Raw genomic sequence first — 56457 nt, 5'->3', positions numbered from 1 at the left:
TGGGTGTTTCGAGGCATGCCTGCATGGGCCTTCCCCCGGGGTGGGGTCTGCATGGGGGCGTGCTATCTGACCGGAACGCTGCCGGTGGATGCCGGCATCGTCCGCCACGAGAGCATCCACGCGGCGCAGTGGCGTCGCTTCGGATTCCTCATGCCGCTCCTGTACGCGCTCGAGGGGCGCGATGCCCTCCGCAACCGTTTCGAGGTCGATGCCGGTCTCGCCGACGGGCGATACGTCCCGCGCCGTCGTCGGTGACCTCAGCGCGCGGTTGCCAGCCCGAACCGCTCGGGCGTGCGGATGGACGACGCGGCGACACCGCGCACGTCGGTGAGGTGATCGACGATGTCGGCGGTGCCCAGGTATCCGCCGAGCAGGATCACACGGGTGTCGTCCCCGTCCTCGCAGAGCATCTCATCGGCCCACGCGATGACCGCCCGATGCACCGCCGCACCCGCTGGGCAGGCGCGACCGGACCCCGGTGCACCGGATCGGTTCGAGCGCGTCAGCCACGCCACCGTCATCCGCGCCGGCGCGTTGATCTCGCGAATCCACGACGGGTCCGGAACCTCGATGAACACGCGTCCGGTCGAGCAGAGGGGCAATGTCGCGAGCACCACCTCGAGATCGACCAGCGAGTCTTCATCGGCGGCGATGAGGTGCTGCACGCGCATGTGGCGCGGGGCACGGCACGCGGCCGTGCCGTGCTCGGTGGACGGGGTGCGCTCGGTCATGGTGGTCCCACTATACCCGAGGCAAGGCTCACCTAACCCGGAGAGCCGCCACCAGGCCCTCACGCGATGAGGACGCGCCCGAGCTCAGCCAGCTCGTCGTCGGACATCCCGTGCGCGCGGAGGTAGTCGGCGGCCGAGCCGTACCGCGCCGCCACATCGCCCAGCAGGCCCCGCATGACCGGGGCGGGCGACGTCGTCGCAAGCTCCTCGAGGTGTCGCGCATGCGGGTGGATCCGCCGCAGATGGGCGACCACGGCGGTGTTGCGCCACTCCGGCAGATGAGCCTCGGTCCGCGCGTAGTCGGCCACGATGTCCTCGGTGTCGACGCCGGCCGCGGCGAGCGCGATCGCGACCGTCACCCCGGTGCGGTCCTTTCCCACGGTGCAGTGCACGAGCACCGGCTGGTCCCGGGCGATCCCGCGGACGACCTCCACGACACGGGTCGCGGAGTCATCGACGAGCGATCGGTACAGCTCCGCCAGCGGCAGATCGCGGGCGAGGAAGGACTCGGCGGAGCCGAGGAACAGCGGCACGCGCAGAACCGGAAGGCCGAGCGCTTCGAGCGGGCTGGGTGCGTGGGCGACCTCGTCGTCGTCCCGCAGATCGATGACCCGCCGCAACCCGAACGTGCCGAGGGCGACGATCCCGGACCCGGTGAGACGCGCCAGATTCCCGGAGCGGTACAGCACGCCGTGCCGCGTCATGCCGGCGCCGGCGCGCAAGCCCCCGACGTCGCGCAGATTGACCGCTCCCGGAACGTCGGGCACGGAGGTCGTCACGTTCGCATGCCCCGAGATCCGACCGGGTATCGGCCCGCGATGGCGACCCGGTTGAAGGCGTTGATCGACACCAGCAGCCAGCTCAGCGCGACGTACTCCTCCTCGGCGAGGATTCCCCCCACCCGGTCGTACACCTCGTCGGGGATCCCGGCGTCGTGGATGTAGACATACGCCTCGGCCAGTTCGAGTGCGGCACGCTCGCGTTCGGAGAAGACACCGGACTCCCGCCACACCGGGATCTGCGCGATCGTATCGGCGTCGACGCCGGCCTTGACCGCCCGGTCGAGGTGCACGCGCACGCAATACGCGCATCCGTTGCGCTGCGACACGTGAATCTGCACGATCTCGGCCATCCGCGCATCGATACCGGCGTCTCGCGCAAGGGTGCCGGCCGTCTTGGAGAATGCGGCCAGCGCCTCATACGCCGCCGGCGCGGACCGGGACAGGTGCACGCGACGCTCTTCGCTCATGCGCCCAGGGTAGCCCCGGGTGCATGATGGAGCGCGTGAGCGACCCCGCAGACGAGTTCTCGTTCCTGGCCGCACAGGCCGCCGACGCCGGTCTCGACGGCCCCCTCCCCCACGCCGAGCGGGTATCGATGCAGCTTGCCGACGGCCGCACCCTCTCCGGTGTGGCCTACGGGTGGGAGGATGCCGCGCCGGGTCCGGCGGTGACCTTTCTGCACGGCGCTGGGCTGAACGCCCATACGTGGGACACGGTCGTGCTGGGCACCGGCGCGCCCGCGCTGGCCCTCGACCTGCCGGGGCACGGCGACTCCTCGTGGCGTGACGATGCGGCGTACGTCGCGCGCGTGCTCGCCCCGGACGTCGCCTCGGCCCTGGAACGGTGGACCGACCGCCCCCAAGTGGTGGTGGGGCATTCGCTGGGCGGCCTGACCGCGGCGGCGCTGGCCGCCTCCCGCCCCGATCTCATCGAGGAGTTGGTGATCGTCGACATCACTCCCGGCGTGGATCCGGACGGCGGGCCGTCGGAGCTGCGCGCCTTCTTCGCCGGCCCGACCGACTGGGCGTCGCGCGACGAGCTGGTCGACCGCGCCTTGTCGTTCGGCCTGGGCGGCGGCTCCCGCGAGAAGGTCGCGCGCGGGGTGTTCTTCAACTCCCGCGTGCGGGACGACGGACGCGTCGAGTGGAAGCACCACTTCGCGAGGCTGGCTGCGGATGCCGCCGCGGATCCCTCCTCCGCTTCGGATGCCCGCCGCCGCCAGGACGCCGTCGGAGCGCTCCTGGGCGCGAACGGGTGGGAAGACCTCGCCGAGGTCCGCGCACCGATCACCCTCGTGACGGGCACCCGGGGGTTCGTCACCGACACCGACGCCGCACACTTCCGGGAGCGCCTCCCCGCGGCTGCGCTGGTCTCGATCCCCTCCGGCCACAATGTCCAGGAAGAAGCGCCGCTCGAGCTGGCGGCGCTGGTCCGCGACCATCTGCGCCAATGATCCACCCTGTCTAACAACTCTGTTTCGTTCGAGGACGGCGGGTGTGCACCACGGGCCGACGTTGCCTAGGCTGTTGTGTCGCACGAGCATCCTCGTGCCCACCGCGGTCGCTCATCACCCCGACACTGCCGCGGATGCCCTCCGAAAGGACCACCATGCCCCGTCGTCCCCTGCGCGCAGCCGGCGCCCTCCTCGCCGCCGGAGCCCTCGTGCTGACCGGTTGCGCCGCCGGCTCCGACGAGCCGGCCCCCACGAGCACGGCCGCCGCCGACCCCGAGGCGTCGGTGGCCATTCGGTTGGTGCTGGAACCGGGCAACCTCGACATCCGGCAGACGGCGGGTGCAGCACTGGATCAGATCCTCATCGACAACGTGTACCAGGGCCTCGTCTCGCGCACGGCCGATCAGGAGATCGTCCCCACTCTGGCCGAGAGCTACGAGGTGTCCGACGACGGACTCACCTACACCTTCGACCTCCGCGAGGGCGTCACCTTCCACGACGGGCAGGAACTGACCGCAGACGACGTCGTCTGGTCGTTGGAGACCCGTCGCGACACCCCCGAGTGGCGAGACTCGGCCCGCCTGTCGAACGTCGAGTCGATCACCGCCGAGGACGGCACCGTGACGCTGACGCTCTCCGCCCCGGATTCGACCTTGCTGTGGAATCTCACCGGCCGCGCCGGCATCATCCTGAAGGAGGATGACGGGGTCGACTATCAGACCGATGCCAACGGCACCGGTCCCTTCGTCCTCGACGACTGGTTGCAGGGCGACAGCATCACGTTCACCCGCAACGACACGTATTGGGGCGATCCCGCCGGGGTCGCGGAGGTGTACTTCGACTACATCCCCGACAACCAGGCCGCGCTCAACGCGGCCCTGGCCGGCGAGGTCGACGTGGTGACCGGCTTCGATGCGACCCTCGGCGAGCAGATCGAGGCGGGGGGCGAGTTCGCGCTCGTGCTCGGTGAATCGACCGACAAGGGAACCCTCGCGTTCAACCAGACCGAGGACAGCCCCCTCGCCGACCAGCGGGTACGCCAAGCCGTCCGTCAGGCCATCGACCACGACGCCTTCATCGAGGCCGCTCAATCCGGCCAACCCCTTTACGGACCGATCCCCTCGTTGGACCCCGGGTACGAGGACCTCTCCGACGTCGCCCCGTACGACCCGGAGGCGGCGCGCGAGCTGCTCGCCGAGGCCGACGCCGAGGATCTCGAGCTCACGCTCACGATCCCGAACTTCTACCCCACGACGATCCCGCAGATCCTCGTGTCGAACCTCAACGAGGTCGGGATCACCCTCGAAGTCGAGTCGGTGGACTTCCCGACCTGGCTCAACGACGTCTACACGAACCGCGACTACGAGCTGAGCTTCGTCCTCCACACGGAGGCGCACGACTTCGAGAACTGGGCGAATCCCGACTACTACTTCACCTACGACAACCCCGAGGTGCAGGAGCTCTACGCCCAGTCCGTCGCCGCGACCGACCCGGCCGAGGCCGAGGCGTTCCTGGCCGAGGCCGCGCGCATCGTCTCGGAGGACGCGGCCGCCGACTGGCTCTACAACGGCGCCTCCGTCCTGGCCGTGGGCGCTAACATCTCGAACATGCCCTCGACCAACGTCAACGAGCGCCTCAACCTGTCAGAGATCACCAAGAGCGACGGGTGATCCGCTACGCGCTGACGCGACTGGCCCTGCTCCTGCTCGGTCTCTTCGTCGCCAGCGTGCTGATCTTCCTCACGCTGCGGGTGCTGCCCGGCGACATCGCCCAGGTGATCGCCGGGCAGAACTCCAGCCCTGAGCAGGTCATCGCGATCCGCAGCAGCCTCGGCCTGGACGCGCCGCTCGCGGTGCAGTACGTCGACTGGATCGGAGGCGTCTTCCGCGGCGACCTCGGCAGTTCCCTGCTCACCGGCACCCCCGTCGTCGACGAGCTCGCCGAGAAGGCGCGGGTGACCGTTCCCCTCGGCGTGATGTCGTTGCTCGTCGCCCTGTTCATCAGCTTCCCCCTCGGCGTCCTGTCCGCGCTGCGCCGCGGCAGGGCCGTCGGGACGGGCCTGAATGTCGCGGCGCAGACGGTCGCCGCTGTTCCCGTGGTCTGGGCGGGGATGATGCTCGTCGTGGTCTTCGCGGTGTGGCTCGGCTGGCTACCCGCGCAGGGATTCCCCCGCGCCGGTTGGTCCGATCCCCTCGCCGCCCTCCGGTCACTGCTTCTTCCGGCCCTGACCATCGGCGCCGTGGAGGGAGCGATGCTGATGCGGTTCGTGCGGTCGGCGACGCTGCAGGCCATCGGAGAGGACTATGTGCGCACCGCGGCGGCGAAGGGGCTCACGCGGACCGGCGCCCTGTTGCGGCACGGCCTGCCGGGCGTGGGACTGTCGGTGATCTCGGTCCTGGGGTTGCAGGTGGCGGGCATCATCGTCGGCGCCGTCGTCATCGAGGAGCTGTTCTCCCTTCCTGGCATCGGCCGGATGCTCGTCGAGGACGTCTCCACGCGCGACCTCCCCATGGTGCAGGGCGAGTTGCTCGCCCTCACCGGGTTCGTGTTGATCGTCGGGTTCCTCGTCGACCTCGGCCATCGGATGATCGATCCCCGACTGCGGGAGGCCGCATGACCGCGCCCGCCCGCCGAAGCTGGCACCGACGCCTGTGGTCGATCTCGACCGGGCGATTCGGTCTCATCGTCGTCCTCGTGGTGGTAGTCACCGCCGCGGTCTCCCTGATCTGGACGCCTTTCGACCCCCGGCAGGTGGATGTGCCGGGCCGCTGGACGACGCCCGGCTGGCCGCACGTGCTCGGCACCGACGCATCCGGACGCGACATCCTCAGCCTCATCATGGCCGGTGCCCGCACCACCGTCCTCGTCGCCGTCGGAGCCGGTGTCATCGCCACCGTCATCGGGATTGCCCTCGCCGCTCTCGGCGCTCTCACGGCCCGCTGGGTGCGCGAGTCGGTGGCCGTCCTCGTCGACGTGCTCATCGCCTTCCCGGTGCTGCTGATCGCGATGATGATCTCTTCGGTCTGGGGCGGTTCGCTCGCGGTGGTGATCTGGTCGGTCGGCATCGGCTTCGGTGTGAACATCGCGCGTGTGACGCGGCCGGAGCTGCGCCGCGTGCTCCACAGCGACTTCGTCCTGGCCGGGCGCGCCGCGGGTCTGACGCCGTTGCAGAACCTGGCGATCCACCTGCTGCCGAACGTCGCTCCGGTCTTCATCGTGCAGCTGTCCTGGGCGATGGCCGTGGCCGTGCTGGCTGAGGCCGGGCTGTCCTACCTCGGATTCGGAGCACCCGTCACCGAACCCAGCTGGGGCCTGCTGCTGGCGGAACTGCAGAGCTACATCACCATCCATCCGCTCTCCGTGGTCTGGCCGGGACTGGCGATCACCGTCACGGTCCTGGGACTGAACCTCCTCGGCGATGGGCTGCGCGAGGCGACCGATCCGACACTCGCCCGCCCGGGCGGCACAGCCCGCAACGCGAGGTCGCACGTCCCGGAGGTCGTCGCATGAGCCTCGACGTGGAGGACCTCCGGGTCGAGATCGACGGACGCCGCGTCGTCGACGGCGTCACCTTCACCGTGCCCGACGGGGCGCGCATGGGCTTGATCGGTGAGTCGGGGTCGGGCAAGTCCCTCACGGCACTTGCCGTGCTGGGTCTCCTGCCGGAGGGGGCGATCGCCTCCGGCAGCGTGCGGTGGCAGGGACGCGAGCTGATCGGCCTTCCCGACCGTGAGCTGGCCCGCCTGCGTGGCGACGAGATCGGGATCGTGTTCCAGGAACCGCGCACCGCGCTCAATCCCATCCGCACGATCGGGCGCCAGATCGCCGAGTCGGTGCGCATCCACGAGCGGGCCCCCCGCCGCGCGGCTTCCGCGCGGGCGGTGGAGGAGGCGCGTCGCGTCGCGCTCACCGATCCCGAACGCATCGTCGCCCGCTATCCGCACCAGCTCTCGGGCGGGCAGCGCCAACGCGCCGCGATCGCGATGGCCCTCGCCTGCCGCCCGGACCTTCTCATCGCCGACGAACCGACCACCGCACTGGATGTCACCATCCAGGCCGAGATCCTCGACATGCTCCTCTCACTCGTCGACGACGACGGCATGTCGCTGGTGTTCATCACGCACGACCTCGCGGTCCTCGCACAGATCGCCACCCATGGGGTGGTGCTCGAGCACGGTCGCGTCGTCGAGTCGGCATCGGTGGCCGACCTGCTCTCGCACCCGCGGTCCGAGATCACCCGCGGCCTGCTGCGCGATGCCACCGCAACGCTCTGGCGACCGGGCGGCGACGCATGACCGCCCCGGCCATCCGGGCCCGGGGGCTCGTCCGACGCTTCCGCGGTCCGCGGCCGACACCGTTCGCCGCGCCGACGTGGACGACGGCGTTGGACGACATCGACGTCGACGTCGACGCGGGCGCCAGCGTCGGGGTGATCGGCGAGTCCGGGTCGGGAAAATCCACGCTCGTCCGCGTGCTGCTGGGGTTGGACGCGCCGAACGCCGGTGTCGTGGAGGTCGATGATCGACAGGTCGACGCTCGGGCCCGAGCCCGCGACCTGCACTGGTTGCGTCGTCGCACCGGGATCGTCTTCCAGGATCCCTACGGCTCGCTGGACCCCCGTATGAGCGTCGGACGGATCATCGCCGAACCGCTCTTCGCCCTCGACGTCGGCGGCGACCGCCGGGCCCGTGTCCGGGAGGTGCTCGAACAGGTCGGACTCGACGCGGGGATGGCCGCCCGCTTTCCGCATGAGTTCTCCGGCGGACAGCGCCAACGCATCGCCCTGGCTCGCGCGATCGTGCATCGGCCGCGCATCCTGGTCGGGGATGAGCCGATGAGCGCACTGGATGTCACGGCGCGCGCGCAGATTCTCCGCCTGATCGAGGACCTCCGACGCCAGGAGGACTTCACCCTCCTGATGGTCTCGCATGACATCGGCGTCGTCCAGAACCTCTGCAGCGACGTGATCGTGATGAAGGACGGCCGCGTCGTCGAAGAGGGCCCGACCGAGAAGGTGCTTCTGCAGCCGCAGGTGGCATACACCCGGCGGCTCCTGGCGTCCATTCCGACGATCGAGCCGCCCCGCGCGTGACATCTCCGGCCACGCCGAGGCCCTTCCCCGTGTCGGGAAGGGGGCCTAGCCTCGGCACGTGACCGCCGACGCTCCTGTCCCGCCGCCCGCACCCTCGATCGTGCCGCCGTACGTCCTGGCGAGGATCGCCTCGACCCCGGAGACGGGCTGGCGCCGCGCCGCGGTCGCGGCCCGAGCCACTCTGCGCACACGACCGGCGCACCTCCCCGCACCGCCGTCTCCCGCGCACGTGCGAGGGCGGGGAACGGTGACGGCGGAGCGGGAGATCTCCGACGCGCAGCACCGTGAGGTCCTCCCCGGGGTGGTGGTCCGTCGGGAAGGGGATCCCCCCACCGATGACCTCGTGGTCGGTGACGCCTACGACGGGTTGGGGGCGACATCGACGTTCTTCCGCAACGCGTTCGGCCGCTCCGGGATCGACGCCGACGGCGGCGAGCTGCGCGCCACGGTCCACTACGGGCGCGCATACGACAACGCGTTCTGGAACGGCGAGCGCATGGTCTTCGGCGACGGTGACGGCGAGGTGTTCCGCGGCTTCGCCGGTTCCCTCACGGTCGTCGCCCACGAACTCGCGCACGGGGTCACCGAGAACGAAGGCGGACTGCGCTACCAGGGGCAGTCGGGGGCACTGAACGAGTCGCTCTCCGATGTCTTCGGCGCCTTGACCGAACAGTACACGCTCGCTCAGACGGTCGACCGGGCGACCTGGCTCATCGGCGCGGAGATCTTCACCGACCAGGTGCAAGGCCGCGCCCTCCGCTCACTCGCACAGCCCGGTACGGCCTACGACGACGATGTGCTGGGGCGCGACCCCCAGCCCGGACACCTCCGCGACTACGTCGTGACCTCGGACGACAACGGTGGGGTCCACATCAACTCCGGGATACCCAACAAGGCGTTCCACCTGGCCGCCGCCTCGCTGGGCGGATACGCGTGGGAGCGTGCAGGGCGTATCTGGTACGACACGCTCGTCTCCCGCGTCCTGCCGCACACCTGCGACTTCGTCACCTTCGCCCGCGCCACCACCGCGACGGCAGCCGCGGTGTACGGTGAGGCCTCGGAGGAGCTCGACGCCGTCCGGGAGGCCTGGATCGACGCCGGGGTGGAGGATGACCGCACCGGATGACCGTCGCCCAGGCGCCGGTTCGACCCGCCTCGTCGCGGTCACCGTACGGCGCACCGGCGGGTTCGCCGGCATTCCGCGGCAGTGGGAAGCCCACCCCGCCCCGGAGGATCCGATCCTCCCCGACCTGGTCGACCGGTGCCCGTGGGAGGCCGCAGCCGAGCCCCGCGCCCCCGCGGTGGACCGATTCGTGTGGGTTGTGACGGCTCGGTGGGAACCCGGCGGCCAGCAGCGCGTGGTGCTGTCCGATGAGACCATGACCGGCCCCTGGCGGGCACTCGTGGACGCGGTTCGAGAGGCGACCGCGTCCTGACTCAGCGGGAGAACAATCCGCGCTTGGCCTTCTTGCGGGGCTTCAGCGACTTCTGCAGGTAGATCGTTCCGAGCCACCGCCCGAACTTGAAGCCGACCCGCCCCATGCGGCCGACCTCTTCGAAGCCCAGCTTCTCGTGCAGGGCGATAGACCCCTCGGCACCTTTGTCGCTGATCACCGCGACGATCTCCCGGATACCCTGCTCTTCGCACGCCTCGATGAGCGCTTCGAGCAGCGCGCGCCCGAGGCCCTTTCCGGAAGCGGCCTGTCCCAGGTAGATCGAGTTCTCGACGGTGTAGCGGAACGAGGATTTCCCCGACCAGGGGGCGACCAGGGCGTAGCCGAGGACCTGGCCGGTCGGCGACTCGGCGACCAGGAACGGCAATCCGAGCTTCTGCAGGTGCGCGTACTTCTCCTGCCACTGCGTCAGCGTCCACCGCTTCTCATCGAAGGTGACCACGGAGTTGGTGACGTAGTAGTTGTAGATCTCGCGGATGTCGGGGATGTCGGTCTCCCGCGCCGGACGGATCTCGTACGTGAAGGCGCGCTCGGGCTCGGCACGCCGCCGCAGGTGGCGCGGGAGCGCCCGACGACTCTTCTCGTACTCCTCCTCCAGCATTCGGCCAGCCTACGCCGATCCTGGGAGGCGCCAGTCGACCGGATCCGCCCCGGCTTCCCGCAGCAGGTCATCGGTGCGCGAGAACGGTCGGGATCCGAAGAAACCTCGTCTCGCCGACAGCGGCGACGGATGCGCCGAGGCGACCACCGGCGTGTCTCGGAGAAGGGGGCGCAGGGTGCCGGCGTCGCGTCCCCACAGGATCGCCACGAGCGGGGTTTCCCGGTCGACGAGCGTGCGGATGGCGTGCTCCGTCACGTTCTCCCAGCCCCAGCCTCGATGCGAACCCGGCGCGCCCGGCGCGACGGTGAGGACGCGGTTGAGCAGCATGACACCCTGGTCGCTCCACGCCGAGAGGTCGCCGTGCGCCACCGGCGGGAGGCCGAGATCGTCGTGGAGCTCGCGGTAGATGTTGGCCAGGCTCCGCGGGATCGGCCGCACGTCGGCGTCGACCGCGAAGGCCAAGCCGATCGGATGGCCCGGGGTCGGGTAGGGATCCTGCCCGACGATGAGCACCTTGACCCGGTCCAGCGGGTGGGAGAAGACCCGGAGCACGTTCTCCCCGCCCGGCAGAAAGGAGCGACCGGCCGCGGATTCCGCGCGGAGACGCTCACCGAGCGCGGCGATATCGGGGGCGACCGGCGCAAGGGCATCGGCCCAGCCCGGATCGATCAGGCCGTCCTCCGCGAGCTCGTCGAGCGTGCGGGCCACCTCAGGCGGCGTCTTCCTCGATGACCGATCCTCGGGCCGACCAGGGGAAATCGATCCACAGCGCGGTGTCCTTGAACGCGTAGTCGGGCTGGATCACCGTCGAGGGCTTGGTGTAGATCGTCACCGACTTCACCTCGGCACCCTGCTGCGCGAGCAGGTCGACCGCGAGCGCGAGGGTCCGACCGCTGTCGGCGACATCGTCGACCAGCAGGACACGGCGCCCCTGGAGGTACTTCATGTCCAGCTCCGGGGGAAGCACTTCGGGGGCATCGAGCACGGTCCCGATGCCGGTGTAGAACTCGACGTTGATCGCACCGCAGTTCTTCACCCCGAGTCCGTACGCGATCGCCCCCGCGGGCAGCAGCCCGCCGCGCGCGATGGCCACGACCACTTCCGGCACGAACCCGTCGGCGACGATGCGCCGGCTGAGTTCGCGGCACGCCTCCCCGAATCCGTCCCACGTCAACGTCTCACGCTCGATGTCCAACGGGACTCCCTTCGGTGTGTTTCCAGCTTATTGCCCCGCCGCGGCGCGGCTGAGCCGCGGTGTAGTCTCGGCCCGTGGCTGACCCGACCCCCGTCCTGCGCAGATCCGCCCTCGGCATCACTGCCGGCCTCATCGGCTGGCTGATCCTCGTCGAGATCACCAGCGGCATCCTCCAGGGCTACTACGTCCCGCTGTTCAGCGACATCGTGCTGCACCTGGGGATCACCGACGCCGATGTCAACTGGTTCGAGGCGGCGCAGCTGCTCCTGAGCTCGATCGTGGTGCCGGTGCTGGCCAAGCTCGGCGACATGTTCGGCCACAAGCGGGTGCTGCTGATCGCGACGGTGCTGACAGCCGGCGCAACGTGGTGGGTCGCGTTCGCCGACAACTTCTGGGTGTTCCTGATCGCCTGGGCCCTGCAGGGCTTCTACGTCGTCTGGCTGCCGCTGGAGGTCGCGCTGATCTTCGAGCGCGGACGGCGTCAGCAGCACGGCGTGTCGGCGACCCGGCGTGCGGCCGGATTGCTCGTCGTGGGGCTCGAGGCCGGGGCCATCCTCGGCGCGCTCGCGGCGGGGCGGATCTTCGCCGCGACCGCCGAGAACCTCACCGTGACGCTGATGATCCCGGCGGTCGCCGTCACCGGATGCTTCTTCGTCATCCTCTTCGGCGTTCCCGAATCCGAGCCGCTCCCGGGGCGCCGACTCGACACCGGCGGCTTCGTCATCCTCACCCTGGGGCTGCTGCTGGTCACGGGTTCGCTGACGTTCCTCCGTCTGAACGGTCCCGGGTTCGCGTGGACGTGGGTGCTGCTGGCGGCGGGTGTCGGCGCCCTGGCGTTCTTCGTGTGGTTCGAACTGCGCCAGGACGACCCGGCGGTCGACATCCGCGTGTTCCGACGACCGGAGATGTGGCCGGTGCAGGTCACGGCGTTCCTCGTCGGCATCAGCCTGCTCGGCGCGCAGGGCCCGCTGTCCACCTACGCCGGCACCGACACCTCGCTCGGGTACGGCCTGGGGCTGGACGCGACGGACCGTTCCAACCTCATCGGCGTGTACATCGCATCCCTCGCCGTCGGCGCCGTGCTGTTCGCGGTGACCTCGCGGAAGGCCGCACCGCGGACGGTGCTCATCGGCGCGGCGATGTGCGTCGCCGCGGGGTATCTCATCCTGATCCCGTTCCACACCGAGCTGTGGCAGGTCGTCATCGCGCTGGTCATCGCGGGGATCGGATCCGGCGCACTGGTGGCCGCGATGCCGGCCGCCGCGGCCGCCGCCGCTCCGCGCGGGCAGACGGGCGTGGCCTCAGCCCTCACGAACACGACGAAGACCATCGGCGGCACGTTCGCGTCTGCCGTCTTCGGCGTCGTGCTCGCCGCCGGCGCCGGAGCGGTCGCCAGCTCCACCGCCGCCTCGCTCGGCGGCTACATCACGGTGTGGGTGATCTGCGCCGCCGGCGGGGTTCTCGCCGCCATCCTGCTGTTCTTCGTTCCGAAGGTCGCCTTCGCCGACGAGCTCCCGGAGTCGGCCGAGGCCGTCGCCGGCGAGTCTCAGATCATCTGATCGCGGGGCGGACGCACCCGCAGCGGTCCGCGAGCGAGCAGATGCTGCGCCGACTGCGCCACCGGCCGCATCGTGATCAGATCGAGGTTCACGTGCCCGGGGGTGCCCAGCGCGTAGGCGATGACATCGGCGACGTCTTCGGCCACCAACGGGTTCTCGACCCCCTCGTAGACGCGGTCGGTCGCGAGCTGGTCTCCGCCGAGCCGGTTGAGCGTGAACTCCTCGGTGTAGACCATGCCCGGGGCGATCTCGACCACCCGGATCGGTTCGCCGTTCAGCTCGAGGCGGAGGTCCTGCAGCAGCATCGATTCCCCGGCCTTCGCCGCGTTGTACCCGCCACCGCCGGCATACGGGGTCCGTGAAGCGGTGGAGGTGACGAACAGGGTGTCGGCGTGGCCGGTCTGCTCCGCGGCTTCGCGCAGGAGCGGCAGGAGGTGAGCCACGAGACGCTGGGCCGACATGACGTTCGCCTCGAACATCCATCGCCAGTCATCCGGGGACCCCTCCTCGACCCGGTCGGTTCCCCGGGCGCCGCCCGCGACGTGGACCAGCGCATGGACGGGACCGGATTCGGCCAGGAACCGGGTCAACGCCTCGATGTCGGTCTCGCGGGTGAGGTCCGCCGCGAACGCCGTCGCGCCGATCTCGGACTCGAGGGCCTCGAGGCGTTCGGCACGCCGCGCGACCGCGACCACATCCCACCCCGCCGAGCGCATCGCCCGGGCCGTCGCCTCGCCGATTCCGGAACTGGCACCGGTCACCACTGCACGCCTGGTCATGCCCCCACCGTATCCCCGCGGCGACGCGAAGATTACGCCCTGTGTCTCCGGCGTTGTCATGTGCACGGCCACTCCGTAGTCTCTGACACGGCCCGCGACGCCCGCCGCGAGCCCCCACGACCACAGGAGCGAGTCATGTCCGCACCCGAGAACTGGCGCTTCGAGACCAAGCAGGTCCACTCCGGAGCGCAGCCCGACCCGACGACGAAGTCGCGTGCGACCCCGATCTACCAGACCACCTCGTACGTCTTCGACAACACCGACCACGCCGCGAACCTGTTCTCGCTGGCCGAGTTCGGCAACATCTACACGCGCATCATGAATCCGACCCAGGACGTGGTGGAGCAGCGCATCGCCGCTCTCGAGGGGGGCACCGGCGCGCTGCTGGTCGCGTCGGGGCAGGCGGCGGAGACCTTCGCGGTGCTCAACATCGCCGAGGCCGGCGATCACATCGTCTCGTCGAGCTCGATCTACGGGGGCACGTACAACCTGTTCAAGTACACCCTGGCCAAGCTCGGAATCGAGACGACCTTCGTCGAGAATCAGGACGACCCGGAGGAATGGCGCGCCGCGGTGCGCCCGAACACGAAGCTCTTCTTCGCTGAGACCATCGGAAACCCGAAGATCAATGTGCTCGACATCCGCACCGTCGCCGACGTCGCACACGAGGCGGGCGTGCCGCTCATCGTCGACAACACGATCGCGACCCCGTACCTGATCCGCCCGCTCGAGCACGGCGCCGACATCGTCATCCATTCGGCCACCAAGTTCCTCGGCGGCCACGGCACCGTCATCGGCGGCACCATCGTCGACGGCGGACGCTTCCCCTGGAGCGAGCACGCGGAGAAGTTCCCGGGGCTGACCACCCCTGACCCGTCGTACCACGGCGCGGTGTACACGCAGGCGGTCGGCGACGGCCTGGCCTATGTCATCAAGGCGCGCGTGCAACTGCTCCGCGACCTGGGATCGTCCATATCGCCCCAGAGCGCGTGGCAGCTCATCCAGGGCATCGAGACCCTCTCGCTGCGCATCGAGCGCCACGTGCAGAACGCGCAGGACATCGCCGAATGGCTCGACGCCCACGAGGACGTCGCGTCGGTGAACTACTCCGGCCTGCCGACCTCGCCGTGGTACGCCGCGGCCAACCGCTACGCCCCGAAGGGCGTGGGCGCCGTGCTCTCCTTCGAGCTGAAGGGCGGCGTGGACGCCGGCCGCGAGTTCGTCAACTCGCTCGAGCTGTTCAGCCACCTGGCGAACATCGGCGACGTCCGCTCGCTCGTCATCCACCCCGCCTCGACCACCCACTCGCAGCTCAGCCCCGAGCAGCAGCTCACCGCCGGTGTCACCCCGGGCCTGGTGCGCCTGTCGGTCGGCATCGAGAACGTCGAAGACCTCAAGGCCGACCTGCAGCAGGCGCTTTCGGCCGCCCGCCGGGTCTCCGAGGCAGCCCGCGCCTGAGGACCGCCGACGCGCCCGCCTCCTGAGAGGACGGGCGCGTCGGCGATCTGTCGCGGTCAGCCCCGGATCTTCGGACGCACGGAGCCGAGCCCGCCATCGACCCCCAGGACCTGACCGGTGATCCAGGAGTTCGCCGGATCGAGCAGGAACACCGCCGCACGCGCGACGTCTTCCGGTTCGCCCAGACGCCCCAGGGCGTGCATCGCCTCGGAAACTCTCCGCGACCCCTCCGTCTCCGTGAGGGATGCCGTCAAGGGCGTCTGAGTGAGACCGGGTGCCACGGCGTTCACCCGCAACCCGCTGGACGCGTACGTCGCCGCCGCCGACAGCGTGAGGCCCATCACACCCGCTTTCGCCGCCGCGATGGCCTCGTGGTTCGACAGCCCGGCCATCGCCGCGGCGGACGAGACCAAGACCACCGACCCGCCCCGGCGCATGTGCCTGCCGGCGGCGCGAACCGTCGCGAACGCGGTATGGAGGGATGCCGACACGACGTCGTCGAACTGCGCGCGTGAGGTGAGGTGAGCGGGTTTGAGCAACATCGAGCCGGCGAAGCAGGCCACGCCGTCGAGCTCCCCCGCCTGCGCGACGGCCGCGTCGACGGCGTCGAAATCGCTCGCGTCGAGGACGAGGTCGGCCCCCGGGCTTCGGGAGGTGGTCACGACGTCGTGGCCACCGGCATGCAGCAGGTCGCGGGTGGCTGAGCCGATGGCGCTCGAAGCGGCGATGAGGAGGAATCGGGCCATGGGTCCATCCTCCCGCCGTTCCGCCGCACCGGGGTCGTTGGACGGAACGTCGTGTCGGTCGATCAGGCAGCGGCGGCCAGCCGCGCGAACCCCTCCTCGAGGGTGACCTCGGGTGACCAGTCCAGGGCGGCACGGGTCTCGCGCAGATCGAACCAGTGCGCGGTCGAGAGCTGCTCGGCCAGGAACCTCGTCATGGGCGGCTCGTCGGCGCCCGGGCGGACCGCCCACACGCGTTCGACGACACCCCCGACGCCACGGGCGAGCCACGCGGGCACGCTCCAGGAGGGCGGTGATACGCCTGCCGCACGGCACATCCTCGCGATCAGCTCGCCGACCGGCCTCGGCTCGCCGTTGGTGACGATGTATGGCCGCCCGTGAGCCGTGCTCATGCGGTCGGCGCCGGCGATGATCGCGGTGACGGCGTTGTCGATGTACGTGGAGTCGACCAGCGCGGCACCACCGCCGATGAGAGGCAGTCGACCGGCCTCCGCGCGGGCGACGATGCGAGCGACCAGCTGCGGGTCGCCCGGGCCCCACACCAGGTGAGGACGGATCGCGAGGACGCCGAAGCCGGCGGTGTCGGCGGACAGTGCGATCAGTTCGGCCTCGGCCTTCGTGCGGGCGTACTCACCACGCGCGTGACGGGGCGAGGCGGGCTCGGCGCCCACTCCCGCCAGGGCGGCGCCGGTATGGGCGACCGACGGGGACGAGACGTGGACGAACCTCGTCACCCCCGCCCGTGCGGCGGCATCCAGCAGAGCGCGGGTGCCGTCGACGTTGACGCGCCGGAAGTCGCGGGGGTCGCCCGCGAGCGAGACCTTGGCGGCGAGGTGGATGACGGTGTCGACGCCGTCGAGTGCCCTCGCGACGGCCGCGGCGTCGGTGACCGATCCCCGCCGATCATCCGCCCCGGTCACCCCGCTCGGGCGGCGCTGGAGGGTGCGGACCTCTTCGCCACGGGAGGCGACCGCGGTCGCAACCGCCTGTCCCAGAAAGCCGGACGCGCCGGTGACGAGCACCGTCATGGCGCGGTGATCCGTCCGCCGGCGCAAACGAGGTCGGCCCACTCCGACAATCGGGACCGGTCGATCTTCGAGTTGTGGCGGATGTCGGTCGGCAGCTCCGGAACGACGAGCACCGCTGCCAGCGGAGACACGACGGCCGCCCGCACCCGCGCGGTGAGGTCGGGGTCGGCGAGCCCGGCTCTGCGCGCGCGGTCGGTCGTCTCGACCACGATGACGGCTCGCCGGAGACCGTGCGGGCCGACCCCCACCAGCGCGGCACGACGCACACCGTCGACGCGTTCCGCCTGCTGTTCACCGGCGACCGGCGCGAGGGGTCCTCCCTCGGTGACCAGGACATGCGGCAGACGTCCCTCGACCCACAGGCGTCCGCGGGCGTCGAGGTGCCCGACATCGCCGGTGCGGTGCCACCGCGCGTCGCCGCCCGGGGTGTCACGCACGGCTTCCGCGTCGGTCAGGGCGAGGCGGTCGTATCGCGTCTTGAGGTGAGGTGCCGAGACGACGATCTCACCGAGCACCCCTGCGGTGTCGGCGACGGGACCGGTGGCACGCCCCTCGGCGTCGAGCGCGCTGACCCCGACCGTGACACCGTCGATCGGCGCTCCCACGCACACCCCGGGCTCCTCGGCATCCGCGGCGCGACGGATGCCGTCGAGGGTGATGTCGGTGACGAGGAGGCACTCGGTCATCCCGTACGGCGTGTGGGGAGCCGCGTGGGGGAACACCCGCTGCGCGGCGGCGAGGAGATCGGCACCGATGGGCGCACCGGTCGAGAGAAAGGTCGTGACGCGGGCGAGAACCTCGCGGTCGGCGGCGGTGAGGTCGCCGGCGGTGTCGACGACGTTCAGGATCGCCGCGGGTGAGAGGAAGACGATGCGCGCGTCGGCCGTCGCGACGGCCGCCGACACCGCTGTCGCGGTCAGGGTCCGCGGTGCCGAGACATCCATGTCGGGGGTCACCGATCGCGTGCCGAGGGCGGGGCCGAGCAACGCGAACGGCGCGAATCCGGTGACCAGTCCCGACTCGGCGGCGACGTCGAAATGCGCGGCGAGCACGTTGCGCAAGGCGGCCAGCTGACCGTGGGTGTACACGACGCCCTTGGCCGGCCCGGTGGACCCGGAGGTGAACAGGATCGCCGCGACGTCGTCCGCCACCGGCTCGTCCGGGGCCTTCCCCCCGGCCCCGGTCGCGGCGAGGTCGGCGAGGCTGCACGAGACGCCGAGCGCGGCCGCGGTGACCCGGGGGAGGCGGTCGACGGAGATCTTCGTTCCGGGCCAGCCCAGGGTGCGCGCCGCGGTCAGCGCCGCGGTCTCCCCGATGAGAAAACGCGGACTCGCCCCACGCACCGCACGCGACAGGCCGTTCACGCCGAGCCCGGCGTCGGCGACGACGACGACGGCGCCGATGCGCAGACACGCGTAGACGACGGCGGTGAGCGTGGGTCCGGGGCGCACGAGGAGCGACACTCTGTCGCCGTGGCGGACACCGAGGCGGGTGAGGCCGGCCGCGAGCGCGGTCACCCGCTCATGGAGTTGCCGCCACCCGACGGTCAGCGGCGGGTCCTGCGTCATGTCGATCGCGGCGATCGAGGTGTCGTCCGCGCGCTCGTCGAGGCGTCGCCACATCGGCTCGAAGTCGGCGTCGGCCGATGCCGGGGACCGGGGCGGCCGTCGCGACGTCTCGGCATCGAGACCGGCCCGATCGAGCCAGTCCAGCACGGCCTCCGCGCAGGGGCGGTCTTCGCCGACGAGGTGTCCCGCGCCTTCGAAACGGTGTACCTCGGCGTGCGGGACCCTGTCGATCAGGTCATCGAGGTAACGCTGCTGGAAGACCGGATCCCGCGGCCCCCACAGGATCAACGCCGGCACCGTCAGCATCCGCACACCGTCTGCGATGCGGGTCAGTTCGGCGTGGCTCGGGTGCCGGTGATCGACGGGGATGTCCGCGACGAACTGTCCGATCCCGCGGCGCCGCGCAGCCGACCGGTAGGGAGCGCGGTACCCGTCGCGCACCTCGCGCGGAAGCCGCGCCTCGGCCAGGCCCAGCGTGGTCTCGAGGAACGCCGTCGTCCGCACCGTCGACGCGGCGAGCACCCCCCGCACACCGGCGAGGCGGAGGGGCGCGGGAATGGGCACGCCCTCGGGATGGTGCACCGCGGTGTTGAGGGTGATGATCCCGGCGACCAGATCGGGATGGTCGACGGCCCAGCCGAGGGAGATCACCCCGCCCCAGTCATGGCCGAGCGTGACGACGGGTCCGGTGAGGGCGAGCGCGTCGGTGAAGGCCCCCAGGTCAGCGACCCGCTGGGCGAGTGTGCGCGGCACGTCGGTGCGCTCGGAGAAGCCCATCTCGAGCTGGTCCACCGCGACCAGACGCCATGCCGGGCCTCCTCGCTCGGCACGGCGCACCGACTCCGCGGCGATCCGGCGCCAGTGGAAGGACCACGTGGGGTTGCCGTGCACCGCGAGGATCGTCCCGACCGGCTCGAGGCCGAGGTCTGCGAGAACCGGGCCGGTGTCGAGGTGATGCCACGAGCGTCGCCGGCCGGTGTCCGCGCGGACCCCCGGCACCTCGATCACGCGGCGGAACCGCTCGTCGAGCCCGGGGACGGGTGGCACAGGGGTTCCCGCGGGCGAGGTCACCAGGCGAGTTCCATCATCGCCGTGTTCAGTCCCGACCCCACGCCCATCAACAGCACGCGGTCACCGCGTGACAGGCTCTGCTTCTCCCGATCGAGGGTGATCGGGATCGACGCGGGGCCGACGTTGCCGTACTCGGGGAAGGTGATGGGCACCTTCGCGCGGTCGAGCTTGGCGGCTTTGACGATCGCGCCGGTGTGCACGGACGACACCTGGTGGGTGATGTAGCGGTCCATCGACGACCATTTCCAGTCGGGGGCCGCTTCCTTCCACGCCGACACGACCAGATCGAGCCCACCGCGCAGCAGCGCCTTCGCGTCGGTGAACATCCCGTCGACGCTGCCGACGCACAGTTCGTGGAACTGGGTCGCCGCACGCGTGACGCCACCGAGGATGCGGTGTCCCTCGGGGTGCTCGTCCGCGCGGCCGAGCACGGCCGCGGCGGCCCCGGAGCCGAGGGTGAGGGAGGCGAACTCGCTCATGAAGGCGTCGCGGCCGATCTGCTGACCCTTGAGGCGCTCGATCGTGTTGACCTGGATGTCGTCGGCATCCTCGCCGTTGACGATGATCGCGTACCGGATCTGACCCGCCTCGATCATCCCCGCGGCCAGGTTCATGCCGCTGACGAAGCCGAGGCACGCGTTGGCGACGTCGAAGTTGACGGCCGAGGTCGGCAGCCCGAGGCCGTGGTGGAGGGTGACGGCCACGGACGGTTCGAGGTGCTTGCGGCTGACGGAGGTGTTGATGAGCAGGCCCACATCCGACGCGTCGACGCCCGCTTCTCGGAGCGCGCGGTTGCCCGCCGTGATCGTCGCGTCCTCCGAAGACTCCCCGACGGCCCAGTTCCGACGCTCGATCACGCCGGCGACACGTCGTAACAATCCCGGTCGCAGCTTCAGTCGCTGCAGCGCGGGCGCCAAGCGCGACTCGATGTCGTCGGAACTGGTCACACGTGTCGGCAGGACACTGGCCACCGACAACAGCGAGACGTTGGAGAACCGGGTCGTCGCGTTTCCAGCCAACGGCACTCTCCTCATCGCGAGCACGCAGGCTCGATCGGTCGAACGACAAGTTTATCGTCGGAACATAACGGCCGGGGAATGTCACGTCGTCGACCCGCCGGCGGCGCGGAGTCGTCACACACGCGTACGGGCGGGTACGAGCGGATACCGTGAAGGGACCCCCACCCCGAAGGAAGGCACCCCCGATGGACTGGCAGACCTCCGAAGACACCGTGCCCTCGGCACCGGTGACGGAGGCCGACGCCCGTCTGCTGCTGGGGCGCCCGCCCGCGACCGGGGCATGGCGCGACGGCGACCCCGTGGGCGACCGCCGGTTCGCCGCGTTCGGCGCTTTCGACACGGAGGGCGGCGAGCGCCTCCCGGCCTTCCGCATCGCCTACGAGACCTGGGGCGAACTCTCCGCCGAGCGCGACAACGCGATCTTGCTCCTGCACGCCCTCACCGGTGACAGTCACGCGCGAGGGCCGGCCGGACCGGGGCACCCGACGGCGGGGTGGTGGGGAGAGGTCGTCGGCCCGGGGGCGGCGATCGACACCGACCGCTGGTTCGTGATCGCCCCCAACCTGCTCGGCGGGTGCCAGGGTTCCACGGGTCCGGCGAGCATCGCCCCCGACGGGACCGAGTGGGGGCCGCGTTTCCCGTACCTCACGGTGCGTGACCAGGTCGCCGCTTCGGTCCGACTGGCAGACACGCTGCGGATCGGGCGCTGGGCCGCCGTGATCGGAGGCTCGATGGGAGGGATGCACGCCCTGGAGTGGGCGATCACGCACCCCGATCGCGTCGACCGCCTCGCGGTCATCGCCGCGCCTCCGGTGAACACGGCCGACCAGATCGCTCTGAACTCCGCCCAGCTCGAGGCCATCCGCATCGACCCCCGCTTCGCGGGCGGCGACTACTACGACGCCGGCGACGGGAACGGCCCGACGCGAGGGCTCGCGCTCGCGCGACGCATGGCCCTGTTGAACTACCGCTCCCCCACCGAGCTCAACCAGCGCTTCCAGCGCTCGTGGCAATCAGGGGTCAGTCCCCTCGGGCACGGCGGTCGGTTCGCGGTGGAGTCCTATCTCGACTTCCACGGCAACAAGTTCACCCGTCGCTTCGACGCCAACAGCTACATCGCACTCGTCGAGGCGATGAACTCCCACGACGTCGGCCGCGGTCGCGGTGGCGTGGAGGACGCGCTCGCCCGGGTGGCCGCGCGGACCCTGGTCCTGGGCATCGACAGTGACCGCCTGTTCCCGATCGACGGTCAGCACCGCATCGCCGCCGGCATCCGCGACACCCTCGACGGCGACCGCGCCGCGGTGATCACGAGCGACTTCGGTCATGACGGGTTCCTGATCGAGACCCCGGTCGTCGCCGCGCACCTGCGGCGACTGCTGGACTGAGCCCGCGCCGTTCAGGCCGGCGCCATCGATGCGTCGCGACGGCGCTCGGTCGCGACGCTCACGACCGCCAGGCCCAGACCGCACAGCGCCAGCGCGACCCCCACCCAGGCCGGGGCGAGAAACCCCCACCCGGCGGCGATGACCACCCCGCCGAGGAACGCCCCGACGCTGTTGCCGAGATTCAGAGCCGAGTGATTCAGCGCCGCCGCGATCGACTGGTTGTCCCCGGCGACGTCCATCAGGCGGGTCTGGATGGTGGGGCTCAACCCCGACGAGACGAAACCGACGGCGAAGACGAAGAAGCCCAGTGCGTAGATGGAGGATGCCGTCGCCGCCAACAGCGCCAAGACCGCCGCCAGGGCGACATACCCCCACAGCAGGGTGCGGGCCAGGTGGACGTCGGCGAGGTGCCCGCCGATGAGGTTCCCCACGGTCATCCCCGCCCCCATCACCATGAGCACGATCGGCACCGCCCATTCGGGCGATCCGGCGACCTCGGTCACCACCGGTGCGATGTAGCTGTAGACGGCGAAGAATCCGCCGAATCCGATCGCCCCCACCGCGAGGGCGAGCCAGACCTGACCGATGCGGAAGACCCGGAGCTCTGCGCGGAGGGTTCGCCCCGGCGAGCCGGCGTGCTGCGGGACGAACAGCGTGATGAGCACCGTGGCGATCAAGAAGATGCCCGCCACGAGCATGAAGGCCGCGCGCCAGCCGACCTCCTGGCCGAGGGCGGTGCCGAGCGGAACGCCCACGACGTTGGCGAGGGTGAGGCCGGTGAGGACGAAGGCGACACCCTTGGCGCGCATGCCGGGGCCCAGCACGTCTGCGGCGACGAGCGCGCCGATGCCGAAGTAGGCCCCGTGGGGCAGTCCGGCCAGGAATCGTGATGCCGCCACCAGCTCGAACGTCGGCAGCAGGAAGGTCAGGGCGTTGAAGAACGTCAGCGCGGCCGCGAGGATGATCATGACCCGGTGCCGGGGGAAGCGTGCCACCGACCCGGCGATGGTCGGGGCGCCGACGACGACACCGAGGGCGTAGAGGCTGATGAGCCAACCCGTCTGGGCGATCGCCGCGTCCGGGTCCGTCGCCCACTCTCCCGGCAGCATTTCCTGAGCGATGTCGGGAAGCAGACCCATGACGACGAACTCCGTCATGCCGATGCCGAAGCTGCCCACCGCCAGCGACAGCAGGGCCCACAGGGCGACGCCTCGGGCGGGGAGGGATGTGCTCACGCGCTCATCGTACGCGCCACCAGGGCAAGCGTCGAATCGATTCGACGCTGCGATGGCGCGCCGTGCGACCCGCTCCCGACGGGGTCACTCGGCGTCGTCGATAGCAGCCTCGAGCCGCTGCAGCTTCCCCTCGATCTCGCCGGTGTAGCCGGGGCGGATATCGGCCTTCAGGACGAGGGAGACGCGCGACCCGAAGGGCATCACCGCGTCGGTCGCGGCCTTTACCACGGCCATGACCTCGTCCCACTCCCCCTCGAGTTCGGTGAACATCGACGTGGTGCGGTGCGGCAGGCCGCTGGCGCGGACGACGGACACGGCCGCCGCGACGGCGTCGTGCACCGATCCGTCGGCGTTGCCGGTGCCGCTGGGGGCGACGGAGAAGGCGATGAGCATGGGACCTCCCGGTCAGGGCGCCGCGACGGCCGCGGCGACGGGTGTGCGAAGGCGGACCGTGCGGATCACGGCCCAGACGAACAGGACGACGAGCACCAGGTTGCGCAGGGTCAACAGCGCCACCGGAAGCGGCTCCGCGAGAAGGATCCCCCCGTAGAGAAGCGGATACACGACCTGCGTGAGACCGGCGGCGATCACGCCGAGCATCCCCGGCCGCAGCCAGGCGCGACGATCCACGACGATGCCGAACACGAGCGGAGCGATCAGCCACGTCAGGAACTGCGGCGAACCGACCTTGTTGAACACGATCAGCGCGAGCACGAGACCGAAGGCCAGCGGCGGAAACAGCGCGACGAACGAGACGCCGCGCCACGCCTTCAGGAGGCCGATAACCAGCAGCGCGCCGGTGACGAGCACGAGCAGCGGGGTCATGACCGCGGATGCCGCCTCGACATCGGGTCCCTGGACCTGGAAGGTCAGGATGTCTCGGTCGTAGACCACCGCGGCCGTGGGCGAACCGGCGACGACCTGCCACAGCGTCCAGCCGCTGACCGGCGCCTCGACCTGCAGCCCCCGCTCGGTCTGACCGACGAGGAACCCGAAGGCATGGGACCCGCCGCCCAGGGCGAGGATCGCCGTGAGGACCACGACGCTGGTCACCGTTGCGGCGGCCAGCACCGGCAGAGGTCGCCGGGAGGACACGACCGCGGCCCCCAGCAGCGCCGCCGGCCACACTTTGATCCACGTCGCCACGGCAAGCAGCGTGGCGGCCACCCACGGGCGGCGCACCAGCCACAGTGCGCCGAGCACCGCCAACGGCACCGTGACCCCGTCGAGCCGGTACATCCCCACGGGGCCGAGGGCCAACGCGAAGACGAGCCAGAACGCGGCCGCGGCGACCCGGCCGCGGGAGCGGGCCGAACCCACGAGCACCGCGAACGCGCACGCATCGAGGATCGTGATTAGCAGCGCCCACGCGACGTTGTACCCCGCGATCCACGCCAGCGCGTGTGCGGCGAGCATCGGGACCAGGGCGAGGTGGGGATAGACCCAGCTGTCATCGACGCCGACGATCCCGGCGCCCGCCAACGCCCGCGCAGACCACGGTTCGTAAACGAGGGTGACATCGCCCATGGGCTGGTGAGGCAGGACGAACCCCGCCGTGGCGACCACGAGGTGCACGAGCAGGAACCCCGCCCACAGCACCGCGCGTTTCGACACGGCTCCATCCTAGGGAGCGGTGCGTCGCGGCCCGTCCGCCCGGACCGGCGCGGTCGCGACGATCTCTCCGACCGCGAACGGCAGGGCCTCGGCCACATCTCCCGCCGTGATGGGACCGCCCGCCAGACCGAAGCGCGAGGAGGCGATGTTCGCCGCCCGTCCATGCAGCCATGCCCCGGTCGCCGCCACCGGACCCCAGTCACCTGCGGAGGCGAGCGCGTCGGACCCGGCCGCGACCGCGCCGATCACCCCGGCGAGGACATCGCCGGTGCCGGCGGTGGCCAACCATGGCGTGGAGTCGGCGATCACGGCGATGAACCCGCCCGGAGCCGCAGCCACCGATCGGGCTCCCTTCAGCAGCACGGCCGCACCGAGGCGTTCGGCCGTCTCGAGCGCCGCGTCGTCGCGGTCCGCGTGATCGGCGTCCGGCGGCAGGTCGGCCAAACCGAGTCGATCTCGCAGCCGCGCGAACTCCCCCGCGTGCGGGGTGACCACGACGGGCGCGGCGGGGTGGTCCACCAGATCGAGGGCACCGGCGTCCACGACCACGGGCACGTCGCCGTCGAGCAGCTCGCGCAGTGCGGCGGTCTCGGCCGCATCGCGCCGGGTCGCGTCTGTGCCGGATCCGATCACCCAGGCATTCACGCGGCCCGGAGCGGCGACCGTCTCCGGCCGTCGCGCGAGCACCTCCGCGCGCGCCGGGCCGACATAGCGGACCATGCCCACGCCGGTGCGCCACGCCGCCTCGACCCCGAGGACGGCGGCCCCGGGGAAATCCACGGACCCGGTGCGGACCCCCACCACGCCCCGGGTGTACTTGTCGTCGTGCGCGGCGGGGGCACGAAGACTCCCCGCCGCGTCGGTCGCCGTCCATCTGCGCATGCCGCACACCCTATCCAGATGCGGTGACCGATCGGCGACCGACCCCGGCCTCACCGACGTCGGCTCGTCGCGTCCTGGATCTCGCCGATGAGCTCTTCGATGATGTCCTCGAGGAACAGCACCGCCGTGGTCTCCCCCTCGCTGTTGCGCACCTGCGCGAGGTGGCGACCCGCGTTCCGCATGAGGGCCAGCGCGTCCTCGAGGTCGGTGTCTTCGGTGACCGGCACCATGTGGTGGATGCGCTTGGAGGGGATCGGACGGACCACGTCCGTGGCCGCGTCCGGCCCCTCCGCGGCCCGCAGCACGTCCTTGAGGTGGACGTAGCCGGTGGGCACACCGTCACCGTCGACGATGACATAGCGCGAGAAGCCGTGCTTGGCGACGGCTCGCTCGATCTTGTGCGGTGTGGTGCGCTCGGGCAGGGTCACCAGGTCCGCCAGCGGAACGGCGATGTCCGCGGCCTTCTTGTCGGTGAATTCCACCACCGCGGCCACCGTGCCGGCGGAGTCGTCGAGAACGCCCTCGATGCGCGACTGCGTCACGATGGTGGCGACTTCTTCGAGCGTGAACGTCGAGGCTGCCTCGTCTTTCGGCTCCACGCGCGCCAACCGGACGATGTGGTTGGCGATCCAGTTCAGGGTGACGATCACGGGATGGAACAGCTTGGACACCCACACCAGCGGCGTCGCCAGCATCAGCACCGCCCGGTCGGGGACCGAGAAGGCGAGGTTCTTCGGAACCATCTCGCCGAAGACCACGTGCAGGTAGGACACCGTGAGCAGCGCGATGACGAACGCGATGGTGTCTACCAGCGCCTCACTGAGCCCCGTCAGGCCGAGCGGGACCGCCAACAGGTGGTGGATCGCCGGCTCCGACACGTTCAGGATCAGCAGCGAGCAGATCGTGATCCCGAGCTGACTGGTGGCCAGCATGAGCGTCGCGTGCTCCATCGCGTACAGCGCCGTCTTGGCACTGCGCGAACCGCGCTCGGCCAGCGGCTCGATCTGCGAGCGTCGCGCCGAGATGACGGCGAACTCCGCGCCGACGAAGAAGGCGTTGGCGACCAGAAGGACGCCCAGCCATGCAAGTCCCGCCCAATCGCTCATCGACGCTCACCTCCGTCGGCGGCCGCGACGGCCGGCATGGTGGCCGGGGTGAAGCGCACCCGGTCGACGCGTCGCCCGTCCATCCGCTGGACCTCGATGACGCCCTCTTCCAGTTGCAGCGCATCGCCGGAGGTCGGGATGCGTTCGAGCACGCTCATGATGAACCCGCCGACGGTGTCGTACACATCGCCTTCCGGGATGCGGATGCCGGTCCGGTCCAGCACCTCGTCGGGCCGCAGTTCGCCGGGGAAGATGATCGATCCGGAGGCGCGGACGATCCCCGCGCGCCGACGGTCGTGCTCGTCGAGCACCTCGCCGACGATCTCTTCGACGATGTCCTCCAACGTCACGACCCCGGCGGTGCCGCCGTACTCGTCGACGACGACCGCCATCTGGTAGCCGCGGGTGCGCAGCTCCGCGACCAGGGCATCCAGGTGGACCGCTTCGGGCACGCGCAACGGTTCCGTGCTGATGGCTCCGACGGGCACCTCGGCCCGCTTCGCGCGCGGCACGCTCACCGCGGCCTTGAGATGGACCACCCCCACGATGTCGTCCATGGAGTCCTCATAGACGGGGAACCGGCTGTGGCCGGTGCGGCGGGCGAGCTGGATGACGTCTTCGACGGCGTCGCCGACGGAGACCGCGTGCACGCTCGGGCGGGGGGTCATGACGTCGGCGGCGCTCAGCCGGGAGAAGGTGAGGCTGCGATCCAGCAGGGAGGCGGTGTCCTCCTCGAGGACGCCGGCGCTGGCGGAGCGGCGGACCAGGCTCGACAGCTCCTCCGCCGTGCGCGCTCCCGAGAGTTCCTCCTTCGGCTCGATCCCCATGGCCCGAAGGACGCCGTTCGCGCTGCCGTTGAGGACCGTGATGGCGGGGCGGAACACCGTGGTGAACGCCACCTGGAAGGGCATCACGAGCTTGGCGGTCTGCCGGGGGACGGCCAGGGCGAAGTTCTTCGGGACCAGCTCGCCGATGATCATCGAGAAGATCGTCGCGATCGCGATGCCGATCGTCGCCGACAACGGTGTGACCAGCGCCTCCGGCCACCCCCACGCGGTGAGCACGGGGCGCAGCAGATTGGAGATCGCCGGCTCCATCGTGTAGCCGGTCAGCAGCGTGGTCAGGGTGATCCCCAACTGCGCGCTGGACAGATGCGTGGAGGTGATGCGCAGCGCACTGATGGTCAGCGCGAGCCGGGACTCGCCGGCATCGCGGCGGGCTTCGAGGTCGGCGCGGTCTAGGTTCACCAGCGCGAACTCGCTGGCCACGAACAGTCCGGTGCCGATCGTCAGGAGGAGCCCCACGCCCAGCATGACGTAGTCCATCACGCGTCACCCCCGCTCGTGCGGCGGTCTGGTCGGTGGGGCGAGCGTCTGCAACTGGGAGGGTCGTCCATCGTGGAGTCGATCTTACGGCAGGCGCGCGCGCCCGCGCGCGGGCTCCTCACAGCTTCGCACCCGGTTGACATGGCACCCGATGCGGCTTCGGGCGCGCGAGGCGACATCTCCTGACAGGCGAACGGGATCAGCCGCTCGCGCGGCGAGGATCACCAGCTCACCGGAAGCGCCTTGCCCTCTTCGTAGCCGGCGGCGGACTGCAGCCCGACGCGGGCGCGGGCGCGGAAGTCGGGCACGGTGGCGGCTCCGGCGTAGGTGAACGAGGAACGCACCCCCGACGTGATCATGTCCAGGAGGTCCTCCACGCCCGGTCGCAACGGATCCAGGTAGATCCGCGACGAGGAGATCCCCTCCGCGAACAGCTCCTTGCGGGCCCGCTCGTACGGGTCCAGCCGGCCGAACCGCTCCTGCACGGCCTTGGTGGAAGCCATCCCCCACGACTCCTTGAACACGCGGCCGTCGGGGTCTGTCTGCAACCGCCCCGGGGCCTCGATGGTGCCGGCGAACCACGAGCCGATCATGACGGATGCCGCGCCCGCCGCCAGCGCCAGGGCGACATCGCGGGGGTAGCGCACACCGCCGTCGGCCCACACGTGCGCGCCGCGTGCACGGGCGGCCTCGGCGGTCTCGAGGACGGCGGAGAACTGGGGGCGCCCGACGGCGGTCATCATGCGCGTCGTGCACATCGCGCCCGGACCCACGCCCACCTTCAGGATCGTCGCGCCGGCATCGACGAGGTCGGCGACGCCGTCGGCGGTGACGATGTTGCCCGCCGCGATGGGCACTCCGAGGTCGAGGTCGGCGACGGCCCGCAGCGCACGGAGCATTCCCTCCTGGTGCCCGTGCGCGGTGTCGACGACCAGGACGTCGACACCCGCAGCGGCGAGCGCCCGCGCCTTGGCCGCGACATCACCGTTGATGCCGACGGCGGCGGCCACACCCAGACGGCCCCCCGCGTCGACGGCGGGTCGATACAGCGTCGCTCGCAGGGCGCTGCGTCGGGTGAGGGTGCCGACCAGATGGCCGCGATGGAGCACGCACACCGTCTCGACCTCGGCGGCGACCATGAGGTCGAAGGCGTGGCGGGCATCCTGGACGTCGTCGGCATCGATGGACGACGGGCGCCCGCGCGCCAGATCCCCCAGGCGCGCGTCGGGAAGGGCGGTGCCCAGGCGTGCGGCCGGGACGATCCCCTGGACGTCGTCGATCCGGATGTCGCCGCCGATCGCGTCGCTCACGACGATCCCGTGCCCGTCCGTGGCGGGAAGGACCTGCGCCGCATCGGCGACGGTCGTCTCCGGCGGCAGCACCAGCGGAGTGTCCCACCGCACCGGCTGGGCCTTCACCCATCGGATCGCCGCGTCGAGGTCTTGCAACGGCATGTCCTGCGGCAGGACGCCCAGGCCGCCGCGGCGCGCGAGCGTCGCGGCCAGCCGCGGCCCGGTGACGGAGTTCATGTTCGCCGAGACCAGCGGCAGCGTCGCCGGTGTGCCGTCGCCGGGCGCCAGATCGACGTCGAGGCGACTGGTCACCCCCGACCGGCGGGGCACGAGGAAGACATCCGAATACGTGAGGTCGACCTCGGGCTGCGCTCCGTAGAACTCCATGGGCCCAGCGTAACGAGGCTCCTCCGGCAGCGCCCGGGCGCGAGTCGTCGGATCCGACGCGCAGGAACCGGCCGACGCGGTGAACGCCCAGGCAGATAGGACTACGCTTGACCCGAGCGTGCGGACCGCGGATGGTCCGGCGTATTCCACACGATCTTCACGAAAGCGGGCGATAAGGCGTGTCGAGCCAGGTGACCGGCGTCGGGGTTTCGAGCGAAGGGGAGTTCGGGGCCAATGAATGGCTCGTCGACGAGCTGTACGAACAGTACAAAGTCGACAAGAACTCCGTGGACAAAGCGTGGTGGCCCATCCTCGAGGAGTACAACCCGGTGAAGGGCGACGTCCCGGCGGCGGAGGCGTCCGCTCCCATCGCGCATCCGGTGACCGCGCCGGTGCCCGTGATCGGCGCTCCGCCGGTTGCGCGGACGACCGCCAAGCCCGCGGCGGCCCAGCCGATCCCGGCCCAGGCGCCGAAGGTCGTCCCCTCCTCGGCGGAGGAGTCGACCGAAGAGGACACCGTCACCGCGTTGCGCGGCATGCCCAAGGCTCTCGCCGCCAACATGGACGAGTCGCTCACGGTTCCGACGGCCACGAGCGTCCGGACGATCCCGGCGAAGCTCATGATCGACAACCGCATCGTGATCAACAACCACATGTCGCGTACCCGCGGCGGCAAGGTGAGCTTCACGCACCTGATCGGTTGGGCGATCATCCGGGCGCTGAAGGAGTTCCCGAGCCAGAACGTCTTCTACGCCGAGATGGACGGCAAGCCGTCCGTCGTGGCACCGGCGCACATCAACCTCGGCATCGCGATCGACATCCCCAAACCCGACGGCACCCGCGCCCTCCTGGTCCCGTCGATCAAGCGGGCCGAATCGCTCACCTTCGGCGAGTATCTCGCCTCGTACGAGGACCTCGTCGGTCGCGCCCGCAAGAACAAGCTCACGGCCGCCGATTTCCAGGGCACGACCATCTCGCTCACCAACCCGGGCGGCATCGGGACGGTGCACTCCGTGCCGCGCCTGATGAAGGGCCAGGGTTGCATCGTCGGCGCCGGTGCGCTGGAGTATCCGGCGGAGTTCCAGGGCGCCTCCTCCAAGACGCTCAACGAACTGGCGATCGGTAAGACGATCACCCTGACCAGCACCTACGATCACCGCGTGATCCAGGGGGCCGGCTCGGGTGAGTTCCTCAAGCGCGTGCACGAGCTGCTGATCGGCGAGCGGAACTTCTACGACGACATCTTCGCCGCCCTCCGCATCCCCTACGCCCCCATCCACTGGGCCAACGACATCAACGTCGATCTGGCCGAGCGCGTCGACAAGCAGTCGCGTGTGCTCGAGCTGATCAACTCGTTCCGCGTGCGCGGCCACCTCATGGCCGACATCGACCCGCTCGAGTACATGCAGCGGACGCACCCGGACCTCGAGATCGAGCAGCACGGACTGACGTTCTGGGACCTCGACCGCGAGTTCGTCACCGGCGGATTCGGCGGCAAGCGGGTCATGAAGCTCCGCGACATCCTCGGCGTGCTGCGCGACTCCTACTGCCGCACGATCGGCCTGGAGTACATGCACATCCAGGACCCCGAGCAGCGTCGGTGGTTCCAGGAGAACGTCGAGGTCAAGTACCAGAAGCCGACGCACGACGAACAGTTGCGCGTGCTGAAGAAGCTCAACCAGGCCGAGGCGTTCGAGACCTTCCTGCAGACCAAGTACGTCGGGCAGAAGCGCTTCAGCCTCGAAGGCGGCGAGTCGCTCATCCCGCTGCTCGACGAGATCCTGCAGGGCGCCGCCGAAGCGGGCCTGGACGGCGCCGCGATCGGCATGGCCCACCGCGGTCGCCTGAACGTGCTCACCAACATCGCCGGGAAGACCTACGGACAGGTCTTCCGCGAGTTCGAGGGATCCGTTGCGATCGGGTCCAAGAGCGGATCCGGCGACGTGAAGTACCACCTCGGTACGTCCGGCACGTTCGTGGCCGACGGGGGCGAGGAGCTTCCGGTGTATCTGGCGGCGAACCCGTCGCACCTCGAGACCGTCGACGGGGTGCTGGAGGGGATCGTCCGCGCCAAGCAGGACCTGAAGCCCATCGGCTCGTTCTCCTGGCTCCCGGTGCTCGTGCACGGGGATGCCGCCTTCGCGGGCCAGGGCGTCGTCGTCGAGACGCTGCAGATGTCGCAGCTGCGCGGTTACCGCACGGGCGGGACCATCCATGTGGTGGTCAACAACCAGGTCGGTTTCACCACCGTTCCGCAGGACGGCCGCACGTCGGTCTACGCCACCGACGTCGCCAAGACGATCCAGGCGCCGATCCTGCACGTCAACGGCGACGACCCCGAGGCCGTCGTCCGGGTTTCGCAGCTCGCGTTCGCCTACCGCGAGAAGTTCCACAAGGACGTCGTCATCGACCTCGTCTGCTATCGCCGTCGCGGGCACAACGAGGGCGACGACCCCTCGATGACCCAGCCGTTGATGACCAACCTCATCGAGGCCAAGCGCTCGGTCCGCCGCCTGTACACCGAGTCGCTCGTCGGCCGCGGTGACATCACGCAGGAGGAGTACGAGGAGGCCAAGCAGGACTTCCAGGGTCGACTCGAGGTCGCGTTCGCCGAGACGCACGCCGCCGAGACCGGTTCCAACGAGGTGGTCAACACCGACGCGGCCCCGGACACATCGGTGGGAGAGCCGGAGTCGACCGCGGTCTCCCGAGAGGTCGTCCACATGATCGGCGACCGCTTCGTCAACAAGCCCGAGGGCTTCACCGTCCACAACAAGCTCCAGCAGCTGCTGGACAAGCGCCACGACATGAGCCGCAACGGCGGCATCGACTGGGCCTTCGGTGAGCTCCTCGCCTTCGGCTCGCTTCTGGTCGAGGGCACGCCGGTGCGCCTGGCCGGTCAGGATGCCCGGCGTGGCACGTTCGCGCAGCGCCACAGCGTGCTTCACGATCGCACGAACGGCCAGGAGTGGCTGCCGCTGACGAACCTGTCGGACAGCCAGGGGAAGTTCTTCGCCTACGACTCGTTGCTCAGCGAGTACGCCGCGATGGCATTCGAGTACGGCTACTCCGTCGAGCGCGCAGAAGCCCTCGTGCTGTGGGAGGCCCAGTTCGGCGACTTCGTCAACGGTGCGCAGTCGGTGGTGGACGAGTTCATCTCCTCCGCCGAGCAGAAGTGGGGCCAGCAGTCGAGCGTGGTGCTGCTGCTCCCCCACGGCTACGAAGGTCAGGGGCCGGACCACTCGTCGGCTCGCATCGAGCGATTCCTGCAGATGTGCGCGCAGGACAACATGACCATCGCGCGCCCGTCGACTCCGGCATCGTACTTCCACCTGCTGCGCCGTCAGGCCTATGCGCGGCCGCGGCGCCCGCTGGTGGTCTTCACCCCGAAGGCCATGCTGCGTCTGCGCGGCGCGACGAGCCCCGTCGACGCGTTCCTGTCGGGGCGGTTCGAGCCGGTTCTGGACGACGATCGCGGGATCGACAAGAGTGCCGTGCGCCGCGTGCTGCTGCACTCGGGCAAGATCCACTGGGACCTGCGCGCCGAACTCGACAAGAACCCCAATCCGGAGATCGCGCTCGTGCGTCTCGAGCAGTTCTACCCCTCGCCCGTTGAGGCGCTGCGTTCGGTGCTTGCCACATACCCCGACGCGGAGCTCGTGTGGGTGCAGGACGAGCCGGAGAACCAGGGCGCGTGGCCCTTCATCGCCCTCGAGCTGTCGAAGTACCTCGACGGACGGACGATCAGCCGCGTCTCGCGCGATGCGGCCGCCTCGACCGCCACCGGCTCACCGAAGGTGCACGCGCGCGAGCAGTCGGAGATCGTGAAGAAGGCCCTCACCCTGCGCTGAGCTGCGCACGACGGACAGACGAAGACCGCCGCTCCCCGTGGGGGCGGCGGTCTTCGTCTGCGCCCGTGACGGGCGGAGTCGTCAGTGCCCGGCCTGGATCGCCCGCACGCGCGCCAGCACCTGGTCGCGCAGCTCTTCGGGGGCCGTCTCCTTGCATGCGCGCGCCACGACATCGGTGAGTGTGGTGGCCACGAGGGCCTCGTCCCGGCACGCAGGGCAGTGCTCGAGGTGTTCCTTGATGTCGGCGTGTTCGGTCTTGCAGACCTCGTTGCGAAGGTACTCCTCGAGGTCGCGCCGCGCTTTCTCGCAGCCGCAATCGGTCATTTCTCACTCCTCGTCGACGCGGTCCCGAAACCACGCTCGCGTGCATACTCGGCCAGCAGGTCGCGCAGCATCCGTCTGCCACGATGCAGACGGCTCATGACCGTACCGATCGGGGTCTTCATGATGTCGGCGATCTCCTGGTAGGCGAAGCCCTCGACGTCCGCGAGGTAGACCGCCATCCGGAAGTCCTCCGGAATGGACTGCAGCGCGTCTTTCACCGCGGACGCCGGCATGTGGTCGATCGCCTCGGCTTCCGCCGATCGGCTGCTGGTCGCGGTCGTCGACTCGGCGCCGCCCAGCTGCCAGTCCTCGAGCTCATCGATCGTGCCCTGGAACGGCTCTCGCTGCTTCTTGCGGTAGGTGTTGATGTACGTGTTGGTGAGGATGCGGTACAGCCACGCCTTCAGATTGGTCCCCTGCGTGAACGACGACCACGAGGCGAAGGCCTTCACGAAGGTCTCCTGCACCAGGTCGGCGGCATCCGCGGGGTTGCGTGTCATCCTCATGGCCGCGGCGTACAGCGGGTCCATGAACGGCAGCGCCTGCGCCTCGAACTGCGTGCGGGCGTCTTCCACCGTCTCGGCCTGATCGCTCATCACCGAGAAGTCTACGTCCGGCCCGCTGGAGGTCCGCGGGACATCCGTCTGCGTCGGCGCGGGGCGACTCAACGTCGTGATCATCCGACTCCTCTCGGGGGTTCAGTAATCTAGGAACCGATGACCGCCGACGGGTATTCCCCCACGTCCACACCGGCCGACGCCGGGTCCTGGCAGGCGCCCGTCGCAGACGGGCCCCTGGAAGCGACCCTGTCCGTGCCGGGATCGAAGTCGCTGACCAATCGCGAACTCGTGCTCGCCGCCCTCGCCGACGGCCCCAGCCGCCTGCGCGCACCGCTGCACTCCGACGATTCCGCGCGCATGATCGACGCCCTCCGCGCGCTCGGCGTCGGCATAGACGCCGAGCCCGGAGACAGCCCGTTCGGCGACGACCTGATCGTGACCCCGCGCTGGCCGCTGTCGGGCGGCGGTGTCGTCGACTGCGGTCAGGCCGGCACCGTGATGCGCTTCGTCACCCCGCTGGCCGGTTTCACCGCGGGCGAGATCACCGTGACCGCCCACGAAAGCGCCCTCCACCGCCCGATGGGCGCCATGATCAAGGCGCTGCGCGACGTCGGGGTGGACATCGATGACGGCGGGCGCTGGTCGTTGCCGTTCTCGGTGCGCGGACACGGGCACGTGCGCGGCGGCGAGATCACCATCGACGCGAGCGCGTCGAGCCAGTTCGTCTCCGGCCTGCTGCTGGCCGCGCCGAGGTTCGACGTCGGTCTCCACCTCGTGCATTCGGGACAGCGACTGCCGAGCATGCCGCATATCGACATGACCGTCGAGGCGCTGGCCCATCGCGGCGTCCACGTCGAACGCCCCTCCGTCGGGGAGTGGATCGTGCCGGCCGGTCCGATTCGCGGCAAGGACATCGCCGTCGAACCCGATCTGTCCAATGCCGCCCCCTTCCTCGCCGCCGCAATGGTCGCCGGCGGTCAGGTGACCGTGCAGGGATGGCCGCCGCACTCGACCCAGCCGGGGGCGATGCTCACCGACATCCTGTCGGTGATGGGCGCGCGGGTGAGCCGGCGCGGTGGGGCGCTGACCGTCGCGGCCGGCTCCGGTATCCACGGGGTCGAACTCGACCTGTCGGCAGCCGGTGAGCTCGCCCCGACGATCTTCGGTCTTGCCGCTTTCGCCGATACCGAGACCGTCCTGCACGGCATCGGGCACATCCGCGGACACGAGACCGACCGCATCGCCGCCCTCATCGGCGAACTGCGCGGCCTCGGCGGCGAGGCGCACGAGCTTCCGGACGGCATCCGCATCGTGCCCCGACGGCTCCGCGGCGGAACGTGGCGCGCGCATCACGACCACCGCATGGCCACCACCGGCGCTCTGATCGGTCTCGCCGTCCCCGGCGTGACCGTCGACGACATCGGCACGACCGCCAAGACCCTTCCCCAGTTCCCGCAGCTGTGGCGCGCGATGCTCGACGGCGACGCCGAATCGCTGGCGTCGTGACGGGCGCCGCGCGATGAGCTGGCTGGACGGTCTCGACGAGGACGACGAGCCGGACTACGACGAGACGGACGTGCGCGTCCGCCCCAACCCGAAGGCGAATCGCCCTCGCACCAAACGCCGGCCCGCGCACGCGGATGCGGTGGTGTGTCGCGTCCTCGGCGTCGATCGGGGGCGATACACCGTTCTCGTCGATGAGGACGGACCGCGCGAGCACACCGCGTCGGCGACGCGGGCGCGGGAGCTGCGACGTACCCCCATCGTCACGGGTGACCGCGCACGCGTGGTCGGAGACACCTCGGGCACCGAGGGCACCCTCGCCCGTATCGTCGGGATCGAAGAGCGCACCTCGCTGCTGCGTCGAAGCGCCGACGACACCGACCAGGTGGAGCGGATCGTCGTCGCGAACGCCGACCAGATGCTCATCGTCGTGGCAGCCGCCGACCCCGAGCCGCGCGAGCGCCTCGTCGACCGGTACCTCGTCGCCGCGCTGGACGCCGGCATCCGACCGCTCATGGTCGTGACCAAGACCGATCTGGCCGACCCCGGGCGGTTCCTGGAGCACTTCGACGGTCTCGACCTGCGGGTGTTCACCAGCGCACGCGGACGCATGCCGGTCGCCGAGGTCGGCGCGGCGCTCATCGGCCGTTCGACCGTTTTCGTCGGACACTCGGGAGTGGGCAAGTCGACCCTCGTCAACGCCCTCGTGCCGACGGCCGGGCGCGCCACGGGGCACGTCAACGAAGTCACCGGGCGCGGGCGCCACACCTCCTCCTCGACGGTCAGCCTGCGCTACCGCGGCGACCTCGGCACCGGCTGGGTCATCGACACACCGGGGGTGCGATCGTTCGGCCTGGGGCACGTCGACCCGGCCAACCTGCTGCGCGGCTTCAGCGATCTCGATGACGTCGCGCGGGAGTGCCCCCGCGGCTGCACGCATCTGCCGGATGCGCCCGATTGCGCCATCGTCGACGCGGTCCGCGAAGGTCGTCTCGGCACGCGTGGCGCCGCGCGACTCGATTCGCTCCAACGGCTGCTGGCGACCTTCGCCGACCGCACCTGATCGGCCTACGCTGGAGACATGACGACGACGCGCCTCGAGCCCGGAAACACCGCCCCCGATTTCACCCTTCCCGATCAGGATGGCGGCACCGTATCGCTGGCGGACCTGCGAGGTGCGGGGGCGATCCTTTTCTTCTACCCCGCCGCGATGACCCCGGGCTGCACCACCGAGGCATGCGACTTCCGGGATTCGTCGGCGCCTCTGCAGGCCGCCGGCTACCGGGTGTTCGGCGTGTCACGCGACGAGCCGGAGAAGCTCCGCGCGTTCCGCGAGCGCGACGGACTCACGTACGACCTGCTGAGCGATCCGGACCGGGTCGTCCACGAGGCCTATGGCGCGTGGGGCGAGAAGATGAACTACGGCAAGAAGGTCGAAGGCGTCATCCGTTCCACCTTCGTCATCGGCGCCGACGGCACCCTCGAGCACGCGCTCTACAACGTCAAAGCCACCGGGCACGTCGCCCGCGTCCGCACGCTCCTCGGTCTCGACTGACCGGTTCAGGCTCCGTCGTCGGTCGCTTCCGCATCGGCGCGGGCGGCCTGACCGGCCGTGATCACGAGCAGGACCAGCTCGGTCACAGCGGGCACCGCGATGGCCACCGCGATCGCAGGATGCGCATATTCGCCCGTTGCCGCTCCGAGCGCCACGGCGAGCACCAGAAGCTGCGCGACGATGCCTCCCGAGCGGGCCATCGACGAGCCGCGCTGGGCGGCGACGGCGAACGCGGCGAGACCGACAGCACCGATGACGGTGAGGACCAGGAGCGCGATCGCCGAGACCGTCGAGGTCGTGTCACCGCTGCTGAGCGCCACGATCTGCCAACCGGCGAGAGCCGCCACGCCGACCGCCTCGAGGGCGAGACCGGCGGCGGCGATCGGTCTCATTGCGGGGCGTGACATGCGGGGAACCTCTTCCATCGTGTGCTCTGGTCAGCGTTTTTCCGTGTGCACGGGGATCCGCCATCGGCGCGGTTCGACCACCCCCGGAAGGAAACCTCCGCGAAACCCGTCGGTAAACCCTTGATTCGACTCGTGTGCTATGGGAGGATCTTCGGAGCCGTGTGCTCCCACAGCGCCGTGGGGCGAGCGTCTTGCTCGCATCCCTCCACAGGGTACCGGAACCCGATCCGGGCTCTGGGACTTCCCCCCACCATTCGTCGCAAGGAGCACCACCATGGACTGGCGTGACAAGGCCGCCTGTTTGACCGTCGACCCGGAACTCTTCTTCCCGGTCGGCAACACCGGCCCCGCGGTCGATCAGATCGAGAAGGCCAAGGCCGTGTGCGCCCGATGCACCGTCACCGAGATCTGCCTGCAGTACGCCCTCGAGTCCGGTCAGGATTCGGGCGTCTGGGGAGGACTCAGCGAAGACGAGCGCCGCGCGCTGAAGCGCCGCGCCGCCCGCGCCCGTCGCGCCAGCTGACCCGGTCGGCCGCTGACCCGGCCGCTCACAGCCCGGCGCCGCCGATGTAGCGCAACGGGATCTCGATCGTCACCTCGGTACCGCTGCCGACCAGCGTGTGCCAATCGATCGATCCGCTGAGCTCCCCCTGGATGAGCGTCCGCACGATCTGCGTGCCGAGTCCGCGCCCCACCTGCCCCTCGGGCAGACCCGCGCCGGTGTCGCGGACGCGCACCTCGAGGGTCTCCTCGGTGCGTTCGGCGACGATCTCGACCTCTCCCTCGCGGCCGGCGAGACCGTGCTCCACCGCGTTGGTCACCAGCTCGGTCAAGGCCAGCGCCAGCGGCGTCGCATATTCGCTGGGAAGGGTGCCGAATCGGCCCGACTTCCGGGTGCGCGCCCGGGTGCTGGGCGATGCCGCGACCTCGGCGACGAGTTTGAGCACGCGATCGAACACCTCGTCGAAGTCGACGACCTGCGTCAATCCCTCCGACAGCGTGTCGTGCACGACGGCGATCGCCGAAACCCTCCGCATGGCGTGGGTCAGGGCGTCCCGCGCTTCGTCGGTGTGCGAGCGGCGCGCTTGGATGCGGAGAAGGGACGCCACCGTCTGCAGGTTGTTCTTCACGCGGTGGTGAATCTCCCGGATGGTGGCGTCTTTGGTGATGAGCTCCTGCTCCTGGTGCCGGATCTCCGTGACGTCGCGGCAGAGCACGATGGCGCCGATCCGGTTGCCGCGCTCGCGCAGGGGAATGGTGCGCAGCGAGACGGTCACACCGCGTGCCTCCACGTCGCTGCGCCACGGAGCGCGGCCGGTCACGACCAGCGGCAGCGACTCGTCGAACTGTCGCTTCTCGGGGATGATGCGCGTGGTCACCTCCACCAGGGGCTCACCTTCCAGCTCGTCGTCGAAGCCGAGTCGGTTGAAGGCGGACAGCGCGTTCGGGCTGGCGAAGGTGACGATGCCGTCCACGTCGAGCCGCACGAGGCCGTCCGAGGCGCGTGGTGCACCACGGCGCGGCGCCGTCGGCGCGGACAGGTCCGGGAAGTCCCCCGAGGAGATCATGCCGAACAGCTCGTCTGCGCAGTCGTTGAAGGTGATCTGCTGCCGCGAGGGCGTTCGGGCTTCCCCGAGGTTGGTGTGCCGGGTCAGGACCCCGATCGCCGTGGAGCCGTTCTCACGGGTACGGACGATCGGCACCGCCCGCACGCGGGTCGGCGTCTCCTCGAACCAGTCCGGCGAGGCCGAGTCGACGATCTCCCCCGTGCGGTACGCGTCGCGAACCTGCGTGCGCCACTGGGGTCGGACGCGGTCGCCGACGATGTCCCGGTAGAACAGCGTGGCCGCCCCGCTCGGGCGTGCGTGAGCGACCGCGACGAACGAGTCGTCGGCCGTGGGGACCCAGATCACGATGTCGGCGAAAGCGAGGTCCGCCAGCAACTGACCGTCGCCGGCGAGACGATGCAGCCATTCGACGTCGTCGTCGTCGGAGAGGCCCTGGGAGTAGACGAGATCGCTGAGGGTCGACACACCTCCAGCCTACGAGGTCGCCCCCACGGAACGGAGCCGGCGCCGAGACCGCCGAAGCCTCGATGCGGTCTCCGGAACGCTCGTCCGGGGCGGGAGGACCGCTTCGCCGACGAAGCGACGGATCCCCGCCACCAGCGGCGAGCGCGGTGCGGCGAGCGCGATCGGACGCGCGGCCAGGAGGGCCGCATCGGTCGAACGTCCGTCGGCGGGGAGGAAGCGGACGTCGACGACACCCCCGAACCGGTCCAACGTCCGCCGCACCTGGCCGCGCGCGTCGATGCCGAGTGCGCCGGGTCGCAGTCGATTCGCGATCGTGAGGATGGGAGTCGCCCCGACGATGGCTCTCAGTTCGGTGTGCCCGCGGAGGTAGCGGGCGATGCCGATCGGGTCGGCGGCTGCGACCGCCACGACGAGGTCGGCCGTCCGCAGCGCCGCGAGGGTCGCGCCGTTGCGGCGCGGTGCGTCGAGGTCGCTCATGATCTCTTCGTCCTGCTCGAGCGGTGCCGCCACATCCACGACCGTGTGATCCACCCACGCCCGGCACGCCGCGAGGGTCGCCTCCACGCGGGTCTCGGCAAGCTCTGGCCACCGACTCGGCCGATTGATGCCGGGGAGGACATCGACGCCCGTGCGCTCCAGGGGCAGGGAGATCCGGGTCAGCTCGCGCGCGTCGAGCGTGCCGTGCGCGGCCTGACGGCAGGCGGCCGCGAAACCAGGTCCCTCGTCGGCCAGGCCGAGCGCCGGGGCGAGGGACGGGGCGTGCGAATCGGCGTCGATGAGGCCGACGCGGCGGTCACCGCGGGCGAGTTCGACCGCCAGCTCGATCGCGATGGTGGAACGCCCCGGCGCCCCGTGCGGACCCCACACGACGATCGTGTGCGGAGCATCGCGGGAACGCGGCGGGGTCGATGCGGGTGACGCGTCGTAGGCCGGGACGAGGTCTGCAACCGCGGGCGGACCACCCGACAGCGGGATGGTGGTGAGAAGTCCGAAGGACTCGGCGATGCGTTCGTCGTCCTCCTCCCCCACGAGCGCGACGATCCGCACGCCGCCGCGATCGCACAGGGCGACAACCGCCTCGGTGAGGGTGGAACGACGCGTGCGGAGCAGGAGAACATCCACCTCACGGAGCGCACGGAAGAAGGTGTCCCCCTCATGGCCGAACGCGGCGTCGGCGGCGGCGAGCGCCGGGGTGTCGGCGGAGACGACCGCAACCACATCCACCCCCTCGTCGCGCAGTTGGTCCGCATAGGCGTCGCGTGCGCCGTCGACGGCGACCAGGGCTCTCATCGGTCGCCGCCCACCGTCGGCACCACCGACAACGCGGACTCGTCCGACATCGCCGTCAACACCGCCGAGACATCCGCACGCGGGATGACCACCTCCAGGGCGACCTCGTCGCGGCCCACCACCGCTTCGTCCCGGGCGACGGAGACGACGGTCGCATCCGGGACGAGGATGCTCGGGGTGTCATGGACACCACGCTCGAGAAGGGGAGCCGCCCAGACCTCCACGACCGATCCCGTGTCGACGGACGCGGGCACATCGGTCGAGCTGTGCAGCACCACGACGGTCGTCGCGGAATCCTCGCCCGCGCCCACGGCGTCGTACGGGACGAGTTCGCCCGCGGCGACGGTGCGGGTGGCGATCGCCCCGATGGCGAGGTCGTCCGGGCGCAGGTACGACTCACCGAGCGCCCCGAGGGCGACCTCGACGACCCGCACATCGGTGGCCGCGATGACGTCGCCCGGGATGAGCGTGCGTGCGGCCGCGATGGCCGGGGTCGTCTGCCGTGCGGCCGAGACGACGAACCAGACGCCGACGATCGACGCGACCACGAGGACGATGCCGAGGAGGAACCGCACATCGACCCACGGCGCCCGGCGTGCCCGGGCGGAAGCGGAGCTGCTCATGCCGTCCATCGTGACGCAGGTCCCGATGTCGGCACGGAGGTTATCCACAACACGCACGACCCACCCCCTGCTGTCGCCGCCCCGGGGTCGATAATGGGGGCATGCCCGACACGCCTGCCGCCGGCCCCCGGCTGCTCGCGCCCGCGCAAGTGGCCGATCTCCTCGGCATCGATGTGGGTGAGGTCATCTCTCTCATCGAAGAGGGACGACTCGTCGGAATGCGCGTCGGCTCACCCGCGCGGTGGCGCGTCGACGAGGCGAGCGTCGCCTCGTACCTCGACGACCAGGCCGAGGAGGCGCGGCGAATGGCCCTGTGGCGTCAATCGAACGCGGCGAGCTTCCCCGAGCTCTGGGGCACCGGCGCGGTGCGGAACCCCGACTGAGCCGCCGTCAGGGTCCGCGCAGCTCGCCCGCCGCGTCGACCTGGACGCGCACGATGCTCCGGTAGGGAACCAGACGATACCCGGACACCTCCCGGTTCCGTCTCGCGGCGCCGACGTCGTGGAGCGCGAGGTCGAGGTGATCCGCTCCCGCCCGATCGATCGTGCCGTGGAGCATCCGGCCCGACACGAGATGCACGGCGACCCGGACCCGTCGGCGCACCAGGTCGCGCACGGCGAACCCGAAGGTCCTACGCGCCGCCAGCGGCGACTCCGCCTCCGCAGGCTGGGCTGAGCGCAGCAGATCGGCCTGCGGGGCGGCGACCTCGACGATCGCCTCAATGGGGATCAGCGCCGCGCCGACCCCGTCCACCGGAACAGCGGAGACCCAGTCGGCGCCGACGCCGCCGAGGGTCGCGCGAAGGCGGATCCCATCGGCCAGCTCCAGGGCGATCCGGGCGTCCTGCACGGCGAGGGAGCGTAGCCGAACCCGCAGCCCGACACGGGACAGCCGCAGCCGCTCCGCCTCGGTATCGAGCGCCGCACGCTCGGCCTCCCACTCGGAGGCGAGCTGATCTTCGAGGTCGTCGAAGAAACGATCCCATCGCACGTGGGGACTCTACGGCGAAATGAGGGTTCGATGAGAAGTTATCCACAACGCCCCTCCTGCCCATTCCTGAACATCGGCTGTGTGCTCTACTGCTGGCAGATCGACCGACAGGAGAGCAGGGGGCCATGGCTCAGAACCGTTCGGGCGCCGCACGCGCCGGCGCACCGTGGACCGCGACGGCGGTGTCGGAGTATTTCGCGCCGCAACCGACGTCCACCTCCGAACTGCCCGAACCCACCCAACTGCTGCGGAATCTCAGCGTCGGCGTGCTCGAGGTGATGTCGGGCGTCCGCGAGATCGAACAACTCGCCCGCTGGATGACCGAGGACGTCTTCCGGGTTCTCCTGACCCGCGCGAACCTCGCCACGCGGGCGCGCAGTGCCCGCGGCGTGCCGGCCTCCCGCCCGGTGCACAGCGTCCTGTCGGTGCGGCATTCCTCACCGGCAGACGGCGCCGTCGAGGGCGTGGTCGTCGTCCGCGGACCGGCGCGCACGCGTGCGATCGCCATCCGCCTGGAAGGCATGGACGGTCGCTGGCGGGCGACATCCCTCGCGCTGCTCTGAGCCCTACTGCTTGTAGGACGACAGGAAGTTACCGAGCCGCTCGATGGCCTCCGTGAGCACGCGCGCTTCCGGCAGCGTGACGATGCGCAGGTGGTCGGGGGTCGGCCAATTGAATCCGGTCCCCTGCACCAGCAGCACGTGCTCGGCCACGAGGAAGTCGTACACGAGCTTCAGGTCGTCATGGATCTCGTACACCTCGGGGTCGAGCCGCGGGAAGGCGTAGAGTGCGCCGGCGGGTTTGACGCAGGACACGCCGGGGATCGATTCGAGCGCCTTCCACGCCGCATCGCGCTGTTCGTGCAGGCGCCCCGTGGGCGCGATGAGGCCGTCGATCGACTGCACCCCGGACAGTGCGGCCTGGACGGCATGCTGTGCCGGCACGTTGGGACACAGCCGCGTGGATGCCAGCAGCGTGATCCCCTCGAGGAATCCGCCCGCGTGCTTCTTCGGGCCGGTGATCACGAGCCACCCTGACCGGAAGCCGGCGACGCGGTAGGTCTTGGACAGCCCGTTGAAGGTCAGGCACAGCAGGTCCGGCGCCACCGACGCCATCGGGATGTGCTGCACCTCGTCGAAGAGGATGCGATCGTAGATCTCGTCGGCCAGCAGGAGCAGGGAGTTCTCGCGCGCGATCGCAGCGATCCCCTCGAGCACCTCACGGCTGTACACCGCCCCGGTGGGGTTGTTCGGGTTGATCACCACGATCGCCTTCGTGCGCTCGGTCACCTTCGACCGGATGTCCTCCAGATCCGGAGCCCACCCGTTCTGCTCGTCGCACACGTAGTGGACGGGGTTGCCGCCACCCAGGCTCGTCATCGCCGTCCACAGCGGATAGTCCGGCGCCGGGATGAGCACCTCGTCGCCCTCGTCGAGCAGCGCCTGCATCACCATCGTGATCAGTTCGGACACGCCGTTTCCGAGGTACACGTCGTCCGGGTCGAACGCCGGGAACCCGGGAATCTGCTCGTAGCGATACATCACCGCCCGTCGGGCCGACATGATGCCCCGACTGTCGCTGTAGCCATGAGCGTACGGAACGGCCTCGATCATGTCGCGCACGATCTGGTACGGCGCGTCGAATCCGAACACGGCTGGATTGCCCGTGTTCAGCTTGAGGATCGTGTGCCCCTCCGACTCCAGTCGATCCGCCTCGACGAGCGCCTGTCCACGAATCTCGTAGAGGACGTTCTTCAGCTTGCTCGACTGGTCGAGGGGGCGCAGCGGACTCATCGGATCACTCTATCGCCGCCGCCCCGGTGCCACCGGACCGGCCGCAGGGCCAATCGGATGCCGGTGGCACCGCGCGCGGATCAGTTCTTCTTGCCCGCTGCGCGGCGCTGTGCGCGGTTCTGCGGCGCAGGCGGTGCCCCCTCGGCGGCGTCGGTCTTCTGACCGAAGGCGCCGCGCGGGGCGTCCGCGGGAGCGGGTTGAGCGGCCTGAGCAGCCTGGCGCACACGGGTGGTCTCGGCCTGCTGGACCTGACCGCGCTCGTTGCGCACCTCCACCTCCCCGGCGTCATTGGCCGCCGAGTACTGCAGCCGCTGACCGTCGGCCGGCGTGGCCGAAAGACCCTTGGCCTCGACCTGGGTGACCTGCTCGCCGTCGGCCGCCTTGCGGACCTCGACCTCGAGATTGAAGAGGTAGCCGACGCACTCCTCCTTGATCTGCCCCATCATCGACTGGAACATCTGGTAGCCCTCGCGCTGGTACTCGATGAGAGGATCGCGCTGCGCCATGGCCCGCAGGCCGATGCCGTCCTTGAGGTAGTCCATCTCGTAGAGGTGGTCCCGCCACCGACGATCGAGCACCTGCAGCACGACGCGACGCTCGAGTTCGCGCATGGCCTCCGAACCGAGGCTCTCCTCGCGTGCTTCGTAGGCGATCCGCGCATCGGAGAGCACTTCGCGCTTGAGACCTTCGGCCGTGATCCCGCCCTTACGACCGGCGCCCTCGGAGACGACCTCGTCGATGGTGACGTTCACGGGATAGAGCGTCTTCAGCTCGGTCCACAGCGCGTCGAAGTCCCAGCTCTCGTTGTGTCCGGCTCCGGTGTGGTCATCGATGAGGGCGCCGACGGCGTCCTCGATGAAGTGCTGCACCCGGTCGGCGATGTCGTCCCCGTGCAGGATGTGGCGGCGGTCGGCGTAGATGGCCTCGCGCTGGCGGTTCAGCACGTCGTCGTACTTCAGGACGTTCTTGCGGACCTCGGCGTTGCGCGCCTCGACCTGAGACTGCGCGCTCTTGATCGCGCGCGAGACCATGCCGGACTCGATCGCGACGTCATCGGGGAAATTCGTCCGCGACAGGATCGCCTCGGCGGCGCCGGACTGGAACAGACGCATCAGCGTGTCGGTCAGCGACAGGTAGAAGCGGCTCTCACCGGGATCGCCCTGTCGGCCGGATCGGCCGCGCAGCTGATTGTCGATGCGGCGGGACTCGTGACGCTCCGTGCCGAGCACGTAGAGACCGCCGGCTGCGCGGGCCGCTTCACCCTCCTCGGCCACGCGTTCGCGCATGGCCTCGTACACGGCGTCCCACTCGGCTTCGTACTCCTCCGGCGTCTCGTGCGGGTCCAGGCCCTTGGCCTTCATCTCCTGCACGGCCAGGAATTCGGCGTTGCCACCGAGCATGATGTCGGTTCCGCGGCCGGCCATGTTGGTGGCGACCGTCACGGCGCCCGGACGGCCGGCAAGGGCGACGATCTCGGCTTCACGGGCGTGGTTCTTCGCGTTCAGGACCTCGTGCCTGATGCCCTTCTTCGCGAGCAGCCGCGAGAGGTACTCGCTCTTCTCGACACTGACGGTGCCGACCAGCACGGGCTGCCCGGCCTCATGACGCTCGGCGATGTCCTCGGCGACCTGGCGGAACTTCGCCTCTTCGTTCTTGTAGACGAGGTCGGACTGGTCCTTGCGGATCATCGGCTTGTTGGTCGGGATGGGGACGACGCCGAGCTTGTACGTCGACATGAACTCGGCCGCCTCGGTCTCGGCGGTACCGGTCATGCCGCCGAGCTTGTCGTACAGGCGGAAGTAGTTCTGCAGGGTGACGGTCGCGAGGGTCTGGTTCTCGGCCTTGACCGGCACTCCCTCCTTGGCCTCGATCGCCTGGTGGATGCCCTCGTTGTACCGGCGTCCGACCAGGATGCGGCCGGTGTGCTCGTCGACGATCATGACCTCGTCGTTCATCACCACGTAGTCGCTGTCCCGCTTGAACAGCGCCAGGGCCTTGATCGAGTTGTTGAGGAACGAGATGAGCGGGGTGTTCGCCGACTCGTACAGGTTGTCGATGCCGAGGTAGTCCTCGACCTTCTCGATCCCCGGTTCCAGGACGCCGACGGTTCGCTTCTTCTCGTCGACCTCGTAGTCGACGCCGACCTCGAGGGTGCGCGCGATCTTCGCGAACTCCACGAACCAGCGGTTCGCCTCGCCGGAGGACGGGCCGGAGATGATCAGCGGCGTGCGCGCCTCGTCGATCAGGATCGAGTCGACCTCGTCGACGATCGCGAAGAAGTGGTCGCGCTGGACGAGGTCCTCTTTGCGCCATGCCATGTTGTCGCGCAGGTAGTCGAACCCGAACTCGTTGTTCGTGCCGTAGGTGATGTCGGCGGCGTACTGCTCACGTCGCACCTCCGGGGTCTGGCCGGACACGATCGTGCCGGTCGTCATGCCGAGGGCCCGGAAGACACGGCCCATGATGTCGGACTGATAGGAGGCGAGGAAGTCGTTGACCGTGACGATGTGCACGCCGCGCCCGGCGATCGCGTTGAGATAAGCGGGGAGAGTCGCCACGAGCGTCTTGCCCTCACCAGTCTTCATCTCGGCGATGTTGCCCAGATGAAGGGCTGCGCCACCCATGATCTGCACGTCGTACGGGCGCTGCCCGAGCGTGCGCTTGGCGGCTTCGCGGACGGCCGCGAAGGCCTCCGGCAGCAGCTGGTCGAGTGTCTCGCCCTTCTCGTACCGCTGGCGCAGCTCCTCGGTCTCGCCCCGCAGCTGCTCGTCGGTGAGATGCGTGTACTCCTCCTCGAGCGCGTTGACGGCCTTGACCGTCTGCTGGAGTCGTCGCAGGATGCGACCTTCTCCGGCGCGAAGCAGTTTCTCGAGGGGGTTTGCCACGGAATGTCTCCATCTCTCGGGCTGTCGACTCCCGCGCACGCCATCGGGCGCCCGGCGGGCATACCCGACCATGTTATCGGTCCGTGACCTTCACGTGGGCTGTGGGCGTGTGCGGGCACCTGCTCCCGCCACGACGCCGCACCCTATACTCGGCATGCACATACGCGGTATGCACATCGCGAAACCCGGGAGGCCCCGTGTCCGTCCGCCGCAGCCTGCTGGCCATCCTCGACCAGGGGCCCTGCTACGGCTACCAGCTGCGCGCCGAATTCGACCGCCGGACGGGATCGACCTGGCCGCTGAACGTCGGCCAGATCTACAACACCCTCGATCGGCTCGAACGCGACGGGCTCGTCACGAAGGGACCCCCGGACGAGCAGGGGCACGTCTACTGGTCGATCACCGCGGCCGGCTCCGATGACGTCGCCGAGTGGCTGTCCTCCCCCGTCGAGCGCGCGCCGCAGACACGCGACGAGCTCGCCGTCAAGCTCGCGGTCGCCGCGACCCTCCCCGGCATCGAGGTCGCCGACGTGATCCGCACGCAACGCCGCGCCTCGCTCGCGAGGGTGGAATCCCTCCGGAGCTCGGTGGATGCCGCGGGGCCGCCGGACGGACCCGAAACCCTCGCGCGATCCCTCGTCCTGGACGCCATGCTCCACGCCGCGCAGGCCGAGGTCGACTGGCTGGATCGCAGCGCCGAGCACCTCGCGCAGCATCCCGAGCCAGACAGATCGATGTCCTTGTCGGGCGAGCGCCCCAAACGAGGACGCCCGTTCAAGACCCGCACCACAGGCTGACGCCGCAGCGGCCGCGGGCAGCACGCGCATCGCCGGTTCACAGGAGCGGGCCAGTACCCTGAACTGTGACCGAAACAGACGCTCCCGCCGCATCCGACGCCCCCGCCGAGACCGCTGCGCCGAACTTCTCCGATCTCGGCCTGAGCGATCCGGTCCTCAAGGCCCTTCGCGAGATCGGCTACGAGACCCCCTCGGCCATCCAGGCGGCGACCATCCCGACCCTCCTCGCGGGCCGCGACGTCGTCGGCATGGCGCAGACGGGGACCGGCAAGACCGCCGCCTTCGCACTTCCCATCGTCGACCGGCTCGACCCCGCCCAGAAGACCCCCCAGGCGCTCGTGCTGGCACCCACGCGCGAACTCGCCCTGCAGGTGTGCGAAGCGTTCGAGAAGTACGCCGGGCATCTGAAGGGCGTCCACGTGCTCCCCGTCTACGGCGGACAGGGCTACGGGGTCCAGCTGTCGGCCCTGCGTCGCGGCGTGCACGTCGTCGTCGGCACCCCGGGTCGCATCATCGACCATCTCGAGAAGGGCACGCTCGACCTGTCCGAGCTGAAGTACCTGGTGCTCGACGAAGCCGACGAGATGCTGAAGATGGGCTTCGCCGAAGACGTCGAGACGATTCTCGCCGAGACGCCGGACACCAAGCAGGTCGCGCTGTTCTCGGCGACCATGCCGGCGGCCATCCGACGCATGTCGAAGCAGTACCTGCACGAGCCCGAAGAGATCACCGTCGCAGCCAAGACGACGACGTCGGCGAACATCACCCAGCGCTACCTCATCACCGCGTGGCAGCGGAAGATGGACGCCCTCACCCGCATCCTCGAGGTGGAGAACTTCGACGGGATGATCGTGTTCGGCCGCACCCGAAGCGTGACCGAGGAGATCGCCGAGAAGCTTCGCGCCCGAGGCTACTCCGCCGCTGCGATCAACGGCGACATCGCGCAGGCGCAGCGCGAGAAGACCGTCGGCCAGCTCCGTTCCGGCAAGCTGGACATCCTCGTGGCCACCGACGTCGCCGCGCGAGGCCTCGACGTCGAGCGCATCTCGCACGTGGTCAACTACGACATCCCCACCGACACCGAGTCGTATGTGCACCGCATCGGGCGCACCGGCCGCGCCGGGCGCACGGGAGACGCGATCTCGTTCGTGACGCCCAAGGAGCGGTGGCTCGTCCGGGCGATCGAGAAGGCCACGCGCCAGCAGCTGACCGAGATGTCGTTGCCGAGCGTCGACGAGGTGAACGAGACGCGCCTGTCGCGCTTCGACGACCGCATCTCGGCCGCCCTCGCCGAGACGGACCGGGTGGACCGGTTCCGTGACATCGTCACCCACTACATGCGGCACCACGACGTGCCCGAGGTCGACGTGGCCGCCGCGCTGGCGATCGTCGCCCAGGGCGAGACGCCGCTGCTGCTCGGGCCCGATCCCGAACCTGTGCGCCCGGCACGCGCGACCCGTGACCGCGACGGCCGTGACGACCGCGCCGGCGACGGTCCGCGCCGTGAGCGTCGAGAGCGGGGCGACGGCGGCGCCTACTCGACCTACCGGATCGCCGTCGGCAAGCGCCATCGCGTCGAGCCGCGCCAGATCGTCGGCGCCCTGGCGAACGAGGGCGGGCTGCGACGCGACGACTTCGGCCGCATCCAGATCCGCCCCGACTTCTCGCTCGTCGAACTCCCCGCGGACATGCCGCGCGATACGTTGGAGCGTCTGGCCGACACGCGCATCTCGGGACGTCTGATCGAGATCCGTCTCGATACCGGAGGCCCTTCCCGGCGGCGCGAGGACCGTGGCGGGGACGGCGACCGACGCCGATACGACCGGGACGATCGTCGCGACCGCAAGCCCCGCCACCGCGGCGACCGCTGAGGGGAGTTCGGACGCTCGCCGATCGCGATGCCGCGTGCTCTCAGCGAAACCGGACGGAGGCTCCCCCGTCCGCTCGTAGGATCGGGGTATGGCCGGATTCTGGGGCAGACGCAAGCGAGAGCGCGATGAACTCGAGGCCCAGGACGCCGATCTGGCGCGCAACGCCCAGCGTGCGCTGGTCGAGGCGGACGAACGCATCCGCGTCACCACCGACGAGCTCGCTTTCGCGGAGGCCGAGCTGGGCGAGGGGCCGACGTCCGAGCTGCGGGAGGCGCTGGAATCCGTGCGCACGCACCTGGGCGAGGCCTTCCACCTTCACCAGCTGAACCACGACGAGATCCCCGACACCCCCGAGGAACTCCGGACCAGGAACGCACGCATCGTGCAGTTGTGCGGCTGGGCCGACGAGCTCCTCGACGATCGGACCGAGGCGCTGGCCGAGCCGATCGAGCGCGCGCGACGCGCCCCCGAGATCATCGCGGGCGTGCGGCGCGACGCCGAACGTCTGCGCGCCCGCATCCCCCACGCCCGGGAGACCGTCGCCCGTCTGGCTGAGCGCTACGACGCCACGGCGCTCGGCCAGGTCGCCGACAACGCCGCCGAGGCCGACCAGCTGCTGCGCTTCGCCGAGCACAGCGCGGACGTGGCCGAGCGGCGCCGGGATGCCGGGCAGAAGGAGCAGGCGAACCTCGCCCTGGAGACGGCGACCGAAGCGGCACGCCGTGCGGCGACCCTCGTCGACGCGGTGGAGACCTTCGAGATCGAGGCGCTGCGCGCCGAGTCCACGCTCGCGGCGATCGTGGAGGACTCGCGCGGTGATCTCATCGCGGCGCGCAGCGCCCCGCAGGTGCCCGCGGTGACCGACGCGATGCTCGATCTGCAGTCCGCGCTGGCGGCACTGCCCGCGCCGGGCGCGCGGACCGACCCGTTCGGCGAGCTGTCCCGGCTGCGGGAAGCCAACACCGCCTTGGACGCCGCGATCGCCGCCGCCGAAGAACGCGCGCGCCGCGTCGTGCCCGACCTCGCGCACGTGCGACACTCGATCGACGACGCCGACCGTCAGCTCCACGTCGCGCGAGACGTCATCGCGGGGCATCGCGGATGGATCGGCGCCGACGCGCGGACGCGCCTGGCCGAGGCGGATCGGGTCCGACAGGATCTGGACAGGCTTCTCGGCGGGTCGGCGGCGACGGCCGTGGACATCGCCGAGGACGACCGGGATCAGGCGATGGCCCTCTCCCGCCGCGCAGCCACCCTCGCGGGCGAGTCCCTGCAGCTCGCACAACGTGACATCGACTCTTCACGCCCTCCCGGCGGACCCGACCAGTGGAACGGCGGATGGGGTGGTCCGCCGCGCGGCGGCCGCGGCGGGGGCGACCTCATGGGCGGCATCCTCGGCGGTCTCGTCATCGGCAGCCTCCTCGACGGCATGTTCGACTGACCGTCCCCGGCCGATCGCACCCGCTGACGCAGGCCGCGACGGCCCGTCGCGGCGCAAGGAGAAGACCCCGGACGGCGGAGCCGGCCCGGGGTCTTCCACGGTGGGTGTCAGGACGCCACGGCCACCGGTGCTGCCTGCGTCGTCAGCGAGATCACGCCGTAGTCCCAGCCCTTGCGCCGGTAGACGACGCTCGGGTGATCGGTGCGTGCATCGATGAAGAGGAAGAAGTCGTGGCCGACCAGTTCCATCCGATCGACCGCGTCCTCGACGGTCATCCACTCCGGGCCGAACTCCTTGGTGCGGATGACGACCGGACTGTAGTCCTCCTCGTCCTCATCCGTCTTGATGGTCGGGATCTCGCCGGTCGCGACGGCACGGATCGCTTCGACCGAGGCCGGCTGGAGGTCGATGCCCTGCAGGGCTCCACTCTCCTTGGCGAACTTCGCCCCTCGCGGGTGGTTGCGCTGATCGACGCGCTTCTCCTTCGCGCGCCGCAACTGCTCGCACAGCTTGTCGACCGCGATGTCGAGGGCGGCGAACTTGTCTGCGTCGGTCGCCTCCGCTCGCACGACGGGCCCCTTGCCGGTGACCGTGAGCTCGACCGTGTCGTCTTCCCGGCGGCCGTTGTGATACGCCCGGTGGGTGACCTTCACGTCGACGCGCTGTGCGCGCGTCGCGAGGTGCTCGATGCGGGTGGTCTTCTCTTCGACGATCGAGCGGAAGCGATCCGTCACGTTCACTCCCACGCCGACGATGCTGGTTTCCATCCCTGACCTCCTTGTTCCGGTCCACCCGGTCAAGGGCGGACCTTCAGTCGCCTTGATCCCCCCACCGTAGACCCGAGGGCGACGTGTGTCACGCGCCAATCGCGGATCGGCCCGCTTCGCCGTCGGCGAACACCGAACGTCGCGGCGTATCGGCCACGACGACGCCTCCGCACACCTCCGCACCGGCCTGCCGCAGTGCGCGGACAGCCTCCGCGAGGGTCGCTCCGGTGGTCACCACGTCGTCCACGACGATGACGCGCGCGTCGGCGACCGGACGCGCCGCGAAGGCGCGCGCGAGGTTCGCGGCTCGCTCGGAAACGCCGAGGCCGCGCTGGTCGAGAAGAGTCCTGGTCGGGACGATCGCGCGGGTGACCGGCAGGCGCGCACGACGCATGATCGTCTCGACGGGCCGGAAACCCCGTCGGCGGAAGGCAGCGCGCGAGGACGGCACCGGCACGAACCGGATGCCGCTCTTCTCGTCGATGCCCATCGAGTCCACGACCTCGGCGAGCGCCCGGCCGAGCGGGCCGGCCAGCGAGGTCCGGCCGTCCTCCTTCATCGTCCGGATGACGCGCGCCGCCGTGCCCCCGAACCGCAGCGCGCTCCGAACGGGCACGCCCGCGATCGTCCGTGTGACCGGATCCGGGAAGAGTGCGCGGTCGCACACGGCGCACAGCGAGACGTCGCCGGCGCCGCATCCGGCGCACTCGACCGGGAACACCAGCGCTGCGACGTCACCGACCGCCTCGCGGACGACGTCACTCCAGCGGACGAGGGGCGGCATTCCCCGAGCCTCGCGGACCGCACCGCGCTCCGCCCGGCACCGGCCGTTCCCGTGGACGGGAGCCCGCGACTCACCGCTGGGGAGGAGTGGTCATTCCGGCGACCCCTGCTGCGTGGCGAGCACGAGGATGCCGTCCGCCGTCTGCTCCCAGTTCGCCGCGCGGCGCACGAACAGCAGCCCGTCATCGGACAGCAGTCGCACCGTCGCATCGGTGTTGGCGCCCGAAACCGACACGGTTCCGGTCGGCGCGGTCAGTGACACGCCGGCGCCCCCGACGGGCTGCTCGACGAGAGTGATGTCGGTGCCCGACCGGCTCACCGCGGCGACCGTCGTGTCATCGAGCCACGCGAGCGAGAGACCGGCACCGCCGACCGGTCCGAGCCGCAGCGGGTCGGTGAGGCGGATCGGCACCCCATCGGCATCACGCACCACGCCGGCGATCTCGATGCCGAGCCGGCCGTTGGCCGAGACGATCGCCGCCAGACGGGCGCCGTCGCGCGAGACGGCGAACGCGGCGATCTCGGTGCTCTCGGGGAAGGCACCGGCGACGGTGAGCGCGACGCCGTCGGGCCCCGTGGCGAGAACGCCGGCGGGGCCGTCACGGGGAACGCTCCAGACGAATCCCGCCGGGTCGACGGTCGGGGCGATCAGGCCATCCCGGTCGTCGACCACCAGGAGGTCGCCGTCGGACTCGACGCGGACGGTCTCGCCGCCCGTGGTCAGGACCGCCGCGACATCGCGGTCGACGCCGACCTGGATGACCGCCGGGTCGACCTGCGTCATCGCCGCCGAAAGGCCGTCGATCGGCGTGAGGTCGTCGCCGGAGAGGAAGCCGAACCCCTCGGCGGTCAGCACGAGCGGAGCGGTGGCCACGCGCGTGGAGCGCACCGGCACGGCCTCGGCGGCCAACGGGGTCGAGTCGGCCGTCAGACGAACCTCCGTGACGCCGGTGCCGACCAGGCTCGCCTGGAGTTGCGTGTACAGGCGGTCCAGGCCGTCCTGTTCGAGACCGAGCGCCGAGCGGGAAAGGTCGACGTCGGCCACACCACCGGTCACCGGGACCGACGGGCGCGAGAGCGTCACGCTCTCGGGGACCGCCGAACGGACCGCCTCCGCCAGCCACGGGCTCGGCGCGCCCGCCACGAGGGCGTCGGCGATCCAGGTCGCGGCATTGACCGTCGGGAACCAGCGCACGTCCGGGACGAGGTAGGTCCAGGTGGGGTCGAAGTACATGAGGGAGTACTCGCCGTAGACGTTCGGGAACTGGTCGGCTCCGAGCACGATGCCGTCCGGGGCTTCGGTGATGCGCCATTCGCCGTCGTCACGCTGGGCGAGGCGGAACTCCAGCGTGGTGAGGCCACTCGCGCCCGTCTCGTACGCGCCGGAGTCGTTCACCGTGGCATCGGCCTCGAGCATCAGCGAGACCTGGGTCGCGGACGGCTCGGCGTACGTGCGATCCCCGCGTTCGTCCACGGTGACCCCGGCCGTGGGGTCCCACACCTCCGCGAGGCTCGTGGACAGGAACAGGCGAGCGGTCGCCCAGTTGTCGGCGGGTCCGGTGCCGGCCTCCACGAAGCCGCGCACGATCTCCTCGGGCGATGCTCCGGGCTGAGGACCTTCGGGGATGTAGAAGAAATCCGGGGGCGGTGGCTCTTCGCCGGGCGCGATACCGGGATTGACCGGACCGGTGGTGGGGAGACCGGCGCACGCGGCGAGGACGAGCAGGAGCGCGGCGGACACGATCGCGCCGAGGGCTCTGATCACACGCGTCATGAGGTCTCCCCCGCTCGGTCCGCACGGGGGACCACATCGGTCCCGACGATCGCGGACAGGTCGATCGGCTGGGTCAGTCCCAGGGCATCCATGGGCGGCGACTGATCGTCGCCCGCCTCGACCGGGATCGGCGAGGTCGACACGGTCGTCCCCGGACGACGCGGCAACGTCAGCACGAAGTGCGACCCGCGTCCGGGCTCCGACCACACCGCCAGCTCGCCGCCGTGCAGGCGGGCGTCACCGAGGGCGATCGAGAGCCCGAGCCCGGTTCCGCCGATCGTCCGGGTCCGCGACGGGTCGGCACGCCAGAAGCGGTCGAAGACCCGCTCGACGTCCTCGGGACGCATCCCGAGGCCGAAGTCCCGCACGCCCAGGGCCACGGCGTGCTGATCACTGTCGACGGTGACCACGATCGGGCGACCTTCGCCGTGCTCGATCGCGTTCCCGAGGAAATTCCGGACGATGCGGCGCACACGCCGCGGATCCATGTCCACCGGGGAATATCCACCCGGCGCGACAAGGCGCACGTCCGACCCGTGCTGGTCGGACAGCTGCTGCATCGACGCGATGACATCCTCGGCCAGGTGCGCGAGGCTGGTGGGTTCGAGCTCGAGCTGCACCGAGCCGGCATCGTATCGACTGATCTCCAGCAGGTCGGTGAGCAGCGTTTCGAAGCGCTGCACCTGAGCGTTGAGCAGCTCGGCCGCGCGAGCGGTGACCGGATCGAACCCCTCGCGCTGATCGTTGATCATGTCCGCGGCCAGCCGAATCGTCGTCAAGGGGGTGCGCAGCTCGTGCGAGACGTCGGAGACGAATCTCTGCTGCACGAGCGACAGCTCGGCGAGTTCCTTGATCTGCGACTCGATGCTGTCGGCCATGGCGTTGAACGAACGCCCGAGCACCGCGAGCTCGTCTTCGCCGTGGATGTCCAAACGCACGTTGAGCTCCCCCGCGGCGAGCTTCTGGCTGGTGTCGGCCGCCTCGGCGATCGGGGTGGTCACCGAGCGCAGGACGAACCACGCGATGCCGCCGATCATCACGAGGAGGAACACCCCGACGATCCACAGCGTCGCCTGCACGAACAGCAGCGTCTCGCTGGCGGCGGCCAGGTCGTACGCGAAGTAGAGCTCGTAGTAGCCCACGTCGGGCATCTCGAACTGCTGTCCGACGATGATCCCGGGCACCTCGCCGTTCGCGCCGGGGAGCCCGGCGTACTGCCACCACTGCAGCTCGGGGTCGGACTGGACCCGGTCGCGCAGGGCCGAGGAGATGATGTCCTCGTCGATCAGGACGCCGGAGGTGAAGTCCTGTGGCGCGATCGAGGACGGCGGGCCGACACGGAAGACCGCGAACGAGTCGCTCTCGGACTGCTGGGTCAGGTCGCTCTGGACACTCCCCATCAGACTCGACAGCTGCGCCTGGTTCCCCTGCGGCTCTGCCGAGTCGAG

53 protein-coding genes (2 of these 53 running past the window's edge) are annotated in these 56457 nt (G+C 70.2%); 22 read left to right on the top strand and 31 right to left on the bottom strand.

The window, feature by feature from the left end:
- A protein-coding gene (locus tag RZO50_RS09030; protein ID WP_322599379.1) for a Fe-S oxidoreductase crosses the window boundary here: on the top strand, positions 1 to 255 show its 3' portion. It extends 156 nt beyond the left edge of the window; the window shows 255 of its 411 coding nt (coding positions 157–411); its start codon lies beyond the left edge, outside the window; the stop codon is at positions 253 to 255.
- Positions 256 to 257: 2 nt separating this feature from the next.
- Here the strand turns inward: RZO50_RS09030 and RZO50_RS09025 are convergent, their stop codons facing one another.
- The 3 genes from RZO50_RS09025 to RZO50_RS09015 are packed head-to-tail and all read right to left on the bottom strand — an operon-like array spanning position 258 to position 1980.
- A complete protein-coding gene (locus RZO50_RS09025) occupies positions 258 to 731 on the bottom strand; it encodes an SIP domain-containing protein (RefSeq protein ID WP_322599378.1) in 474 nt (157 codons plus the stop codon).
- 59 nt (positions 732 to 790) lie between these two features.
- Positions 791 to 1510 (bottom strand): tyrosine-protein phosphatase, encoded by a 720-nt coding sequence (locus tag RZO50_RS09020; RefSeq protein ID WP_322599377.1) that lies wholly within the window; start codon positions 1508 to 1510, stop codon positions 791 to 793.
- On the bottom strand, positions 1507 to 1980 hold the full coding sequence (locus RZO50_RS09015; RefSeq protein WP_322599376.1) for a carboxymuconolactone decarboxylase family protein: 474 nt from the start codon (positions 1978 to 1980) through the stop codon (positions 1507 to 1509). The genes RZO50_RS09020 and RZO50_RS09015 overlap by 4 nt, the downstream gene beginning before the upstream one ends.
- Positions 1981 to 2006: 26 nt before the next feature.
- Here RZO50_RS09015 and RZO50_RS09010 point away from each other — a divergent pair, with 26 nt between their 5' ends.
- From RZO50_RS09010 to RZO50_RS08975, 8 genes are all read left to right on the top strand, one after another.
- Entirely contained in the window at positions 2007 to 2966 is a 960-nt protein-coding gene (locus RZO50_RS09010) for an alpha/beta fold hydrolase (protein WP_322599581.1), read from the top strand.
- A gap of 155 nt (positions 2967 to 3121) precedes the next feature.
- The gene (locus tag RZO50_RS09005; RefSeq protein WP_322599375.1) at positions 3122 to 4636 is read left to right on the top strand and encodes an ABC transporter substrate-binding protein; all 1515 of its coding nucleotides are present in this window, start codon (positions 3122 to 3124) and stop codon (positions 4634 to 4636) included.
- Positions 4633 to 5583 (top strand): ABC transporter permease, encoded by a 951-nt coding sequence (locus tag RZO50_RS09000; RefSeq protein ID WP_322599374.1) that lies wholly within the window; start codon positions 4633 to 4635, stop codon positions 5581 to 5583. Before RZO50_RS09005 ends, RZO50_RS09000 begins: the two co-directional genes overlap by 4 nt.
- Positions 5580 to 6476, top strand: a complete 897-nt coding sequence (locus RZO50_RS08995) for an ABC transporter permease (RefSeq protein WP_322599373.1) — start codon at positions 5580 to 5582, stop codon at positions 6474 to 6476. Before RZO50_RS09000 ends, RZO50_RS08995 begins: the two co-directional genes overlap by 4 nt.
- Complete coding sequence (locus RZO50_RS08990) at positions 6473 to 7261, top strand: ABC transporter ATP-binding protein (RefSeq protein ID WP_322599372.1); 789 nt, start codon at positions 6473 to 6475, stop codon at positions 7259 to 7261. The genes RZO50_RS08995 and RZO50_RS08990 overlap by 4 nt, the downstream gene beginning before the upstream one ends.
- Positions 7258 to 8058: an ABC transporter ATP-binding protein gene (locus RZO50_RS08985; RefSeq protein WP_322599371.1), complete on the top strand. Its 801-nt coding sequence runs from the start codon at positions 7258 to 7260 to the stop codon at positions 8056 to 8058. The genes RZO50_RS08990 and RZO50_RS08985 overlap by 4 nt, the downstream gene beginning before the upstream one ends.
- Positions 8059 to 8116: 58 nt before the next feature.
- The gene (locus RZO50_RS08980) at positions 8117 to 9184 is read left to right on the top strand and encodes a M4 family metallopeptidase (RefSeq protein WP_322599370.1); all 1068 of its coding nucleotides are present in this window, start codon (positions 8117 to 8119) and stop codon (positions 9182 to 9184) included.
- Positions 9168 to 9494, top strand: a complete 327-nt coding sequence (locus tag RZO50_RS08975) for a protealysin inhibitor emfourin (RefSeq protein ID WP_322599369.1) — start codon at positions 9168 to 9170, stop codon at positions 9492 to 9494. The genes RZO50_RS08980 and RZO50_RS08975 overlap by 17 nt, the downstream gene beginning before the upstream one ends.
- A 1-nt stretch (position 9495) precedes the next feature.
- Here RZO50_RS08975 and RZO50_RS08970 read toward each other — a convergent pair whose 3' ends face one another.
- From RZO50_RS08970 to RZO50_RS08960, 3 genes are read right to left on the bottom strand one after another with little or no spacing between them, the layout of a single operon-like run.
- Positions 9496 to 10113 carry a GNAT family N-acetyltransferase gene (locus RZO50_RS08970; protein WP_322599368.1) on the bottom strand — a complete coding sequence of 206 codons (618 nt, stop codon included), beginning with the start codon at positions 10111 to 10113 and terminating at the stop codon, positions 9496 to 9498.
- A 9-nt stretch (positions 10114 to 10122) separates the two neighbouring features.
- Positions 10123 to 10821, bottom strand: coding sequence for a uracil-DNA glycosylase (locus RZO50_RS08965; RefSeq protein WP_322599367.1), 699 nt, complete (start codon positions 10819 to 10821; stop codon positions 10123 to 10125).
- A 1-nt stretch (position 10822) separates the two neighbouring features.
- Positions 10823 to 11308 (bottom strand): phosphoribosyltransferase, encoded by a 486-nt coding sequence (locus RZO50_RS08960; RefSeq protein WP_322599366.1) that lies wholly within the window; start codon positions 11306 to 11308, stop codon positions 10823 to 10825.
- 74 nt (positions 11309 to 11382) lie between these two features.
- Between RZO50_RS08960 and RZO50_RS08955 the strand changes: the two genes are divergently transcribed.
- Positions 11383 to 12867, top strand: a complete 1485-nt coding sequence (locus RZO50_RS08955; RefSeq protein ID WP_322599365.1) for an MFS transporter — start codon at positions 11383 to 11385, stop codon at positions 12865 to 12867.
- On the opposite strand, the gene RZO50_RS08950 is transcribed toward RZO50_RS08955, so the two are convergent.
- Complete coding sequence (locus RZO50_RS08950) at positions 12855 to 13646, bottom strand: SDR family oxidoreductase (protein WP_322599364.1); 792 nt, start codon at positions 13644 to 13646, stop codon at positions 12855 to 12857. The genes RZO50_RS08955 and RZO50_RS08950 overlap by 13 nt on opposite strands.
- A 135-nt stretch (positions 13647 to 13781) precedes the next feature.
- Between RZO50_RS08950 and RZO50_RS08945 the strand changes: the two genes are divergently transcribed.
- The gene (locus tag RZO50_RS08945; protein WP_322599363.1) at positions 13782 to 15104 is read left to right on the top strand and encodes a bifunctional o-acetylhomoserine/o-acetylserine sulfhydrylase; all 1323 of its coding nucleotides are present in this window, start codon (positions 13782 to 13784) and stop codon (positions 15102 to 15104) included.
- Positions 15105 to 15160: 56 nt separating this feature from the next.
- On the opposite strand, the gene RZO50_RS08940 is transcribed toward RZO50_RS08945, so the two are convergent.
- The 4 genes from RZO50_RS08940 to RZO50_RS08925 all read right to left on the bottom strand — a co-directional run bounded on the left by RZO50_RS08940 (position 15161) and on the right by RZO50_RS08925 (position 20548).
- Positions 15161 to 15850 carry an SDR family NAD(P)-dependent oxidoreductase gene (locus RZO50_RS08940; RefSeq protein ID WP_322599362.1) on the bottom strand — a complete coding sequence of 230 codons (690 nt, stop codon included), beginning with the start codon at positions 15848 to 15850 and terminating at the stop codon, positions 15161 to 15163.
- A gap of 62 nt (positions 15851 to 15912) precedes the next feature.
- A complete protein-coding gene (locus tag RZO50_RS08935; RefSeq protein ID WP_322599361.1) occupies positions 15913 to 16875 on the bottom strand; it encodes an NAD-dependent epimerase/dehydratase family protein in 963 nt (320 codons plus the stop codon).
- Entirely contained in the window at positions 16872 to 19490 is a 2619-nt protein-coding gene (locus RZO50_RS08930; protein ID WP_322599360.1) for an alpha/beta fold hydrolase, read from the bottom strand. Before RZO50_RS08930 ends, RZO50_RS08935 begins: the two co-directional genes overlap by 4 nt.
- A 20-nt stretch (positions 19491 to 19510) precedes the next feature.
- Entirely contained in the window at positions 19511 to 20548 is a 1038-nt protein-coding gene (locus RZO50_RS08925) for a 3-oxoacyl-ACP synthase III (RefSeq protein WP_322599359.1), read from the bottom strand.
- 170 nt (positions 20549 to 20718) lie between these two features.
- Here RZO50_RS08925 and metX point away from each other — a divergent pair, with 170 nt between their 5' ends.
- Positions 20719 to 21921 (top strand): homoserine O-acetyltransferase MetX, encoded by a 1203-nt coding sequence (gene metX, locus RZO50_RS08920; protein WP_322599358.1) that lies wholly within the window; start codon positions 20719 to 20721, stop codon positions 21919 to 21921.
- A gap of 11 nt (positions 21922 to 21932) precedes the next feature.
- On the opposite strand, the gene RZO50_RS08915 is transcribed toward metX, so the two are convergent.
- The 7 genes from RZO50_RS08915 to guaB1 all read right to left on the bottom strand — a co-directional run bounded on the left by RZO50_RS08915 (position 21933) and on the right by guaB1 (position 29762).
- Positions 21933 to 23156, bottom strand: coding sequence for an MFS transporter (locus RZO50_RS08915; RefSeq protein ID WP_322599357.1), 1224 nt, complete (start codon positions 23154 to 23156; stop codon positions 21933 to 21935).
- Positions 23157 to 23240: 84 nt separating this feature from the next.
- Entirely contained in the window at positions 23241 to 23549 is a 309-nt protein-coding gene (locus RZO50_RS08910) for a thiamine-binding protein (protein WP_322599356.1), read from the bottom strand.
- Between the two features lie 12 nt (positions 23550 to 23561).
- Positions 23562 to 24770 carry a hypothetical protein gene (locus tag RZO50_RS08905; protein ID WP_322599355.1) on the bottom strand — a complete coding sequence of 403 codons (1209 nt, stop codon included), beginning with the start codon at positions 24768 to 24770 and terminating at the stop codon, positions 23562 to 23564.
- A gap of 9 nt (positions 24771 to 24779) precedes the next feature.
- Positions 24780 to 25652 (bottom strand): ADP-dependent NAD(P)H-hydrate dehydratase, encoded by an 873-nt coding sequence (locus RZO50_RS08900; RefSeq protein WP_322599354.1) that lies wholly within the window; start codon positions 25650 to 25652, stop codon positions 24780 to 24782.
- A gap of 50 nt (positions 25653 to 25702) precedes the next feature.
- Entirely contained in the window at positions 25703 to 26758 is a 1056-nt protein-coding gene (locus RZO50_RS08895; protein WP_322599353.1) for a hemolysin family protein, read from the bottom strand.
- On the bottom strand, positions 26755 to 28083 hold the full coding sequence (locus tag RZO50_RS08890) for a hemolysin family protein (protein WP_322599580.1): 1329 nt from the start codon (positions 28081 to 28083) through the stop codon (positions 26755 to 26757). Before RZO50_RS08890 ends, RZO50_RS08895 begins: the two co-directional genes overlap by 4 nt.
- Before the next feature lie 221 nt (positions 28084 to 28304).
- Positions 28305 to 29762 (bottom strand): GMP reductase, encoded by a 1458-nt coding sequence (gene guaB1 / locus RZO50_RS08885; RefSeq protein ID WP_322599352.1) that lies wholly within the window; start codon positions 29760 to 29762, stop codon positions 28305 to 28307.
- A gap of 179 nt (positions 29763 to 29941) precedes the next feature.
- On the opposite strand from guaB1, the gene RZO50_RS08880 reads away from it, so the two are divergent.
- Positions 29942 to 33613 carry a multifunctional oxoglutarate decarboxylase/oxoglutarate dehydrogenase thiamine pyrophosphate-binding subunit/dihydrolipoyllysine-residue succinyltransferase subunit gene (locus tag RZO50_RS08880; protein WP_322599351.1) on the top strand — a complete coding sequence of 1224 codons (3672 nt, stop codon included), beginning with the start codon at positions 29942 to 29944 and terminating at the stop codon, positions 33611 to 33613.
- A gap of 81 nt (positions 33614 to 33694) precedes the next feature.
- Here RZO50_RS08880 and RZO50_RS08875 read toward each other — a convergent pair whose 3' ends face one another.
- On the bottom strand, positions 33695 to 33937 hold the full coding sequence (locus RZO50_RS08875) for a zf-HC2 domain-containing protein (protein WP_322599350.1): 243 nt from the start codon (positions 33935 to 33937) through the stop codon (positions 33695 to 33697).
- The gene (locus RZO50_RS08870) at positions 33934 to 34617 is read right to left on the bottom strand and encodes a sigma-70 family RNA polymerase sigma factor (RefSeq protein WP_416211583.1); all 684 of its coding nucleotides are present in this window, start codon (positions 34615 to 34617) and stop codon (positions 33934 to 33936) included. Before RZO50_RS08870 ends, RZO50_RS08875 begins: the two co-directional genes overlap by 4 nt.
- A 36-nt stretch (positions 34618 to 34653) precedes the next feature.
- On the opposite strand from RZO50_RS08870, the gene aroA reads away from it, so the two are divergent.
- From aroA to bcp, 3 genes are read left to right on the top strand one after another with little or no spacing between them, the layout of a single operon-like run.
- Positions 34654 to 36003 (top strand): 3-phosphoshikimate 1-carboxyvinyltransferase, encoded by a 1350-nt coding sequence (gene aroA / locus RZO50_RS08865; RefSeq protein ID WP_322599348.1) that lies wholly within the window; start codon positions 34654 to 34656, stop codon positions 36001 to 36003.
- Positions 36004 to 36016: 13 nt separating this feature from the next.
- Positions 36017 to 37063: a ribosome small subunit-dependent GTPase A gene (rsgA, locus tag RZO50_RS08860; protein ID WP_322599347.1), complete on the top strand. Its 1047-nt coding sequence runs from the start codon at positions 36017 to 36019 to the stop codon at positions 37061 to 37063.
- Positions 37064 to 37081: 18 nt separating this feature from the next.
- Positions 37082 to 37555, top strand: a complete 474-nt coding sequence (gene bcp / locus RZO50_RS08855; protein WP_322599346.1) for a thioredoxin-dependent thiol peroxidase — start codon at positions 37082 to 37084, stop codon at positions 37553 to 37555.
- 5 nt (positions 37556 to 37560) lie between these two features.
- Here the strand turns inward: bcp and RZO50_RS08850 are convergent, their stop codons facing one another.
- On the bottom strand, positions 37561 to 37962 hold the full coding sequence (locus RZO50_RS08850) for a histidine kinase (RefSeq protein WP_322599345.1): 402 nt from the start codon (positions 37960 to 37962) through the stop codon (positions 37561 to 37563).
- A 274-nt stretch (positions 37963 to 38236) separates the two neighbouring features.
- Between RZO50_RS08850 and RZO50_RS08845 the strand changes: the two genes are divergently transcribed.
- Positions 38237 to 38485 (top strand): WhiB family transcriptional regulator, encoded by a 249-nt coding sequence (locus tag RZO50_RS08845; protein ID WP_036295594.1) that lies wholly within the window; start codon positions 38237 to 38239, stop codon positions 38483 to 38485.
- 25 nt (positions 38486 to 38510) lie between these two features.
- Here the strand turns inward: RZO50_RS08845 and RZO50_RS08840 are convergent, their stop codons facing one another.
- Genes RZO50_RS08840 through RZO50_RS08830 form a run of 3 tightly spaced genes read right to left on the bottom strand, consistent with a single transcriptional unit; the run spans position 38511 to position 41908 of the window.
- Positions 38511 to 39995 carry a sensor histidine kinase gene (locus RZO50_RS08840; protein ID WP_322599344.1) on the bottom strand — a complete coding sequence of 495 codons (1485 nt, stop codon included), beginning with the start codon at positions 39993 to 39995 and terminating at the stop codon, positions 38511 to 38513.
- A 9-nt stretch (positions 39996 to 40004) separates the two neighbouring features.
- Positions 40005 to 41285, bottom strand: coding sequence for an AAA family ATPase (locus RZO50_RS08835; RefSeq protein WP_322599343.1), 1281 nt, complete (start codon positions 41283 to 41285; stop codon positions 40005 to 40007).
- Positions 41282 to 41908, bottom strand: a complete 627-nt coding sequence (locus RZO50_RS08830; RefSeq protein ID WP_322599342.1) for an SAF domain-containing protein — start codon at positions 41906 to 41908, stop codon at positions 41282 to 41284. Before RZO50_RS08830 ends, RZO50_RS08835 begins: the two co-directional genes overlap by 4 nt.
- Before the next feature lie 101 nt (positions 41909 to 42009).
- Here RZO50_RS08830 and RZO50_RS08825 point away from each other — a divergent pair, with 101 nt between their 5' ends.
- Positions 42010 to 42291 (top strand): helix-turn-helix domain-containing protein, encoded by a 282-nt coding sequence (locus tag RZO50_RS08825; protein ID WP_322599341.1) that lies wholly within the window; start codon positions 42010 to 42012, stop codon positions 42289 to 42291.
- Positions 42292 to 42298: 7 nt separating this feature from the next.
- On the opposite strand, the gene RZO50_RS08820 is transcribed toward RZO50_RS08825, so the two are convergent.
- Positions 42299 to 42898, bottom strand: coding sequence for a hypothetical protein (locus tag RZO50_RS08820; RefSeq protein WP_322599340.1), 600 nt, complete (start codon positions 42896 to 42898; stop codon positions 42299 to 42301).
- Positions 42899 to 43023: 125 nt separating this feature from the next.
- Here RZO50_RS08820 and RZO50_RS08815 point away from each other — a divergent pair, with 125 nt between their 5' ends.
- The gene (locus RZO50_RS08815) at positions 43024 to 43461 is read left to right on the top strand and encodes an Rv3235 family protein (RefSeq protein ID WP_322599339.1); all 438 of its coding nucleotides are present in this window, start codon (positions 43024 to 43026) and stop codon (positions 43459 to 43461) included.
- Positions 43462 to 43464: 3 nt separating this feature from the next.
- On the opposite strand, the gene RZO50_RS08810 is transcribed toward RZO50_RS08815, so the two are convergent.
- Entirely contained in the window at positions 43465 to 44691 is a 1227-nt protein-coding gene (locus RZO50_RS08810; RefSeq protein ID WP_322599338.1) for a pyridoxal phosphate-dependent aminotransferase, read from the bottom strand.
- Positions 44692 to 44771: 80 nt separating this feature from the next.
- The gene (gene secA / locus RZO50_RS08805) at positions 44772 to 47576 is read right to left on the bottom strand and encodes a preprotein translocase subunit SecA (protein ID WP_322599337.1); all 2805 of its coding nucleotides are present in this window, start codon (positions 47574 to 47576) and stop codon (positions 44772 to 44774) included.
- Between the two features lie 197 nt (positions 47577 to 47773).
- Here secA and RZO50_RS08800 point away from each other — a divergent pair, with 197 nt between their 5' ends.
- The 3 genes from RZO50_RS08800 to RZO50_RS08790 all read left to right on the top strand — a co-directional run bounded on the left by RZO50_RS08800 (position 47774) and on the right by RZO50_RS08790 (position 51685).
- Positions 47774 to 48373 carry a PadR family transcriptional regulator gene (locus RZO50_RS08800; RefSeq protein ID WP_322599336.1) on the top strand — a complete coding sequence of 200 codons (600 nt, stop codon included), beginning with the start codon at positions 47774 to 47776 and terminating at the stop codon, positions 48371 to 48373.
- Between the two features lie 65 nt (positions 48374 to 48438).
- Positions 48439 to 50244: a DEAD/DEAH box helicase gene (locus tag RZO50_RS08795; RefSeq protein WP_322599335.1), complete on the top strand. Its 1806-nt coding sequence runs from the start codon at positions 48439 to 48441 to the stop codon at positions 50242 to 50244.
- A gap of 88 nt (positions 50245 to 50332) precedes the next feature.
- Positions 50333 to 51685 carry a hypothetical protein gene (locus tag RZO50_RS08790; RefSeq protein WP_322599334.1) on the top strand — a complete coding sequence of 451 codons (1353 nt, stop codon included), beginning with the start codon at positions 50333 to 50335 and terminating at the stop codon, positions 51683 to 51685.
- A 107-nt stretch (positions 51686 to 51792) separates the two neighbouring features.
- On the opposite strand, the gene hpf is transcribed toward RZO50_RS08790, so the two are convergent.
- The 4 genes from hpf to mtrB form a co-directional block, all read right to left on the bottom strand.
- Complete coding sequence (gene hpf / locus RZO50_RS08785; RefSeq protein ID WP_322599333.1) at positions 51793 to 52452, bottom strand: ribosome hibernation-promoting factor, HPF/YfiA family; 660 nt, start codon at positions 52450 to 52452, stop codon at positions 51793 to 51795.
- An 88-nt stretch (positions 52453 to 52540) separates the two neighbouring features.
- Positions 52541 to 53236, bottom strand: a complete 696-nt coding sequence (locus RZO50_RS08780; protein ID WP_322599332.1) for a ComF family protein — start codon at positions 53234 to 53236, stop codon at positions 52541 to 52543.
- 90 nt (positions 53237 to 53326) lie between these two features.
- Positions 53327 to 55009 (bottom strand): LpqB family beta-propeller domain-containing protein, encoded by a 1683-nt coding sequence (locus RZO50_RS08775; RefSeq protein WP_322599331.1) that lies wholly within the window; start codon positions 55007 to 55009, stop codon positions 53327 to 53329.
- Positions 55006 to 56457: the 3' portion of an MtrAB system histidine kinase MtrB gene (gene mtrB, locus RZO50_RS08770; protein WP_322599330.1), read on the bottom strand. The gene runs 258 nt beyond the window's last position; only the last 1452 of its 1710 coding nucleotides appear in the window; the start codon falls outside the window, past its right edge; its stop codon occupies positions 55006 to 55008. Before mtrB ends, RZO50_RS08775 begins: the two co-directional genes overlap by 4 nt.

Source organism: Microbacterium xanthum (assembly GCF_034531355.1).
GTDB lineage: Bacteria > Actinomycetota > Actinomycetes > Actinomycetales > Microbacteriaceae > Microbacterium > Microbacterium xanthum.
This window is presented reverse-complemented; position numbering and strand designations above follow the sequence as displayed.

What these genes read in the sequence shown, in the direction of transcription:
- RZO50_RS09015 (WP_322599376.1), bottom strand. Translation starts at nt 1,980, where the DNA reads ATGAGCGAAGAGCGTCGCGTGCACCTGTCCCGGTCCGCGCCGGCGGCG.
- RZO50_RS08935 (WP_322599361.1), bottom strand. Translation starts at nt 16,875, where the DNA reads ATGACGGTGCTCGTCACCGGCGCGTCCGGCTTTCTGGGACAGGCGGTT.
- RZO50_RS08850 (WP_322599345.1), bottom strand. Translation starts at nt 37,962, where the DNA reads ATGTCACGCCCCGCAATGAGACCGATCGCCGCCGCCGGTCTCGCCCTC.
- RZO50_RS08925 (WP_322599359.1), bottom strand. Translation starts at nt 20,548, where the DNA reads ATGAGGAGAGTGCCGTTGGCTGGAAACGCGACGACCCGGTTCTCCAAC.
- RZO50_RS08870 (WP_416211583.1), bottom strand. Translation starts at nt 34,617, where the DNA reads ATGATCACGACGTTGAGTCGCCCCGCGCCGACGCAGACGGATGTCCCG.
- bcp (WP_322599346.1), top strand. Translation starts at nt 37,082, where the DNA reads ATGACGACGACGCGCCTCGAGCCCGGAAACACCGCCCCCGATTTCACC.
- RZO50_RS08825 (WP_322599341.1), top strand. Translation starts at nt 42,010, where the DNA reads ATGCCCGACACGCCTGCCGCCGGCCCCCGGCTGCTCGCGCCCGCGCAA.
- RZO50_RS08810 (WP_322599338.1), bottom strand. Translation starts at nt 44,691, where the DNA reads ATGAGTCCGCTGCGCCCCCTCGACCAGTCGAGCAAGCTGAAGAACGTC.
- RZO50_RS08975 (WP_322599369.1), top strand. Translation starts at nt 9,168, where the DNA reads ATGACCGCACCGGATGACCGTCGCCCAGGCGCCGGTTCGACCCGCCTC.
- RZO50_RS08790 (WP_322599334.1), top strand. Translation starts at nt 50,333, where the DNA reads ATGGCCGGATTCTGGGGCAGACGCAAGCGAGAGCGCGATGAACTCGAG.
- RZO50_RS08830 (WP_322599342.1), bottom strand. Translation starts at nt 41,908, where the DNA reads ATGAGCAGCTCCGCTTCCGCCCGGGCACGCCGGGCGCCGTGGGTCGAT.
- RZO50_RS08875 (WP_322599350.1), bottom strand. Translation starts at nt 33,937, where the DNA reads ATGACCGATTGCGGCTGCGAGAAAGCGCGGCGCGACCTCGAGGAGTAC.
- RZO50_RS08780 (WP_322599332.1), bottom strand. Translation starts at nt 53,236, where the DNA reads ATGCCGCCCCTCGTCCGCTGGAGTGACGTCGTCCGCGAGGCGGTCGGT.
- RZO50_RS08775 (WP_322599331.1), bottom strand. Translation starts at nt 55,009, where the DNA reads ATGACGCGTGTGATCAGAGCCCTCGGCGCGATCGTGTCCGCCGCGCTC.
- RZO50_RS09025 (WP_322599378.1), bottom strand. Translation starts at nt 731, where the DNA reads ATGACCGAGCGCACCCCGTCCACCGAGCACGGCACGGCCGCGTGCCGT.
- RZO50_RS08890 (WP_322599580.1), bottom strand. Translation starts at nt 28,083, where the DNA reads ATGGACTACGTCATGCTGGGCGTGGGGCTCCTCCTGACGATCGGCACC.
- RZO50_RS08945 (WP_322599363.1), top strand. Translation starts at nt 13,782, where the DNA reads ATGTCCGCACCCGAGAACTGGCGCTTCGAGACCAAGCAGGTCCACTCC.
- RZO50_RS08900 (WP_322599354.1), bottom strand. Translation starts at nt 25,652, where the DNA reads ATGCGCAGATGGACGGCGACCGACGCGGCGGGGAGTCTTCGTGCCCCC.
- RZO50_RS08985 (WP_322599371.1), top strand. Translation starts at nt 7,258, where the DNA reads ATGACCGCCCCGGCCATCCGGGCCCGGGGGCTCGTCCGACGCTTCCGC.
- RZO50_RS08950 (WP_322599364.1), bottom strand. Translation starts at nt 13,646, where the DNA reads ATGACCAGGCGTGCAGTGGTGACCGGTGCCAGTTCCGGAATCGGCGAG.
- guaB1 (WP_322599352.1), bottom strand. Translation starts at nt 29,762, where the DNA reads ATGGAGTTCTACGGAGCGCAGCCCGAGGTCGACCTCACGTATTCGGAT.
- RZO50_RS08895 (WP_322599353.1), bottom strand. Translation starts at nt 26,758, where the DNA reads ATGAGCGATTGGGCGGGACTTGCATGGCTGGGCGTCCTTCTGGTCGCC.
- metX (WP_322599358.1), top strand. Translation starts at nt 20,719, where the DNA reads ATGGACTGGCAGACCTCCGAAGACACCGTGCCCTCGGCACCGGTGACG.
- RZO50_RS08970 (WP_322599368.1), bottom strand. Translation starts at nt 10,113, where the DNA reads ATGCTGGAGGAGGAGTACGAGAAGAGTCGTCGGGCGCTCCCGCGCCAC.
- RZO50_RS08940 (WP_322599362.1), bottom strand. Translation starts at nt 15,850, where the DNA reads ATGGCCCGATTCCTCCTCATCGCCGCTTCGAGCGCCATCGGCTCAGCC.
- RZO50_RS08910 (WP_322599356.1), bottom strand. Translation starts at nt 23,549, where the DNA reads ATGCTCATCGCCTTCTCCGTCGCCCCCAGCGGCACCGGCAACGCCGAC.
- RZO50_RS08990 (WP_322599372.1), top strand. Translation starts at nt 6,473, where the DNA reads ATGAGCCTCGACGTGGAGGACCTCCGGGTCGAGATCGACGGACGCCGC.
- aroA (WP_322599348.1), top strand. Translation starts at nt 34,654, where the DNA reads ATGACCGCCGACGGGTATTCCCCCACGTCCACACCGGCCGACGCCGGG.
- rsgA (WP_322599347.1), top strand. Translation starts at nt 36,017, where the DNA reads ATGAGCTGGCTGGACGGTCTCGACGAGGACGACGAGCCGGACTACGAC.
- RZO50_RS08995 (WP_322599373.1), top strand. Translation starts at nt 5,580, where the DNA reads ATGACCGCGCCCGCCCGCCGAAGCTGGCACCGACGCCTGTGGTCGATC.
- RZO50_RS09005 (WP_322599375.1), top strand. Translation starts at nt 3,122, where the DNA reads ATGCCCCGTCGTCCCCTGCGCGCAGCCGGCGCCCTCCTCGCCGCCGGA.
- RZO50_RS08815 (WP_322599339.1), top strand. Translation starts at nt 43,024, where the DNA reads ATGGCTCAGAACCGTTCGGGCGCCGCACGCGCCGGCGCACCGTGGACC.
- RZO50_RS08845 (WP_036295594.1), top strand. Translation starts at nt 38,237, where the DNA reads ATGGACTGGCGTGACAAGGCCGCCTGTTTGACCGTCGACCCGGAACTC.
- RZO50_RS08835 (WP_322599343.1), bottom strand. Translation starts at nt 41,285, where the DNA reads ATGAGAGCCCTGGTCGCCGTCGACGGCGCACGCGACGCCTATGCGGAC.
- RZO50_RS09010 (WP_322599581.1), top strand. Translation starts at nt 2,007, where the DNA reads ATGGAGCGCGTGAGCGACCCCGCAGACGAGTTCTCGTTCCTGGCCGCA.
- hpf (WP_322599333.1), bottom strand. Translation starts at nt 52,452, where the DNA reads ATGGAAACCAGCATCGTCGGCGTGGGAGTGAACGTGACGGATCGCTTC.